Source organism: Ferrimonas pelagia (genome assembly GCF_039543565.1).
GTDB lineage: Bacteria > Pseudomonadota > Gammaproteobacteria > Enterobacterales > Shewanellaceae > Ferrimonas > Ferrimonas pelagia.
Genome location: NZ_BAABJZ010000091.1, coordinates 1 through 57,671, shown reverse-complemented (window position 1 = coordinate 57,671; position 57,671 = coordinate 1). Strand labels below are relative to the sequence as shown.

The following is a 57,671-nucleotide window of genomic DNA, read 5'->3' as shown; positions in this document are numbered from 1 at the left end:
TGTCTTTGTTGATCATGGTCGCTTTTAGGCCGTGGGCAACCACATACTCAACCTCCCCGTGATCGATGTGAGGCAATGCATGTTGATGCGCGGCAGCGACGATGGCGTTCGCTAACGGGTGATTACTGTGCTCCTCGAGTGATGCGGCGATGGCGAGCAGATCTTTGGCACTGTTGCTGTCGCACAACGGAACCACGTCGGTCACCGCCATATCACCGTAAGTGAGTGTCCCTGTCTTATCAAATACCAGCGTGTCGGCTTGGGCAATGTTCTCGATGGCACGGCCCCCTTTAAGCACAATCCCAGCTTGCGCTGCGCGGTACATCGCGGATTTAAAGGTCACTGGCGTAGAGAGCTTCAAGGCACAGGCGTAATCCACTAAGAAAACCGATGCGACCCGGTGTAGATCCCGAGTTAGACCAAACACCAGAGCGCCAACGCCCATCGTGATTTTCACCCGTCGTTGCGCCATGTTTGCCGTGGCTTGCTGAGTCTGGCTTTTTTCGCTCAAGCCTTGATGGATCATCGCCGCCAGCCGCGCTGTGGTCGATTGGCCCGCGCTTTTATCCACTTTAACTTGCAACTGGCCGTCATGGATAACGCCGCCAGCTTGCAAATAAGACCCAGCTTCACGCCGAACCGGCAAAGATTCACCGGTTAATGCCGCCTGATTGATCTGAGCTACGCCGCTGAGCACCGTGCCATCTGCCGCAATGGGATCGCCAGGCCCCAGCAACATCACATCACCGGGTAGAAGTGCCTCCGCTAGGCACTGATACTCTGCCCCGTCACGGCGGATCCACACAAAGCCTTGCGGCGGACGCAGCAGATCGGCCAGGAGTTGGTCGCTGTGGCGCGAAGTCGCTTGCTCCAGGTATTCCCCTAGCTGCAATAACCCATGGGTCAACAGCGCTGTGCGATGATCGTTGCGTCCGGCCGACAGCCCAAGCGCAATGGCATCTAACACCGCACTGGAGAGCTTTCCTTCGCTCGCATCTTCGAGGCCTTCGATGATCATCGGCGCAATCAAAGGCCAGCTCATCAGGGGCGTCACGGTTGGCGGCAGCAGTGCCGTTGCCAAACAGGCAAACAAGGACAGGCCCGGATCGCTTCGGGTTAATTGCTGCTCATCCCCGCATTGCGGATCGGCGATCTCAGGCCAATCCAACAACTGCAAACGCTCAACCAAGGTTTCTGGCTGATGAACATCGGTGTCGTAGTGAAGGATCAGCGCGGCCGCAGTGGCGTTGATCCGAACATTGAAGATCCCCGGCAAGCCAAGTAACGCTTGCTTGAGCCAGCCCTGTTGCGCCGAGTTGGTAATCAGCGTTGGCACACGTAACCGGATCCGACCTGGCAGCTGATGACGGATCTCAGTCATTATTGCGGCTCACCAGTGGGGTCTGGATCTGTTTGACTGTTTTGGCGGTGCATCGCCAATTCGGCCTGCGCGTCTTCGAGTCTTTCTTTCAGTTCCTCGACTTCGCCACGCACTGCAGACCACGCCTTCTGGCCAGTCTGCCCAATACTGTCTCGAACTTGCTTTTGCGATAGCAAATAGGCAACCGCAGCGCCGGCAACAATTCCGGTGACAAAGTGGGTGCGCTGATCTTGCTTACGGTAGGCTTTTTTCTGATTTTTCATTATTCACTCTCACTAAATCTTGATAGAGGTAAGTGCCAGCGGCGCCAGCGGCAATTAAGGTGGCAAAAGAGAGCACTGGCCGTCCGGCCATACGCTGAGCGATAAAGGTGGCACTGCCTGATGCCAATCCCGTGGTTGCAGCAGCACGCAGCAACAAGGCTCGATACTGTTCGGCATTGATCTCCCCTTGCTGATAGCGCTGCCAGTGTCTGAGTGCGGATGTTCCTCCGCCCAGTAACGTACCAGCAATCAAAGCACGGTTAGCCGGAGAGAGTTGGTCTCGGCTATTGCTCATCGGCGAGCTCCTCCTGCGCGGGTATGTCACTGGACGGCGCCGGCTCTTCAGGCTTTGATTTACCTATATGGTTGTGGCGCTCCATAGAAGCGTCAAAACCGCTCTTACCGGCCTGATAGGTCTCTTTGAAAATCTCGCTGCCGGTATGCACCGTTTGCTTGACGTTGGCTGCCGTTGTCTGAGCCGTTTGTTTGACGCTGTTTGCCGAATCAAACACCGTCTCTTTGGCCTTAACCCCACCGCTTTTTAGTTTTTCACCACCGGAGGAGACCATCGTCATTAATGAATTGCGCACATTGTCATTACTCAACAGTAATGCCGCTGTGGCGCCGATCATTGCCCCTTTCCAAAATTCTTGATCATCCACCCCAAGCATTCTCACCAAATCTTTCACCAGACCCGATTGCTCGCCCATCATGTCGTCCAACATGGCCGATGCCGCTGGATCCATCGCTGCTGACGGCGCTGCATTGGCGTACTGAGCTTTAGCCAACTGCTTTTTGAGTTTCTTTATCTGTTTCTTCTTGCCCATGGTGTGCTCCTGTGAGTTATTGGGCAGCGAGGCTGCGTTGTAGCAAGGACTGGCCGGTGTTCAACACGGTGTCGAAATCGTCACAAAACAGTTGTTCTACCAGCTCAAATGGCAAGATCTCGGCGTCATAAGTAATGAGAATGCTTTGAGTTGTAAGATTGAGACGATAGCTTTCAATGGAAGGGTGCTGCGCAAGCAACTCGTTAAGTTGGTTTTCCTCCCGCTTTATCATTTGAAAGACAATTGGATTACGACACCTGAGTCGCAAACGCCCGGGAATATGGTGCCCAACCGACAGATATCGGCGCAGTTGTTGTAGTTGTTCCATGTGGCCCGTTAAAAAACTGTGACATATACGTGCAGGTTACTAACTTGCCAGCCAGGGCAACGTGATTTACGTCGTGACGATGATTTCTGCGTGAGCCAAATTCAATCCACTCAAGAGAGTAATAGCCCAGTAAAAGCGGAGAAATGCTTGTCATCGCTTGTGTCGACACATAAGATAAAGCGAATCATTCCTATTACCATTGGTGGCAGTTGCTTTGGAAACCTACATTCACAAAACCCGCTCTCGCCTTCGGATCCGCTCCAGTTTCATCCACCAGCACCCAGAGCTTATCGCCGACAGCGTCGTCCAACTGCGTAACCTCGAAGCGATCACCGATATCCGTCACCGAGCTCACGCCGGATCAGTCACCCTCTCGTTTGATCCAGACTGCCTCAGCGCCGATGAGTTATTGGCCATCCTTGAAGCGCAAGACTGGTGTCAGCAAGACAGTTCAGATGGACTCTCGGTTGCGGTCAGTCAAGGCGTGCGCAAAGTGGCCCGGCACGGAATGATATTGGCTATGGAGCGAGTATTAGGACAAGGCGTGGTCAGCCTGATCGGTCGCGCATTGTAACGGCTCTAACGAGACTGCCGCTCAAGCAAAAAACAGCCCGTGTCTGCGGGCTGTTTATCGTTTTATCCGTTTCATTGCACATTTGCACAACCCTGAGCCACGGGCTGGACAGCTTTTACAGGGCGGTGACTTCATCGGAATTCGAGCGATGGCGAGCGGATCACGCGTGGCGGTTTTTGCTACCGGAGTAGACAACCGTGTGGCAATCGTCGAACGTTCAACCTGACTCCCCTGCCCCCGGCCATCGGGACTAAACCAGTCCAGGATCGGCGATAGCGGTTTTGCTAACTCTTGAGTGGCATGCTGTAGTGCTATTTGACTCAGCGTTTCAGCAATTTGCAAACTAACGGAAGGTTTCGACATTAACAGCACTGCGAATGGTTATCATTTCGATAGTGTATCGTTACTCATGTAAAAATCAAGTTAGTCACCAGCGATCTGGCTGTGTAAGCAGACTGGTAGATCTGACTTAATGCTGGATGGCATCAACAACTTAGCCTGCGCAAATGTGACCCACGTCGCACGCAGGTGCACCAGCGAGAAATATTGCTTCCGTAGCGACACCCATTCTCAACACTCCCGTCACACACCCAACAAGTCACCCTAACGCGCCTGAGTAAAAGCCGTAATCTAAATGCGACTGATTATTAATATAGACGCAAAGATTAGGGATATCGTGATGAAAAGGACCTTTGTAGCACTCGCCGTATTACAAGGCTTAGCGCTGCCTGCTGCCGCTGCTACTCAGCAACAACCCCAAGCTGACGAAGTCGAACGTATCGTTGTGACCGGTGTCCGCCAACGGCTAGAGCAAAACGGCACCTTAGCGGATGCGATCATGAAAACAGAAGTGATCGGCATGATGCAGATAGAGAACCATAACGCCGTCAATCTGACCGAAGCGATCGATACCTCCCCTGGTGTCCGCGTTTCTAACGAATGCTCCATGTGTGGCGTCAAACGCATCATGCTCAATGGGATGAAAGGGGAGCAAACCACCATCTTGGTTGACGGCCTGCCGGTTCATACCATGATCTCCGGTTTCTATGCGGTCGATGCGATCCCCACCACCGGCATCGAATCCATTGAGGTCGCACGCGGCGCTGGTGCATCCTTGATCGCGCCTGAGGCGATCGGTGGCACAGTGAATGTCATTAGCCTCGAGCCTTACGAAAACACCTTGGAACTGGATCTGGCCATCGATGGCGAAGGTTGCCAAAAGATGGGCCTGATGGGCGGTGCCATCAGTGATGATGGCATGACCCGCGCCACCGTTGTGGCCCAGTATGACGATCGTGATCAGGTCGACAACAGCGGCAATGGCGTCAATGAATCCCCCCACCAAAGCAACCGAAGCTTTATCGGCCGGGTGTCCCACGATATCGGTAACAGCGACAACCTAGTACTGCGTGTCGCCAACCTGCACTCAGAAGTGTTTGGTGGCCCCATGCTGGGTGAGGTCTTTGCGGACGGCAAGGCCCACAGTGTTGGCTCAGTACTCAGCAGCTTTGACGGCATCGACACGGATCCGCAAGATCTGTTTGTCGATGGCGATGTACGTAATCAATATATCGGCAAAGCATGGGAGATGACCGAGTGGATCGAAACCGAGCGCAATGAGGTCAGCCTCAGCTGGTTGCATGAGTTCTCTGCCGATCTCAACACCACCACTTCAGCCGTGTATGCCGACCATACTCAGGACTCGTTCTACGAAGGGTTCGATTACACGGCCAAAGATACAATGTGGTATGCCGAGAGCAAAACCAACTACCGCTTCCATCCGGATCACCTGCTGACCTTTGGCGCAGACTACCGCAACGAGGAGATGCGCTCCTCCTCACACGCCGGCGCCGAGAACCCAGCTTACATCTCCGATTCATTCGACTACGAAGTGATAGGCCTGTTCATCCAGGACAATTGGCAACCCACCGACGACCTCGAGATCGCCCTGGCGCTGCGCTACGACACCCTAACCGTCGACTTTACCGATCCAATGAAACCTGGCGTTGAATTGGAAGAGTCCATCCTCTCCCCGCGGGCCGACATCCGTTATCATCACTCATCCCGCGTCACCTCGCGCCTTTCAGCCGGCCGGGGTTATCGTGCACCTCTCTCCTTCTTTGAAACGGACCATGGGATCCTCGATGGCTCGCTCGGCTTTGAGATCGACATCAACGATCTCGAACGTTCCAACTCCGTTAGCTATTCATTGAACTACACCGGCGATCGATTCACCGCAACCGCTTCCGCGGCCTGGACTGAGGTGGAAAATCTGGCGGTGCTCGATGAAACCGACGAAGGTGTGCCGTTATTAACCCAGCTGGATGAGAAAGCCCGGGTGATCACGACAGACATCGCGCTGGGCTATTCGGTCAGTGAAGATCTCCAGCTTAATTTGACGGCTGAGTACTATGACTACGACGATAACTTTGCCAGCTCCTACGCCATTGCACCGATTGAAGAGCGGGTGATGATGTCGGCGGATTGGCGGATCCAGCAATGGGAGTTGTTTGCGGCGGCCAGTTGGATTGGAAGTCGCGATCTGACGCGTTATGGCTATGAAGGGTATAACCGTGTGCTGGCCGATGGCAGCGTCGATCTCAGCTCAGAAAAAACCACCCAAGCCCCCAGCTATGTGTCGATTGATCTGCGCGCAGCTTACGCTCTGAATGACGTATTCAGCGTCTACGCCGGTGTGTCCAATCTACTCGACTACACCCAAGCAGGTGATGAGGATACCCCGTTATTCTTTGACGACGAAGGTGCGCTGGATGTGGGCTACATCTATGGTCCCCTGGTGGGCCGTGAGATCTATGCTGGCATCAAGTTGAAATTCTGATGCGATATAACCTTCTAGCAGCAGTGCTTGCACTGCTGCTCCTCTCACCCTCCCTCGCTGCTGACGAGCTGGATCTGCTCAGCTACACACATCGCTCACTGGACGCGACTGGTGAGTCCGATCTCAGCGCTTACCGGGGCAAACCTGTGGTGATGTTGTTCTTTACTTCCGATTGCCCCTGGTGCCATAAGCAAGCGCGCATTCTTCGCTCTCTGCAGCAACACTGCAGCAAACAATTCACGCCCGTAGCACTTGGTGTCGGCGGTGATCGCAACACATTACGCAGGGAACTCCACCGCATGCGTGTGCCCTTCTCTGGGTTCATCACCGGCTCGGAAATGGTAAACAAAATGGGAGGGGTTCCCGCCACACCGCTGATGCTGATCACCGATAAAAACGGCAATTTTGCCCACTTTCAGCGTGGACTGTTGCCTGAGGAGCAATTAAAACAGGTACTGTGTCCAACCTGAACCTGAATAGCCCTGGTTTCCCGATGATTTCAAAGCCTTATACCGAGTAAATCAAGGAGGTGTTGTGACAAATCAGCGATATCCGGAAGAATAAAAGATAGAAGCGGTTAAACAGGTGACCAATCGCGGTCGTTCGGTTGCTGAGGTTTCACAGTGTATCTTCCGCATCCAAGCGACCACCGTTCCGAACAAACCTTGCCGCTTCTCCGAAACAAACTGGCCAGCGACCACCAGCAGCCTGTAAAACCTGTAGAAACGATCGGTTTCGGCAGCGCAGCCATCTGGCGGCGCTGCGACCAACTGGACGCCCTGCTGCTGAAGGCTGGACACTTCTACTGGTTTGCTCTGGACACTTTCGAGCATAAAGCGGCCTGCCCTATGTTGCCTCTAGCGGCAGCGATCGCCCCTGAGCAGTACACTTGGAGCCCACTCACTCTTGAAGCCTCATCGTGCTTTTTTATGGTATATATGACGGCAAGGTGGTTCTTCATGGTTGCTTGGATATGGAAGGCTTAGTGTAGTGGCACACTGAATTTGGCCACCTGATTGGAGGTGATATCATCACCTCCGCACAAAACCAGGTGACAAGATGAGCAAACGGACAAGACCCATTTCGCCGTCACGCCAAAGGCGCCGGCGTGTCTGAAAGTCGGGTAGCCTTAACTGTGGCTTCACTAAGCCTGCAGCTACCGCTGCTGGTCGGCTCCCGCCTGATCGCCTGCCTCGTTAACCGAAGAGGGATCTGCCCGATACGGCCTTGCTATCCGGCCATGCCCATTCGAGCTGCCGAGCGTCACCGTTCGCGCCCTATGGCATGAGCGCCATCAACATGATTTGCTACATACTTGGCTGCGAAACAAACTAAGTCGAAGCATTTCTTTAGCTGAAAGTGCTCAATGAGTGACAGACCGAAAAGCGCCACGCCCGAGTGGAATCGCGTACTTGCCACAAGCTTTGTGCCGACGATTTGACGAGTAACTTCTCCGTCTGGACAGAGCTTAAAAGCATCGTCAGAGTTGATAACTTTCGAGCTGAGACTGATCATGCTCCTGCAGTGGAACACCGCTATTACAGCGACTTCAAAGAATTAACGGCAGAGCAAGCTGGAAGTGCGATACGCGCACACTGGGCCCAAAAGGCGGCCAAAACGTGGCCACCTTTTTGATACCACTACTGCCCGTTACCGAGCGATTCAATGCACAGAAGTCGGGCAGGTTCAGCGTTAAGCAGCCTTCTCGGCGGCTTCATTGGTAATTCGATGGACAAATTGACAGGTCTCGTCACCCTCTGTCATCAATGCGATCGCCTCAACCTGGTACTTGCTGTTGATCGCACTGCCCGTCGCTTGCTCCATTGACTCCACCAGGTGACGGCAAAAGTCAGAACGACACTGCTGATCATCCGTCGCCTTCATCAACTGTTCGCACGCACTACAGGCTGTCTCAACACGAACCGGTTCGCCATTCTCTGTGGTATCCCAGTACCCTTTCACTCCGAAGATCGGATCTTCAAAGTCATGGTATTGACCAATCGACTTGGCGTCATTGGCATCAATGTTCATTCTTGCCACCAAGTGCTTGGATCTATGGCGGCCATACTCAGCAAAAGCCGGTTCCCAGTTTTTCTTCCACCCTTCCAAACCCTGCTTCTTGTATTGGCGGATCAGATGCCAAAACAGAAGCTTGTTGCCGGCTCTTATCACATGACTATACGGCTTGAATTTATCGGCAATGCGCATGTTAGTGTGCATGACGGAGGCAAAAAGATACTTATTCATGACTTTCTCACTCTTCTTTTGTAGGAAAAACAAAAAAGAGCTTGCCTCAAGGAGGACAAGCTCTAAGTTACGAAAATTCCGCAGCCGACACTGACGTGCGCCCCAGCCGCATCACGGTGGTGATCACATGGCTCCTCTTCACCTTACTGCCCAAGCCAAATAGCATGGCGCCGCTGCCCGTCACCCCATCCACCCGCTCAATCTTCCTAGCGGGGAACTGGCAGCGGTAAAACAGGTCTTCTATCACCACATGCTGCGGCGCGCCCATGTTCAAAAAGGTCATGTGCAAGAAGGTCATGTGAGGCATACAGCAACGACCCTTCACGCGCGAGGTGCCGCCGCCATCGACACAGGCGGTCACACCGGGTACGAGTTGCCGGATCTGATCCAACGAAATGGCCCCGGAGTGCGCAATGCTCTCTTGGTCGTCCTGATCTCGAGTCATTACCAGCTGCTGGCTTAGAAAGCGTATGACAAAGCGACTAAGTGCAAATGGCTATAATCGAACGCACCGCGAATGGTGCCGCCTATCGCAGCATATTCCACATCCTCGCTGTTGATCTCGCGGTACTCGTACGACAAACCAACACGATGACCGTTGCCCCGGGTGTATTCAACCCCGCTGCCGATGGTCCACTGGGTACCAACCGTCAAAGCGGGCGTCATGGCCGCTACGTCCATCATGGCACTGTCGTAACGAAAACCGGCTTGGAAACGATATTGGCCAACCTGGTAGTCACCAGCCACGGCTATGCCAACGGAGTCGTTATAGGTGTCATCCCATTGGCTCCACATTTCATAGCTCAGGGTGGTTTTGAGCGAGATCTGCTCATTAAGCTGATGGTCAAGACCCAAGTCGACCATGGCTGGCCAACTGGCTGGCATGCGCAGATCCATGCTCTGGTTTGCCACTGACATCTGCACATCCAAATCGTGTTTGATCTGGCTTTGGTAGTTGGCGGCCAACAGAGTGCGATCGCCAAGCAAATAATTGGCCGAAAGCATGGCGCCGAGATTGATATCATCGCCTTCAACGTCAATGGCCATAACGCCATCGGTTTTGTTATCCAGCAGAGACCCTTCAAGACGCATATATTGGACAATCGCCGCAGCACCTAAGGACAAGCGCTCGTTGACCGAATATGCAACACCCAACTGCAGGTTAACCGCTTCCTGAGCGAGATCGTCAACAAAACCCTGGCCAGCGAGACCGTTAGCATACTCTTCACCCAAGCCGCCCACGGCGTGCAGAGACCCTGCCAGTACCCAATTGTCGGATACCCGCTTGGCATAGGCGATGTTTGGGGCTAGCGAGCTTGAAGACGCCTTTCGGTGCATTTCCGTCTCTGAGCCGAGAATACCGTCTAACGTCCCGAAGAACTCGTTACTGCCGTTAATGCTCATCAGGCCCAAATGGAGGCTGCTGTCCTCAATATGGGTCAAACCAGCCGGATTGCTTATAACGGCACTGGCATCACGACGCTGGGTCGCATTGGCCGCGCCCGCTGAAGACAGGGAGTCAAAGGAAGCCAGCTCATGCAAACGGATACCACCGGCGTGTACCTGAGTGGCCGCCAGCAGGGAGATGACAAGCAGTGGAGATTTGATTTTCATATCAGTATCCAAATTGGTCCGTGACAAAAACGACAAGACCCTTGCCTTGCCGTTCTGTACATCGATAAAGCGAGCGCCTTATCAGAATTGGTAGTTGAATTCGATGCGGTGGCCGCCATCGTTGTAATCGGTGTTTTCAGACCAGTTGGCGAAGTAACGCATGTTGAAGCGTGGGGTAAACTGATAGGACGCGGCTAACTCGTGCATCAAAACACTGCTATCGCCTTCAAAACCCATGTTTTTGAACACCTCAGAGCCCGACAGGGCGGACATGTACATCGGGTTGTAGTTCAGCCAGATCTTATCGGTGATCTGCAGCTTGCCGAAGACACCGATAACGGCGAAGGCACCGGGAATTTCGTAGCCGCGCTCGGCGTTATTGGCGACGGTCAGACCTAAACCCGCCAGCGGGAACAGCTGTACCGGCCCCATTTTCGGCAGGGCTTGGAGGAAGCTGTAGGAGACGCTACCCGCTTCATTATTGAAGTTATAGGAGGCGTCCACTTGAGAACCACGCCCGGTGGTCAGATCTGCGCGGAAATTACGCAGGCGTACCTCATCGACGCTGTCGTTGGCTTCATCGCGCCAACCCAGGGTGTCGCCCATAAAGCCTTTCACTTCAAACACGTTCATCGCGCCAACATTTTCAATGCCGGTGTCATAGGTTTGGCCAATCTTGATGTTAAGTCCCTTGTCGGTGTACCCCATACCGGCCTGGGTAAAGACCGCTAAGGGATCGGACATGTCTTGGAGCTGCTCTTCTTCGGCAAACGCCGGGGCAGACAACAAGGCCGCAATGGCGGTGGTCGTGACTAGGTGCTTCATCTGATGTTCCTGTTATCTATTTTAAAAATATGGCTGGCGCAGGTCCATCGTATTCCCGGATGCTGTTGTGCTCAGCCCGTCACAGCGGACAAAGTGCCACAGCAGCCAAGCATCCAAGCTAAGGATCAACATCGGGCTAATAGCGAAGGCCTATCGCCAGTCCAGCTGTCGCTGGAAAACTGCGGCTAGATTACGCGTTGGGTAGAGAAGGCATAAAACCTAAAATCAGGCTCAATGCACCTACAGTGCAGGGGGAAATAAACCGAATTTAACGCTTAGTGAGGTGGGTCAGATCCCTTTCATTTTGGCGACAAGCATCACATTGATGCGCTATTGCCGTCGTTCCTCTTGTTATCGACCAAGGTCACAAACAAAGAACTTCACCCTATTAATCTTATGGTTAGGCACAGAAAATCGACGCTAATTTTCTATTAGGCGGCCACATTGACGCTTTGGCAACATCTTTGGTTTGGGTGTCAAAGGCGCATAGGCGACAAAGGAGAGAACAGGTGACGCTATCTAACCTGCTTGCGACCAAATACAAGATTTCAAGGGAGTTGGCTCAGAAATTCAGTGAGGTGGGTGAAGCACAGGTCTACGAAAAAGATGCAATCGTCAGCCATGAGGGGAAGCAGATCGACAAGGTGATCTTACCCCTATCGGGCCTGTTTGGGATCCACCAACTCAATCCTCTGCGAACTCTCCGTTATTCTTTTGGCTTGTATACCACCGGAACGGTGATCCACGACGCGGCGTTTGTTCTTGGGAAGCCAGCGGAATTTACCGTAGTCACCTTGAGTGATGCATCCGCCATCAACCTACCGCTCGCCTCAGTCCGCCAGCTCTATCAGCAAGAGCCGGAGTGTGCAGCCTTATTCGCCCGCTCAGCCAGTTTACGCGCCATGGTCGCGACCGACATCGTGTCAGCCCGGTTGGAACCGGATCACGACAATCGTGTGTTACAAGCGTTACGTGCCCTCAACAGATTGACTGACGAGAATATGCTGGCCTTAAGCAATGAACAGTTGGGAATGGTACTCGGGATGTCACGAAATACCGTGGGGCGATCAGTAAAAGTTTTAGTGGAGCGCGGTTTTATTCAGCACGATAGGGGAATGTTTACTCTGATCAAGCCCTAGAGCCAATCCAACGTAACAAAGCGCGGCCGAGATGAGAGCCCGTTGCAATTTCCTGTCTTTCGCGACAAACCAACCCACCGCCTCTCGCACAGAGAGTGCGGCTACCCCACATCTTTGACTGACGCTTCGGTTTTGCACTCCCTATTATCGCCAAAAGGATGGCAATCAATGGGGATATACCCCAGATAGCCTTTTGCTTTCAAAGGATATGCAATGAAGTTTACCCCCAGGATCTGGGCTGGAGTGTTCAGTGTGTTTTTGCTTCCACAAGGACACGCCGAGCGCACCGATCTGGCCAATCTGTATGAACTGGCTCGCTTAAACGACACACTACTGTCGCAAGTCTCGATCCAGCGTGACATCCGCCATGAAGCGATCCACACCGCACGGGCGAATCTCCTCCCCCAAATCAACACCTACTTTGCCTTGCAGGCCTTAAAAGACCACCGTGACGTGCATTCCACCTATGGTGGCAGCGGAACGGCGGCAGAGGTCGGCATCCGCGCCAACCAACTACTGTACAGCCCAGCCGTCCGTTTGGGGGTCAAGGTTGCCCAACAGGAAGCTCTTGGGTCGCAACTGCTCTTTGACAAAGCGGAACAAGCACTCGTCCTGCGAACCAGCCAAGCTTATTTCAACGTGCTACGCAGCGAAGCGCGACTGGCGGCGGCACAGGCCATTCAACAGGCCATCGAAGAACAGCGAACGCAAACCAAGCGGCGTATAAAACTGGGTATGAGTTCTGAGCTTGACTTGCACGAAGCCACCGCACAACTGGACATGGCCAATGCCACTATCATCCATCTGAAATCCTTTCTGCAGCAGCGCTTTGATGCACTTCGTACTTTAACAGGACAAACCTTTACCCAAGTTGAACCGCTGAATACTCATCGTTTTTCCCCCGAGATCCCGCGGCCAAACCAGGTCGACTGGCTAACCAGTGCTGGCCTCAACAACTTCGACATTCAGCTGGCCAACCTCGCCGTTTCCACCGCTCAGTTGGAGCTCAAGCGCGCCCGTGCCGGTCACCTGCCGACGCTGGCCCTCAGTGCCGGTGTCCAGCAGTCACTGCACGCCGATCTCGACGCCAATCTGGCCGATGCCAGCACGACGCCGGTGGAACTGGATGATCGTCTGACGTCCGCCGATCTGGCCGTCAGCCTGGATCTGCCGCTATACGCCGGCGGCCGCACCAGCAGCCTCGTGAAGATCGCCCGTCAGGGCGTCGAGTTGGCCCAAGTGGTACAAGACGACACCCGCCGCAACGTCGAGGAGCAGGTGCGTTTCGCCGAACAGCAGGTGTCTGCTTCTCTGCACGCCCTGCTGGCTTATGAACAAAGCCAGCGATCCGCTGAAGCAGCCCTAGTGGCCACAGAGAAGGGCTATGAGGTGGGCAGTCGCACCATGTCCGAGCTACTGCTGGCCACAGGCAATGTCTACAGCGCGCAAACCGAGGCGGCCAATGCCCGCTTCGACTTCATTGAGCAGGCCCTGACCCTTAAGTTCCTGGCCGGCGACCTAACCCCAAATGACATCACAGTGCTTAACGCGGGGCTGGTTCGCTCCCAAGCCGACGAATAAGAGAGTGTTAACATGATCAAGAAACCCCTTATAGTCAGCCTGATTGGCCTGACATTGGCGACACCCATCCTGGCCCAAGGTGTCCCAGTGACCCTGAAGCAAGCAGAAGGTACCTTATTGGCTCCGACTCAGGTGCTGGTGGGCAAGATGGAAGCCAAGGAGCACACGCAACTGACCGCACGCGTTTCCGGCTATCTGTTGACGCAACACTTTGCCGATGGTGCCGAGGTAAAAGCTGGGGATGTGATATTTCAAATCGATCCGGTGCCTTACCAGCAGGCCCACAGCATCGCCGAGGCTCAGTACATGCAAGCCGAGGCGGCGCTGCAGCAGGCTATGCTGACCTTCGAACGCATGCGGGATCTGCAAGGCTCTGGCGGTGCTTCCCTGGCCAACCTAGACGATGCCACGGCGACGCTGGCGATGTCTCAAGCCCAAGTGGCAGCGGCGCGTGCGGCGCTGGAAAAAGCTCAGGACGATCTGGCCTACACCAAGGTCCGTGCCCCCTATGACGGTAAATTGGGCAAGAGCCGCTTCTCCAAGGGCGATCTGGTGGCCCCTGGAGCAGGACCGATGATCGATCTGGCCCAAACCCATCCGATCTTAGCCAATTTCAGCATGAACTTTGAGCAGTACGTCGCGTCCGGGATCAGCTCAGACACCGCAGTGAAGCTGGTTGACAGCGACCGGTCAGGCAGCCTGGCGTTTACCGACAATAAGATCAACCCGGCCAGTGGCACCATCGATCTCTACGCCCTGTTTGATAACAGTGACTATCGCTACAAACCACACCAGATCGTTCGCGTCGAGGTGACCGACCAGACCACCCATCAGGGGGTCTGGTTGCCACTGACCGCCGTGGGTCAGGATCTGCAAAGCCAGTTTGTCTACGTCGCCAACGGCGGCAAGGCCGAGCGTCGCGTCATCGATGTGAAAGAGCGCACGGCGACGGACGTGTTTGTGGTGGCCGGCGTCGAAGCGGGTGAAAACGTGGTGATCGATGGCCTGCTGCGGGTGCGCCCTGGCGCCCCGTTGGCCGTACAGTGAGGTAGCACGCTATGTTAGCTCGCTTTTTTATTAATCGACCAAAATTTGCCTTCGTCATCTCCATCGTGCTGGCGTTGCTCGGGGCGATCGCCATCAAACTGATGCCGATCTCCGAATACCCCCGCATTGCGCCGCCGGTGATCAACGTGGTGGCGATCTACCCCGGGGCCAGTGCCCAAACCATCGAGGAAGTGGTGGCAAGCACCATCGAGAACGAAGTGAACGGCGTGGACAACATGCTGTACATGGATTCTCGCGCTGCGAACGACGGCACCTACCGTCTGCAAGTGGTGTTTGAGATCGGCACCGATCCGGACATGGCTCAGGTGAATGTCCAAAACCGGGTGTCTACGGCACTGCGAACTTTGCCGCCCATCGTTAACGAGATGGGGGTGCGGGTCCGCAAGGCCTCCACCGACACCCTGATGGCGATCTCCCTATACTCACCGAATCAAACCTACGATGAGCTGTACCTGAACAACTGGACCGAGATTAACCTGCTTGATCAGATCTCCCGTCTCAATGGTGTTGGCGACATCACACTGATCGGCGCCACCTACGGCATGCGCGTCTGGCTCGACGTCGACAAGATGACCGCCCTCAGGGTGTCCACCAATGACGTGCGCATGGCGCTGCGCGATCAGAACGCCGAGATCCCTGCCGGTCGTTTGGGGGTCGGTCCCCACAACGACGACGTGACCCTTCAGATCCCGCTGCTCAGTCGTAGCCGGCTGACGGAGGTGGCGGATTTTGAAGCCATCATGGTGAGGACCGATCCACAGGGCAACAACACTTACCTAGGTGACATTGCCCGTATCGAGATGGGACGCAATCAGTACGATGCTCAGGGCCGCCTCAACGGCCAGGATGCCTCCTTGATGACCGTGTCCCTGGCGCCGGGTGGCAACGCAGTGGAAACCGGGGCGGCCATCAAAGCGCTGCTGGACAGCACCCCGTTCCCGCAAGATGTCGCCTATGAGCTGCCACTGGACACGACCGTGTTTGTCGAAGACTCCATCAGCAACATCACCGAAACCTTGCTGATCGCCGTGATCTTGGTGGTAATGGTGACCTACCTGTTTCTCGGCTCGGCGCGTGCCACCTTGGTGCCCTTGGCGGCCATCCCGGTATCGCTCATCGGTACCTTCTTCTTCATGGACACCATCGGCTTTACCATCAACACCATTACCCTGTTTGCCTTGATCCTAGCGATCGGGATCGTGGTGGATAATGCCATCCTCGTGATCGAAAACGTCGAGCGGCTCCTCAATGAGAAAAAAGAGCTAAGCCCGGCCCAAGCCACCCAGGCGGCGATGGACGAGGTCACCGGCCCGATCGTTGCGTCCACTCTGGTCATGTTAGCGGTGTTCATCCCCGTCTCCGTACTCCCGGGCATTACCGGCGAGATGTTCGCCCAATTCGGTTTGACCATCTGTATCGCGCTGGTGCTGTCGGCCATCAACGCCCTCACCCTGTCGCCGGCACTGTGTTCGCTGATCATGAAACGGGTGGATCGCTACCCCACCTGGTTCGTCAAGTTCAACGGCGGCTTTGAAAAAGTCACCGCGCTGTACGGCAAGGCGGTTGCCGTGGTGGTGAAAAAGGTGCTGGCTCTGGTGCTGGTGTTCGCGGGGACTATCGCGGTCATGATGTACCTCAATAGCCAAACTCCGACCGGCTTCGTTGAGAACGAAGACAAAGGTTCGATGTTAGCCATGGTTCAGCTGCCGGACGGCGCTTCCGTGGGCCGCACCGATGCCTTTGTCAGCCAGGTCGAGTCGATCCTCGCCCAAGATCCGGCGGTGGAGCACGTGGCCGGTGCCGTGGGTTTCGGTCTATTGGCCTTTTCCTTCCAGTCCAATAACGCGACCCTGTTCGTACGTTTAAAACCGTGGGAGCAGCGACGTAAACTGCAGGGCGATAACCGGGTGTTCGACGTACTGGCACGGCTGAACCAGCAACTGGCTGGCTTGCAGGGCGGAGTCGCACGTCTGCTCACCCCGCCGGCAATCCCTGGGATCGGCTCAGGTTCCAATCTGGAGTTTATGCTGCAGGACCGCCTCGGTGGCACCAAGGCAGAGCTGGCATCCGCGACGCAGCAGATGATCGCCGCCGCCAACGCCGCGCCGGAGATAGCCGGTGCATTCACCCTGTTCCGTGCCGACGTACCGCATTTCTTCATCGATGTCGATCGAGAAAAGGCCCGCAAATACGGGGTATCCACCACCGAAGTCAATGAAACCGTCATGAGCTACATTGCCGGCTCCCGGGTTAACGACTTCTCCCTGTGGGGACGGACCTACTACGTCTACATGCAGGCCGAAGCGAAACAGCGGGTCGGCGTCGAAGACATCGGTCGCCTACACGTGCGGACTGCAGCCGGCGAGATGCTACAGATCTCCGAATTGGCGACCATCGAGCCACGAATGGAGGCCGATATCTCCAACCGCTACAACATGTACGCGGCCACCAAGATCTTCGTGACCCCGGCACCGGGCTACTCCTCCGGTCAGGCCATTGCCGCCATGGAGCGCCTCGCCGACGAGGTGCTCAGTGATGGTTACGGCTACGAGTGGACCTCCATGGCGCTTCAGGAAAAACTGGCTGGCAACGCCGTGGTCTATGCCTTTGCCCTAGCGTTGATCTTCATCTACCTGTTCCTGGTGGCTCAGTACGAGTCCTGGGCATTGCCGGCGGCCATCATCATTGCCGCCCCCACCGCCGCGGTTGGCACCATGCTGGCGCTGTCCGCCAGTGGCATGGCGCTCACTCTGTACGGTCAGGTCGGTCTGGTGCTGTTGATTGCCCTCGCGGCGAAAAACGCCATCCTGATCGTGGAGTTTGCCAAACTCAAGCGCGAACAAGAGGGTCTCTCCATCGAAGAAGCGGCGATCGCCGGCGGCACCATGCGTTTTCGTGCGGTGAACATGACATCCTGGTCCTTCGTGCTGGGGATCCTACCGATGGTCTTCGCCACCGGTGCTGGCTCAGTGGCTCAAAACAACATGGGGGTCGCCCTAGTAGGAGGGATCTTATGTGTGATGACCCTAGGCGCCATCCTGACGCCGGGCTTCTATGCCGTGTTCCAGCGCCTGCGTGAGAAAACCAAAACCGGTCAGCCCACCAGAGGGAGAGTGGGAGGATTGGCCATGGACTGAGGCCAAGCGCCCTTGCTAACCAGCAAGGGCGTCAACTCCCTCTAAAGCTCACCTCCACACGACAAGCAAAGCTCAGGGTTCATGCCGATCGCTTAACGGCTCTCGTGCCGCGCTACGCAAAAAAAATCCCGGCCATGACTGATGGCGGAGATCTCTTTATTTTGAGCCATGAGCTTGAACCGGTTTACTGAATCGCTCCCACTTCCATAGACACCTCAATGTCGTACAATGAACTCACCCCAGTGGTATAGACACCTCCGCGCGATTCTTTGCGCACTGGCGGCGTCATCATGAGCAATAATCGATACATGCCCAAATTCAAAGATGAAGTCGTTAAACCGATTGTTGGACAGCGGCATTCTGTCCAGAAAGTATCTGAACGGATAGGCGTTTCGACGCACAGTATCTACCAGTGGGTTAAAGCGGTTAAACCAGCAAAACAAGAAACCACTCAAGTCCTTAACCCGCAATTAACCAATCCAAAACAAATGGGGGCAACATGCTTAACGAGCAACAATTATTGAAAAAAGATTTCAACCTGCTTATGTTGCTTAAGATCTTAGGAGAAGAGAAAAATACAAGCAAAGCGGCGCAGCGCATGTTTGTAACTCAGTCCACGGTGAGCAAAGGGGTGAAGAAACTGCGCCAAGAGTTTAACGACGAACTCTTTACCCGGCACAAGGATGGCTTGATGCCCACCGACTACTGCAACGAGCTGCTTGAAAAACTGCCCTGTGTGTTCAACGCGTTATCAAGCATTTATGAAGGTAAGGTGATTGATGACATCGAAAATTACTCTGGCAACATTTCTATTGCTGTCAATACAATGCTATTCAACCCGTTTGCCGTTCGGACTGTAAAACACTTTAACAAAATTGCTCCCAATGCCACAGTCGAGGTCAAGAACTGGGGCTGGCAAACAGAGAAAGATCTCATCAATGGCAATATTAATATTGGCATAAACTACTTTCCACTAAAAATATCCAAAGAGATCCTCTCAAAGCCCATCTGTGATATTCCACGTCAGATCTGCGCGCGCAAGTCGCACCCATTACTGTCTCTGAACAGACTACCAAAAATTGAGGACCTTGCTGCTTATCCATTTATTCTCATGGATTTACCAAACTACAGCAACCATCGAACCTTTATTGAGCAGACGCTGATTGACGCCAACTACACGCCGAAGGTCATACTTCGATCCGACAACAGCTATTTGTGTAGTGAAATTTTGAAAGAAACCGATGCCATTATGCCGGTAGCCAGTATTTCCGAGTCATTCTTAGACAGTGAACTGTCGATAATCGAGCGCGACCCCAACATTAAAATAGCAGAGAACCAAATCGCACTGCACTACACACTCACATCCAAAGGTTCAGTATTAACCAATTGGATAGCGAAAGAGGTCGAAAAAATCGTAAAAGACATTTTCACCGCAAATAAATGACTTCCGCCCCCCCAAAAAAAGCCACTTACTCGCGTAAGTGGCTTTCGGTATTTGGGACTCAAACCATTAGTACTACTTGAGCAGCGACATCAGGTACTGAAGGCCTTCGTCGTTCTGCCAGTCATAGACCGGATCATACAAACCCAGTAACTGTTGCGCCGTTTTAAGGTCACCAGAGGCAATGTTCGCTTCACCCGCTTCAACCATCATGTCGATGGTCGCCATGTTATTGTAGAGCTTGATAAACTGCACATCGGCCATTTTGATAACCACGTCAGCATCGGCAAGCGTGTCGCGGCTGTAGGAAACGCCGTTGCGGATATCTAGGCTAACCTGAGCACCACTTTCGAACTCAAAACCGATCCGCGCGCGGGTATCACCGGCTCTCTCATGGTTTAGACGAATTCGATAGGAGTCAACATAGTTCACGACATCCCGTGCCAAAAATTCTGGCATGGCTGGCATCACCTTTGGCAAGGCGACTTCACCTTTTAAGATCCGAGCTCTGGTCAGATACCAAGAACGCAAATTGTGCGATTCGGTGGATTCTGCCATGGCATACAGTGAATCAATGGCAAAGTCGATATTGTCTTGATTTTGATTATCGAAATTAACCAGATGGTTACCCAGTTTCACGGCATAATGGAAGTTGCCTTTCTCAAGCTCACCTTTCGCAAACTTAAGGGTTGCTTCCTGGCCACCCATACCGCGAATAATCATATCCGCCTCAGCAACTGGATGCATCGGCACCGCATCGGCGGCAACGCCGTTGTATGAGCCCAACACCGCGCTGTAGATCTGAGGCACCATGGTCACGATCTCGCCATAGTCTTGACGCAAGATAGGCTCACCAGCGATCGCTTTTGGCACATCCACTTCATAGGCAATTTCTGCCGGGGTGGCACCGGTCAGCATGCCTTTCAGTGTCTGGTTCAATACCGTAGATAAACTATCCTGGTAGACTTCGATGGTATGTTGCGACACCTCTTTGCCCGCGACGGATTTGGCATGGGAACTCAGCAAGATATCGGCTTCAAGCGCTTCCATTTTCTCTAGGCCCTCAATCCACACCTGCGGATTTCGATAAGCGCCACCTCGAAGTGAGTAGATATTCGGGTAGAAGCCCCAAATCAAGTTGTTCATGACAACGCCTTGCTCTGGGATGTGAACCATGAGCTGCTGCGCCGTATCACTGGTGATCCCATCGATGTAGAAAACAAACTCTTTGCCATCAATGGTCATTTTCTGACCGTCAACGGTAATGGGGGTGTCTACGTCTACCGGACCACGCGGTGTCAAAATATCGAGTCGATGGGTGTGACCGCAGCCGCGCACGCCTTCGTCTTCAATAAAGTTGTAGAATTGGTGACCGGCTCGGGCCAAAAGGATGTCAGATGCTTCTTTGTGCAGCGCCACACCCGCAACAGAGGCAGCCAGAGACTCGTTGTGGCCGTGGTGACCAATCACCATGATGTCGGTGTTACCGCGCTTTTCTTCTTCATCAAAGAATACTTGAGTACCGCCTACGTAGTGCTCATGAGAATACATGATCGCAAGCACTGGCTTATCGGTTACCTTGCGCAGCGCGTCGTAAACGATTTTGCCTTCTTTCAGGTCTTTTGCGGTGTCATAGACGACAATGCCATTGTCAGTTTCAACAACGTGGACATTGAGAATACCGCCGACATTAAAGGTATGAACACCATCAGCAACAAGATGGTGGGTAACAACGTTAGGCGGATAGTTACCGAGGTTTTCTTCATCGGTTACAATCGATTCATACATCACATCAGAGACGAGGGCGCCATTATAAGGCGATACTTTTGTGGCACGCTCACCAGAGTAATAAGGTGAGATCTCATGCAAATGATTTAATGTCTCTTGGCTTGCACTGGCACAGAAGCAAGTTGCTCCAATAAGCGTAGCCACTATCGTTCTTTTCATTTTAAATTGTCCCTATACGCCATCAAAGATGTTATTAAAAACTTCGTGCAGTGAAACAATGAACTGCCGTATCGTCTAAAACCCATCCTACAAGCTTTCTCAGCCCCCATAAAAGGAATAATTGGACTTGCGCCAAGTCCAAAATGGAATAATCTCAACCCAATAACAAGCAGGTAACGGCGACATAGAATCAGCCCAATCACGAAGCAGAGATAAGTCTGGAGTGAAGTCTCAAAAATTATGGAGGGTCTTTGCTAAAAACATACCGCCTTGTAAACGAACGGTGTGCATTCTGCTAACCATACACTTTGCCATCAAGCCTGTGAAAGCCTCTACTCTGTCGCTTAAACGTAAGCTTGCACGAGCGACGGCAGCGCTTTAATTACTTACCAAAAACGTTGAACCACAAGCCAAAATAGAATTACAGCAAAAGCCAACACCGTATTGACGAGTGTAATTTCTCGCGCTGATGAATTACATCACATCAACCAACCTTATCGTTACTCCCTCACATCAAACTTCGAACACTCATTAAAGTCGCGTCTATTTTTAGCGGTGAATTATCGTAAGTTAGGCCACTGGTGAATCACCTTCAGGCGACAAGCGGTGCAATTTAAACCTTGACTACCAAGCGCAATAAATCACGGCTCCATCATTTCTCATTACACGCCATTGCCACCACTCACCGTTAGGTAACATTACACCCTAGGTAATTACACCTCGGTGGTTTTTTATTGATCCAAACGACACTTTTCAAGACTTCCCTCACGGTCAATCAACTTGCCAAGCCAATTTCTCACTGTGAGAAGTTGACCCTCCTCCCCCTTGATAATCTCTCGCCATATATTTGTGCCAGCCGTAGAAGATTATGTCTATCCAGTGTTGTTTTAAGAAGATCGTCCAAGAGCCTCTGTTTGTTTTTTTGTTCATTGGGGGAGGGCTGTTTGCCCTGTATGACCAGGTTGCCGATGACTTTGAGGTGGTCCTGGATGACAACAGTCAGATCGAAGTAACGGAAACCCAGATCAACTCTCTGGCGGCCAACTTTGAGAAAATGTTTCGTCGTGCCCCCAATACCAGCGAAATCGACAACATGGTCGATGAGTTTATTCGTGATGAGGTGCTCTATCGCGAAGCCATCGCCATGGAGCTGGATAAAGGCGATATCGCCGTACGTCGTCGCCTGCTACAGGTGATCGACTTTATCAGTGAAGATCTGGTCAGCCTGGCTCAGCCACAAGAGCATGAGCTGCAGGCGCTGCTAGAAACCTACCCAGACCGCTACCGTCAGGCGGATCGTTACTCCTTCAGCCAGGTCTTTATCAACCCGACCCGCCACGGTGATGCCACCGAGCAGCACGCCGCTCAGGTTCTGGCTCAGTTGCGTGCGGACGACAGCCAGTACACCCAACTTGGCGACAACAGCATGCTGCCCCATCGCTTTAGCGATGCCCAAGCCTGGGAGGTCGAGCGTCAGCTGGGCGAGCGCTTTAAGAGTGATCTGATGGCGGCCGAGTCAGGTCAATGGATCGGCCCCATCCATAGCCGTTTTGGTAAGCATCTGATCAAGATCGACGCCATTGATGCCGGGGGCCAGCCGAGCGTCGATGAGATCCGCGATGTGCTGATCCAGGATCTGCAGTTTGAGAAAACACTCGAAGCCCGCGACGTCTACTACGCCGCCCTGCGCGATCAATACCAGGTGCGGATCGAGCGCGACGGTCAATGGCATGACGCCGCCCCAAACTCGGTTGCGACTGAGGTGGTGCAATGATCCGTCGCCTGTTTACCGCCCTGTGTCTCTGGCTGTCGCTAGCCGGGCTGGCCGTGGCCGACGAATACCGGCCCGGCTATCTGGAGCTGCAGCAAACCGACAACAACATGTACCACGTGCTGTGGAAGGTCCCCACCTCGGAAGACAACGGCCTGGCGGATCTTGCCCTGCGCTGGTCTGACGATGTGCGGATCCTTACCGCCCCTCGGCGCAGCTATAACGCCAGTGCGACTATCGAGCGCTTCACCATCACCCGCGACGGGGGCCTGACCGGCGCCGTGATCGCCATCGATGGCCTGGACACCACCCCAACCGACGTACTGGTCCGGGTCGAGCATGAAGATGGCATGTCGGAAACCATGCGTCTAAATTCGAGCCGCACCGAGTACACCATCCAGGGCGTACCGCAGTTTCTCGACGTGGTTTACACCTACATGCTGTTCGGTATTGAGCACATTTTGGAAGGGGTCGACCACCTGCTGTTCGTCGCCTGCTTGATCTTCATTGCCGGCACCGGCCGCCGCATCCTGATCACCATCACCGGCTTTACCCTGGCCCACTCGGTCACCCTGACTCTGGCCGCGTTGGAATTGGTTCATGTGCCGATCCTGCCTATTGAAGCGGTGATCGCGCTGTCCATCGTGTTCCTGGCCCGGGAGATCTTGCTCAATGATCGGCAAACCCTGACCTGGCGTCACCCCATTACGGTCTCCGCCAGTTTCGGCTTGCTGCACGGCTTTGGGTTTGCCAGCGCCTTGACCGACATGGGCCTGCCACAAAATGAGCTCCCCGCCGCCCTGCTCTCTTTCAACATCGGGGTTGAGTTGGGGCAACTGCTGTTCGTCGCCGTAGTGCTGCTGTTGACCCGTGTCGCCGTGCGCAGCGGGTTAACGTCACGAGCCTGGCGCTATGCGCCCCAGACCGTGATCACCTATGGCATTGGGATCCTGGCGGGATTCTGGACCGTTATGCGGATCGCGGATTTCTGGATCTAACCGCTTTCCCCCTTTTTTACCGTGCGCCACCCGAACGACCTAAAAAACATAAGAGGAACATCCGTTGAAACAGCTAGTACTTACTACCGCCATTGCGGCCTTGTTGTCTGCCCCGGCGTTTGCTCAAGACGACCAGTTGGAAGACATGTCCGATCCCTTGGCGGTCTACACCCAGGCCGGCATGGGCTACACCGACAAGGGACTGAACATCAAGGTTGGTCGAGCCTACGACACCGGCATTGAAAATGTTGCCGCGATGACCGTGTTTGAGGTGAAAGGCTTCACGGGCGACACCCTGGGTTGGCGCGATGAAGCCAACGACAGCATTGATGAGATCCGCGTGCGCAATTTCCGCGCAGATCTAACCAATGGGCGTGGTTCTCAAGTGGACGCCTCCTACAACTTCAATAATGAAGCGGGCAGCGTCTCCTACAGCTTCCTTCAAGCCCTACCGAAAATGGGTCCGGTACAGCTGTTTCCGCTGGCGGGTCTGGGCCTGGCGGTCGCCAATGACGTCGACCGCGGCTATGAGATCCCCGGTGCCTTCGCCGTTATCGGTGTCTTCGGCAAGTTGGAGATCACCGATAAGATCTGGCTGAACTACAACCCGATGTACATGTCCGCCCTGTCGGGCTCTGAGGTGTTCAAAAACATGGGTTTTGAAGGCGATAGCAGTGTGCTTATGCACGAGTTTGCCGCGTCCTATCAGTTCACCCCACGCTTCAACATGCGTTACTTCGCCAACTGGTCTGAAAACACCGACTACAACGATGGCGGCCATCGCATCGAATTCAACTACCAATTCTGATAAGCCACTCACTTAGGGATGATGATGAAAAAGAAGATAACTCTGCACAAAACCGCCGTTGCCGTCATGGTATCCGGCCTGTTCGCTGGCGCTGCGCTGGCACAGGAGGAGACCAACCCGGGCTACTCACCGTTTGTCGACAAGGACTACCCACGCACCGTGTACTTTGGTGACACCCACATGCACTCAGCCTTCTCCGCCGATGCGGGCATGCTGGGACTGACCATGAGCGCGGAAGACACCTTCCGCTTCGCCCGTGGCGAAGAGGTAAAAACCTCCAGTGGCATGCGCGCCAAGATCGACCGTCCACTGGACTTTATGGTATTGGCCGACCACTCAGAAAACCTGGGTCTGGCGCCTATGCTGCTTGAAGGCAATGAGATGCTGCTGGAGAACGAGACCGGCAAGCGCTGGCTTGAGCTGTACCAGGCCGGCCTGGGTCGTCAGGTCTACTTTGAGTGGGCCAGTCGCTCAGCTTGGGGTGGCGATCAGATCAACGATCCTGAGGTCAACCGTGTCTCCTGGCACCGCCTGCTGGAGGTCAATGAGCGCTTCAACGAGCCAGGGATCTTTACCGCCCTGCACGGCTACGAGTGGAGCTCTTTGAACGGCCAAGACGCCCCGAGTAACCTGCACCGCGTGGTGATCTTCCGTGATGGCATCGATGTCGCCAAGCAGACGATGCCCATGTCCGCCTTTAAATCCCACGATCCAGAACGCCTGTGGGACTGGATGGAAGATGCTGAGAAAAACGCCGGTGCCACCCTGCTGGCTATCCCGCACAACGGCAACCTCAGTAACGGCCTGATGTTCCCGAACACCCGCTGGAACGGTGAGCCGATCGATGAAAGCTATGTGGAAACCCGTGCCCGCTGGGAACCACTGTACGAAGTGACGCAGATCAAGGGTGACGGTGAAGCCCACCCTGTGCTCTCTCCGGACGATGAGTTTGCCGATTTCGGCACCTGGGACCGCTCCGACATCATGGGCTGGAAGGCCAAGACCGATGATATGTTGCCTGGCGAATACGCCCGTGAAGCATTGAAAACCGGTCTAAAACACGAAGAAGAGCTGGGAACTAACCCGTACCAGTTTGGTGTGATCGGTGCGACCGATTCCCACTCCTCCTTCGCCAGCACCCGTGCCGACAACTACTTCGGCAAGATGGCCGAAGGTGAGCCTTCCGCTCACCGCATTAATGGCTTCGTGGTCAAATCTGCCGTGGGTGATGACGCCCTGTCCTCCCGCTCCTATGAGGAGATGATCGGCGGCCTGGCGGCCGTATGGGCCACCGAAAACACCCGTGAGGCTCTGTTCGACGCCATGCAGCGCAAAGAGGTGTACGCCACCACGGGTAATCGCATGTCCGTGCGCGTCTTCGGCGGTTGGGAGTTTGAAGAGAGTGACATCTACTCGCCATACTTTGTCGATCTGGGCTACAGCAAAGGCGTCCCGATGGGCGGCGATCTGGTCGATGCACCGAAAAACGCAGTACCACGCTTTATGATCCAAGCTCAGCGCGACGCCATGGGCGCCAACCTGGAGCGGGTTCAAGTGGTGAAAGGCTGGCTGGACAGTGACGGTGAGACCCAAGAGCGGATCTACGATGTGATTGTTTCCGACGGCCGTACCATCGGTGAAGATGGTCGTGCTCGTGAGGCCGTGGCCAGCACGGTTGATCTGAAGGACGCGTCCTACAACAACTCCGTGGGTCAGCCGATCATGGAAGGCTTCTGGCAGGATCCGGACTTTGATCCAAACCTGCGTGCCTTCTACTACGTGCGCGTGTTGGAGATCCCAACCCCGAACTGGATGGCGTATGACGCCAAATACTTCGGTAACGAGATCCCGGCTGAAGCCGTGATGGAGATCCAGAACCGCGCCTATACCTCTGCGATCTGGTATACCCCGGCGAAATAACGCCTGATCCCACTGCCCATCTCCGTGATGGGCAGTGTTCTTCCATGGAAATCCAGGTGATGAAATATTGCACGACCCTGCTCCTACTATTGAGCCTAACGACCCCCGCATGGGCCACAGAGCGTACCCTCGGTTGGGGCGATCTGATGCCACAGCTGAGCGAGATCCGCGCTCAACTGGGGATTGCCGAAACCGACCCGCCACAACCCCTCGACTGGCAACAGGTACAAACCCTGCTGGTACAAGAGCTTGACGGCCAACAGATCCGCCTACCCGGTTTTATCGTGCCCTTGAGCCACGATGATACCCGGGTCACTGAATTTTTGCTGGTACCCACCTATGGTGCCTGCATCCATATGCCACCGCCGCCGCCGAATCAACTGTTGCATGTTCACTACCCCGATGGGATTGAGGTGCAAGATCTGCAACAAGCGGTTTGGATCTACGGCCAGATCCACACCGAAGGCGAAGATAAAAGTGGCTTCGACGCCGGCTACCGTCTTGATGCCCGTGCCGTCGAACTCTATCAGCCCTAAGCCAGTGGCTTAGCTCCTGGCTTAATCAGTGAGACCCATGAAACGCAAAACCTCCCTCCGTATCGCCCTACTGTCACTGCTCAGTGCTATGACCGCCTGGTTGATCCTTACCTTTGATGCCACGGATCCGGCCATCACCCTGTCTATCGGTGGACCCTTTGAGTTCACCAGTCAGGAGCCCAGCAAGGACGGTTTTATCTATACCCGCATGCAGGTGGCGGAAACCTTGGTTAAGGTGGAGCCCGATGGCACCCTGACACCGGGTCTTGCCAGCCATTGGCAGGAATCCGACGACCGCCTCCGTTGGCGCTTCGAACTGCGCGAGGGGGTGCGTTTCCACGATGGCACCTTGATGAGTGCCGACAGCGTGGTGCAAAGCCTGCGCGCCGCCCTGACCAAACCCAGCATGCTGCACCAGGCCAATATCGTTGCGCTTAGCAGTGATGAAGAGGCACTGCTGCTGACTCTGGCTCACCCCTACCGCTCGCTGCCGGCGTTGCTGGCGCACTACCACAGCGTGATCCTGGCACCGAACTCCTACGACCCTGACGGCAACGTCCATCAATTGATAGGCAGCGGTCCCTACCAGATCCATGCCGTCAAGCCCCCGCACAAGCTGGTGACCCGCCGCTTCGGCGACTACTGGGGTCCCAAGGCCGAGATCGAATACGCCCGCTATCTGACCGGCCACCGCGCCGAGAGCCGCGCACTGCAGGCGCAGAGCAACCAGGCAGATCTGATCTACACCCTGGATCCGGCCAGCCTGGAGATGCTGGGACGCTTGCAGCAGGTTGAGATCGCCTCCGAGTCGATCCCTCGCACTGCGATGATCAAACTCAACAACGGCCACCCGATGCTGGACACCCCAGAGGTGCGCCAGGCCATCAGCCTCGCGCTGGACCGCACCGGCATGGCCGAGCACGTGGTCCGTGTCCCCGGCAGTGAGGCCTACCAATTGTTTCCACCGTCGCTGGCCGCCTGGCACCTAGCGCAACCGCCGCAACAACAGCGGGATCTGGCCAAGGCCAAGGCCCTGCTGGCCGACCAAGGCTGGCAAGCGGACGACGAGGGCCTGCTCTGGCGCGATGGGGTGCCATTTGCCCTGCCGCTGGTGACCTACGCCGACCGCCCAGAGCTGACGGTGATCGCCACCGCCATTCAGGCTCAGCTGCGCGAAGTGGGGATCCAACTGACCGTTGTGGTCGACAACTCCAGTGCCATTCCCGCCGGCCACCACGACGGCAGCCTGGCGATGGCACTGGTGGCCCGCAACTACGGGGTGATCGCCGACCCCCTCGCGGTGATGCTGGACGACAATGCCAGCCATCATGGCAGTGATTGGGGCCATATGAACTGGTCCGATCCGGCCCTCAACGCCCTGCTCGACACCATGACTCAAAGCCGTGACGCCGACGAGTATCATGCTCTGGCTCAGCAGGCAGCGTTGCACTACGCCGAAGCCATGCCGGTGATCCCCGTGGTGTTCTACACCCAGCAGATCGCCATCGCTCAGCGGCTGGATAACTTCCAGTTTGATCCCTTTGAGCTTAACTACCGCCTTAGCGAAATGAGATTTACCCCCCATGATTAAGCTGCTTTACCGCCGCCTGATGCAGGCGATCTTCGTTGCCTGGTCGGTCGGCAGCCTGACCTTTCTGCTGATGCACCTGCTGCCGGGAGACTTTGCCTACCGCATTGCCGCCGGACGCTATGGCTATGACCACGTCACTCAGGCCGCCGCCGATGCAGTGCGCCTCGAGCTGGGGCTGGACCGGCCCATCTGGCAGCAATACTTCGCCTGGCTCGGGGATCTGCTGCAGTTTAACTTCGGCAATTCGCTGGTCTCCGGCGCGCCCGTACTGCAGGAGATCGATCACCAACTGGGTCACTCGCTGCAGCTGGCCCTCTATGCGGTGGTGATCTCGCTGCTGATCGCCGTGCCCGTGGGGATCTACTGCGGTAAGCGGGCCAACAGTGTGGCCGATCGCTTTGGCCTGTTCACCTCGGTGATGCTGCGGGCCCAGCCGGTGTTTGTGATCGGCCTGCTGCTGGTGCTTACCCTGGCAATGAACATAGGTTGGCTACCGGTGGCCGGATTTGGTGGCAGTCAGTACCTGATCCTGCCTGCCATCGCCCTGTCCTTGTCGCTGGCGGCGCTGTCCAACCGCATCATCCGCAACAATACCCATCAGGTGATGCATTCCAGCTATCTGCAGTTTGCCCGGCTTAAGGGCCTGAGCGAACAGCAGGCGTTTGACCGCCACGCCGCGCCCAATATCGCCCTGCCGGTGATCGCCTTTGTCGGCGTTCAGGCCGTCAGCCTGATCGAAGGCATTGTGATGATCGAATCGCTGTTCTCCTGGCCCGGTATTGGCCACGCCTTGGCCCATGCCATCTTCGGCCGCGATGTGCCGATGATCCAGGCCACCGCGCTGATGATGGGCCTGCTGTTTGTCGCCATCAATACCGCGGTCGATGTCATCGGCTATCTGCTCGATCCCCGTCAGCGCCAGGAGGTGGAATATGCTGAAGTTTGATCTCCGTGCCCCGACCACCCTGCTGGGCGTTTTTCTGCTGTTCGCCCTGCTGATCTTGGTACTTTTCGAACAGCTCGCCCACGGCGTCGACGGCACGGTGCAGTTGCTTGACAACGCCTTTGCCCTGCCCAGCTGGCAGGAGCCACTGGGTACGGATCAGTTCGGCCGCAGCAATCTGGCCCGGCTCTCCGCCGCCATCCAGATCTCGCTGTGGATGAGTCTGCTCTGCGTCATCACCGCTGCCACCCTGGGCACGGTTGCCGGCATTGCCGCCGCCTGGCTGCGCGGCTGGGTCGATGCCAGCATCGGCTTTGTCGTCAACGTCCTGATGGCGCTGCCGGGGCTGATCCTGGTGCTGTTGATCGGCGCCCTGTTCCCCGGCTCGTTTACCGCCCTGTACATTGCCATCAGCCTGGTGCTCTGGGTTGAGTTTTTCCGCGTGGTCCGCGCCCAGACCCTGTCGCTGCTGGCCAGTCCGGAGATCGAGGCCTCACGCCTGTACGGCTTCGGTCCGCTCTATCTGTTCCGTCGCCATCTGTTGCCGCGCTTGCTGCCCAGCCTGCTGCCGCTGGCCTGTTTCGGGGCCGGCAACGCCATCCTGGCACTGGCCTCCATCGGCTTTGTCTACGTCGGTTTGCAGCCGCCCCGCGCCGAGCTGGGTCTGATGATGGTGGAGCTGTTCCCCTATTACAGCGATGCCCCTTGGGTGCTGGCTCAGCCGGTGCTGTGCGTGTTTGCCTTGATCCTTAGCTTCAACCTGATCGCCGGAGGCTTCCGCCATGATCATTAATATCGAGAACCTGTTTATCCGCAGTGAGGATCAGATCCTAGTGGAGAACCTGTCACTGACAGTGCAAAGCGGACGCCCCATGACCATCCTCGGTGAGACCGGCTCCGGTAAGAGCCTGTTGGCCAACGCCATCGTCGGGATCTTACCGACGGGACTGAGCCAGGAGGGCCTGATCAGCCTGTTTGGCCGGGCCGATCTCAGCCTGGCGGAGCGTCAGGCCCTGTGGGGGCGCGAGATCGCCGTGCTGCCTCAGGAGCCCTGGCTCGCCCTCAACCCCATCATGCCGCTTCAGGAGCAGGTGCGCGAGGTCGGCGAACTGGTGATGGGCCAGTCCGACGATCAGAGTCGACGCCGCAGCACCAGCTTGCTACACAAGCTGGGGCTGGCGAAGGATCACGCCAAGATCCCCTCGCAGCTGTCCGGTGGCATGGCTCAGCGTGGCGCGTTTGCCGCCGCCACCTATGCCGGGGCTCAGCTATTGATCGCCGACGAACCCACCAAGGGGCTGGACGCCAGCCGCCGGGATCAGATCGGCGCCATGCTCAAGCAGCACGGCCAGCAAGGTGCCTTGCTGACCATCACCCATGATGTACAGCTGGCAGCGCAGATCGGCGGCGACATCATGGTAATGCGCCAGGGGCAGGTACTGGAGCAAGGGTCCGCTCAAGAGGTACTGAACGCGCCCAAGTCCGATTACGCCAAGGCGCTGATCAACGCCCAATCCGATCGTTGGCCATTGCGCGCCCAGCGGCCAACCGGGGAAAACCAGCTTATCGTTCGCGGCCTGAGTAAGCAGCGCGGCGGCAAGACACTGTTCCGTGACTGGGATTTTGAGGTACGCCGAGGCGAAGTGCTGGGCTTGTGTGGCGACAGTGGTTGCGGCAAGAGCACCCTGGCGGATCTGCTGTTGGGCTTGGTGAAAGCCGACAGCGGGCAGATCAAGGCGACGGTGCCGTTTGGGCCGCAACAGTGTCTCAAGCTCTATCAGGATCCACCTTCGGCCTTTGCCCCCGGGGTCACCTTGGGCCAATTGCTGGAGGATCTGATCCGGCTGCATAAGCTTGATCGCCAACCCATCGGCCCATTGATGCAGCAGCTGAAGCTGGATCCGGGCTTGTTGGCGCGTTCGGCCAGCGGGGTCTCCGGCGGTGAACTGCAGCGCTTTGCCATCCTGCGGGCGCTGCTGATGCAGCCCAAACTGCTGGTCGCCGATGAGCCCACTTCCCGGCTCGATCCCATCACCGCCCGTGAAGTCACCGAGCTGCTGGTGGATGCGGCCCGCAGCAGCGGCTGTACCCTGTTGCTGATCAGCCATGATAGCGGTGCGATGCAGCGGGTGTGCGATCGGATCTTGCAGTTCACACCCGACCGTCCCTTGTTGTCCGAGCCGTTGCTCGGAGCCAGAGCACAGCAATGTGCCTAAGTCAGCGTTCGGGCAATGCCAAGGCTCTGGCATTGCCCGAACGGCTTTGAGAACGTAGACAGCAGGATAAGGTGGATGACGAAGAGATGAAGAAGACGAGCGACAACCGGGACTATGCCGAGATCTTAAGTCGGTATGTTGATCCCCAGCGTTACCCCAATTTTTATCAGTTGTTTCTGCACAAAGGCAGTCTGCACACCTTGGCCGCGGGAGAAAACCTGGTGCAGCAGGAACAGGAAGCCGAGGCATTTTGTCTGGTGCTGACCGGCGACGTCGAAATCTCCATGGTGTTGCCCGATGGGCAGTTGTCCATGATCACCCGGGCCGGTTCCGGTGCCTGGCATGGTGATCTGCCCTATCTCGATGGCGGCAAGCTACCCTGGCGCATGGATGCCCTCACCCAAGTGACGGAGATCCGCCTGCCCTTCAATGCGCTTAACCAAAACAGTGTGCCGGATGGCGAGCTCTACGGCTGCATTGCCACTAATCTCGCCCGGCGCATGCGTATGGCCCACGACTTTATTAATCAGCATAAGGTGAAGTCGGTCAAAGAACGGCTGCTGTTGAAGCTGACGAAGATGGCCGACGATGCGGGCGAGGTGACCATCACCCAAGAGAAGCTGGCGGCGTTTATCGGGGTGGATCGGAATAAGATCTACCGGACGCTTCGAACCCTGGAAAGCGAAGGGATGCTCAGCGTCGGTTATCGCAAGATCCGCCTGTTGCAAAGCGCTCCCCTCCAGTAATGGCTCCACCTCCTAGTCATAGGATGCTCGTAACCAAGGATGGATCGGACTTGCTCCGAAACACGTGCAGATCTTCGGCCGTGATTGTCGATGGGATCGGTACTTTGGTGATCCGTTGTTGACCCCAAATTGCACCAGCCATCCTCGCCATGATCCAAACAGATAATTAAGCGACAAAAATAATGAAAACGAACTTTACCTTGAGCGTGATCGCATCTGCACTTGCAATGGGATCGACTGCTGCCGTCGCCGAGTCTTTGGTGGAGGAGGACGTCGAAGTGCTGCAGATCCGCCATGTGCCGCAGCCCTATCGCGGCAACGTTCCACCGGAAGCGTTGCCTCAGGCGGTGGTTGAGGTCGAGGGTGCGGATCTGGGCGTAATGGGGATCACGGATCTGCAAAATGCCCTGTCCCAAGTGAGCGGTGTTGTTCCGATGCAAAACTTGGGGGGGCTGTGGGACGCCTTTGCCATTCGCGGATTTAGCGGTGATGAGAACCTTCCGTCGGCATATCTGATCAACGGTTTCAGTGCGGGCCGTGGGTTCAGTGGCACCCGGGATACCGCGAGCGTTGAATATATTGAGGTGCTCAAGGGCCCCGGGGCGGCGTTGTATGGCCGGGGGGAACCGGGCGGAACGGTGAATATCGTCACCAAGAAGCCACAGTGGGCCCCCGAAGGGATGCTGCAGATGGGAGCCGGTCGTTTTGATGATTATCGTTATGAAGGTGACTTTACCACTGGGCTGACCGACAGCCTGGCGTTTCGCATCAACGGCAGTTACATCGATAGCGGCAGTTTCCGCGATTGGGTCGACACTGAAGCGTTAGCCTTGTCGCCGTCACTGCATTGGCACGTTAGCGAGGCCACCTCGCTGTTGTACGAAGGCGAGTTCAATCAACAGCGCCGGCCTGTCGATCGCGGCATCATTGTGTTGGAGGGGCAAGCGCCGCTGGCCCAAGAGCGTTACCTCGGTGAGCCTGGCGATGGCAATAATGAGGTTGACGCCAGCGGGCATCAGTTGACCCTGTTTCATGAGTTGAATGAGAACTGGCGGCTGTCTGCGGGGCTGGGGCTACGGGAGTCGTCGCTGGTGGGGTTCTCCAGTGATGCGGAGCTGGCGGAGTCTCGCCAGCTGATCTTCATCGATGGTGAAACCCTGAGTCGTCAGCATCGCAACCGCGATTACAGTACTGAGGATCGCTCGGCCCGCTTTGAATTAAGCGGTGAGATGGATTGGTTTGGTGTGCGGCATAACCTGTTGTCTGGAGCCGACGCGTACGACTTTACTTATCACAATGTGATGAATCGCTGGCGTCCTAATGCCGGTGACGACAGCTACTCAATTAATGTATTTGAGCCGGTCTATGGCCAAATTGCACCGGAATTGTCGCCGCTGACCAACCGAACCGAGCGACATCAGGCCTTTGGCTTCTATCTGCAGGATATGGTGGAGTTGAGTGAGCAATGGCAGATATTGTTGGGGGCGCGCTTTGATCACCTCAAGCAGCGGATCGAAGACCATCTTGTGGATGATACTCAGCAATTGGAACTGTCTCAGTTGAGCCCACGTGCAGGCTTGGTGTATCAGCCCATTGATGGCCTGAGTCTTTACGCCAGCTACTCCGAAGGATTCAACCCAAACTCCAATATTGACCGCCACGGCCAGGGCTTTGAGCCGGAACAGAGCAAGGCTGGCGAGCTTGGTCTCAAATGGCAGGGGGCGGCCATCACCGGATCCTTGGCGCTGTTTCAGGCCAATAAGACCAACGTGCTGACCGCGGACCCGCTCGACCCCAACTTTATGGCGGCCATTGGTAAGGCGCGTAGCCAAGGGGTGGAGCTGGATCTGTCTGCACAATTAGGTCTGAATACCCAGCTGGATCTCAGCTATGCCTATATCGACGCCCATACCCGCAATACGGTGACCGATGCCGACTGGGGTGTGGAGATCCCGGCAGGTGCACCATTGCTTAATATCGCCAAACACAGCGGCTTTATCAATCTGCGCCACAGTGCCCATTGGAAAGGGCGGCCGCTCGATTTAGGTGGTACCTATCACTATGTCGGTGAGCGCTTGGGAGAAACGGTGGATCCGGATTTTTGGCTGCCGGCGTATCAGCGTGTCGACCTATTCGCCAGTGTCGAGTTAAGCCAATCATTGTTACTGCGAGCCCGGATTGAAAACCTGTTCGACACCGAGTATCTGGTCTCCTCCTACGCGCGCCTTTGGGTCCAGCCCGGTGAACCGCGCAATGCGCAATTGACGGTGCAGTACCGTTTCTAAGCGGCAACAAACCCCCGCTCGGACATCCATATACGGTTCAAGGGAAGCGGACAGGTTCAAAAAGGTCAGAGCATTCGAAATCTCGAATGACTCCTTCTGCCGCCACAGCGGTCTGTCAATCATGTACTAACCCAACGCAATGTAGCAACGTGCTGTGGTGCGTAACTCACTATTCTTTCGTGAGTTGAATCGTAGAGCCCACCATTCATATGAATTTTCATGTGCCGCGCGATTCAAACATCATCACAACTGGACACACAAATCACGCGCTGCGCTAGTGTCGCGAGCAAATAGGCTTGGCGAATTGACTGAACGGCAGCGGGCATTGGTTGACAGCCCTTTGGCCACATAACCCTCTGAGTTAACATGGCAAAGTATGCTTAGAGGGACTGACTATGCTGAACTACACCTATCTAGGAACGGTTGATGATGCCGTGGCCCGCTACCCGTGGGATCTTGAGATTGATCTGGCCAACTTTAATCAGATGCTGGTCCGTAAAGCCCTGTTAGGCGAGCCCATCCTCATCAACGATGGCTACCTTCTCAATCTGCCCGCGGCACGCACCGCGCTGATGTTCCCTGAAAAATCGCCGCTCAAGGCCCTGATCGAAGCGAACTTCGTGCGGATCCTGTCACGCAATCAGGATCTGCTCGCTCTGCCCGAGCAGATGGCCGATCGTGGTGTCGAGAGCTTCCAGCGCTTAGTTAAGTCCAACGAATGGGCCACGTTACGCAGCACATTACGCCCCTGGAAGGGGCTGTTAGCCACCAGCAATAACTTCGTCAATTGGCCCAACAAACACATCAGTCATGGCTTCGATCTGATGATCCGCCGTACCTTTGCGCTCTCCCCGGCCCAAGCGGGTTTAACCGCAGTAGCGACGGACACCTGGCAACGTACGCTCGCGGGCTATGACGCCTTAAACCAATACGATAAAGAGGCAACTCGAACCCGCTGGGAACAAGCCGCCATTGCGGCTGTGGCGCAGACACAAGCGAGCCCGGAGGCGCTGCGCCAACTGATGGGCTTGGCCAACAGCGCCTATCACTACAATTTTGGGATCTGCTTGAGCAACTATGACGCATTGCAAAATGGCCGGATCTTAGTCGAGACCCGCTACAGCGAGGCCTTTGCCGCCCTCACCCAGCTCGACAGCGCTCCCAGCCTCAGCCAAGCCAGCGTCCCCGCCCTAACCATCCCCAAGGGCTTGCCGCTGGGCCATGGTCATCTGTGGAAGAGCCTGGCCGATCCCTTCAGCGACATCGCCCAGATCCGCCACCAGTACAACCTCGCCATGGAGGCCTTTATGGCCGGACAAGGCGATCATGCGGCTTTGGCCGACGCGGCAGGCGCCTACTCTCGTGCCCTCTCCGCCCACTTTGGTCAGGCTAAGGAAACCAAGCCATTAGGGCAAAAGATCATCGGTCTTGGCTTCCTCGGGGTGGGCAGCCTAGGCGGCCCGGTGACCGGTGCCCTGCTGTGGGCGGCCGAAAATCTATTACTGCCAACGGTGATGCGCCGCTTCCAGATCAAAGACAAAAAGTTCTTTACTCAAGACGGCGATCCACTGGCCCAGATAGGTGATGTCAGTCACAAGCCTTTGATCAGCTCGATGGCGCTGGATCCCACCCACAGCGCTCGGCTCGCTGCGCAGATCCCCAGCTTCTAGCGTAGAGATGGGATCTCGCCCAGCACAAACCAACGCGGCGCCCTCAGGGGCGCCGCGTATTCATACGGAAGGCATTGTCAGTCCAAAGGCTCAAACTGCCCCTCGACCAAAGGTTTACCGGCCTCGTTTAACAAACGGATGGCCCCTTGGCCGAGCTCGGCACGTCCGTTGATCGGCAGCAACGCTGGTCGTTTAAAATCAAAGTTGGCGGATTTAAGCGGCGTTTTGATCTCGGCTAGCAACCGCGCCACCATATACATGCCATGCGCAATCGGCGCCTCAAACCCAAACGGTTTGGCTGTCCATTTGTGCAGATGGATCGGGTTGTAGTCGCCGGACACCCGTGCATAGCCTCGCGCCCGTTGAGGATCAAGCTCGATCGGCGAGCCCGCCTGCCACTGCTGCTCGATCTTACTCTCGCGCGCGGCGCGACGTCGGCGTCGACGCTCCCCGATTGCCGGCATCTTGATCAAGCAGCGGCTGCGATACCCCGCCAACTCTTGGTGGCCATCGGTAAAACTGCCCACCAGCTCAAACTCCAGCCCCATCTCAGTGCGCTCTTGCTTACCGACCGTCAACTCAAAGTGATAGGTCTGCTCCAGCGACAGCGGCGCATGCTGATGAAAGCTAACCCCCATATGGATCATGCCGAGCGGCTTGATCGGCGTAGTGGGATCGGTCAGCAACATCAATTGCAGCGGCTGAGTCGCAACAAAGAGGTACGACAGCGACAGTACATCCTGCTCGAAGCCGCAGCACGCGTTATAACGACGCAGTTTGAGCCGATCGAAAGAGAAGTCTTCCACCCGAATGCGACTGGCTGGCAGCTCTGCATTGTCGCAGCGCTTGGTAAACCCCTTCCAAAGTAGGGTTAAGTTCGAGGGGATCTGATCGGGTCGGATCGATTGCTGCATCATTATTTCCTATATCCTGCATCGTATTGCAGCGCATAAGAATACCCGTGTTACAGCCGATCTGAGGCCCGACCACGTCAATCACTGATTGAATTTCAGGCGATTGCGTTGCTGCTCCCGTTGCTGAATGCTCTCTTGCGCGTGCTCAGATAGCCACTCAAACATCGCTTTAATGGCCGGCACTTCGGTTCGATCCGGGTGGCACACCATCAGATAACGTTGCGCGGCCCGGACAAACGCATCGAACGGCACCACCAGATTACCGGCCGCCAGTTGGGGCGCCACCATATGCCAGCGCCCAATCGCGACCCCTTGGCCCGACATCGCTGCCCGGTAGGCCAGATCGGCCCGGTTAAACACAAAACCGCGCTCAACATCCAGATGCGCTAACCCGGCGTCACGCGCCCAGTAGACCCACTCGGTATAAAAGCCGGTGCCCTGCCACGCGGTCTCATCGTGCAACAGCAAACAACCGCTTAAGCCATCCGGATTTTGCCAAAGATCGTGTTGATCGGCGTACTCCGCGGTACAGACCGGCACCAGGAACTCATCAAACAGTTCTTGCTCGTGCAGATTGTGCCGTTCGGGCAGATCGTAATACACCGCCACATCCACTTTCTCATGCTGAAAATCGGTGCTGCGACTCTGCGCGCGCACCTGCAGCGTCAGTTTTGGGTATTTAGAGTGAAGATCCCCTAGGCGTTCCGCCAACCAGCAGCGGGCAAAACTGTGGGGCACGGCGATGCTCACCGTGGAGGTAAACTCCTGCTGGCGCAGATCGCGAATGGCCGAGTCCAGATCCCCCAAGGAGTTTTCCAGTACGGCCAGCAATCCTTGGCCCTGCTCGGTCAACTGTAAGCGACGGTTAAAGCGCAAGAAAAGCTTAAACCCCAGCTGCTCTTCAAGTTTTTTAATGCGATGGCTCACCGCACTTTGGGTTAAGTGCAACTCTTCGGCCGCCTTGGTAAAGCTCAGATGCCTTGCTGCACTGGAAAAACAGTACATCGAGGATAAAATGGCGCTGCTTAACATGGCTCACTCGCATTAATTCAAATCATTCGAGAATAATCATAAATCGTTGTTCAGTGTTCGCAACTCTTCGTATACTTTTTCCCATCAACAACGAGACGACGCTCACATATGCCTAGTGAGGGAGTTAGCAGTTCCATGGCGTCTCGTAAGTCGCAAATGTTCCGTTTCCTCAGTAATTTTCGGTTTTGCGCAACAGTAAGTTTTTTTCGCCCGCTCAGTTTGAGCGGGTTTTTTTTTGCTTTTTTCCTGCCAAACAAACTCAAGATCTATCCCAGCATTCGCGACGTCTCAACCGGACGTACCGAGATCAGGCTCCGCTTCACCAACGCCCCGCTGCGCGATTGCCGCACCGTGGCAGAATTGGCGCTCAAGCTCGGGCTGCAGCACGATCCCTTCAAGGCATTCAGTCCTTTTTTTCGATCGTGATCTCCAGGGTTTTGCTGTTGCCTGCAAACCACTTCTGCACATACAAGGTTCCCATGATCGGCGCCGTTCCTTCGTCAGGGACTTCGGTATAGCGAACGCTGTTCTTGGTCTCTTTCTCGTATTCAAATTTGACGATTTTCTTTGCCATGCCTTTTCTCCTCTTAGCGATCTTTGTGCACAAACTAAACCTTTGCTTGCTGATAGCAACCACAGGACGCAAGCCGGTATGACTGACTGATCCGATCGCATCAGCGCGCTCCCGCCCCACCATCCTGAGGCGCCCAGCGGGCCTAACTGACCGACATATCGCCAGCAGTAACCGAGTCCGCAGCCTCTCCCCCTGAACGACACTGGACGCCGGTTACGCTTGCTGTCGCGCAACAATGGTAACCGGTGGGGCTGTGGTAGGCTCCGTCGAGCCAAGTCGATTGGATCCTGCGAGGCGAAAAAAAGCGCCCGTAGGCGCTTGATCTTCACTCGCCGTAGGACGAGTTGTCGGGTTCAGGCTCTGGCCGAGCCTGACTTTGAGCGATCAGATCCGTCATCTGGCTCTGGTATTGATAGACCTGCGCCAAAAAGGACTGCTTGTCACTGTCTGCGACCGCCGTCGCCATCGGGATCCGCGCATTCAGCGAATCGACGGCGCGACCATTGATATGAAACTCATAATGCAAATGTGCCCCAGTTACCCGGCCGGTCGCGCCCACCGCACCGATCTGCTGACCCCGGGTTACGCTCTGACCTCGGCGCACATCGATCCGAGACATATGCAGATAGCGGGTACGGTACTGACCGCCATGCTCCAGCACCACATATTTGCCCGCAATGGGGTGATCCTCAACCCGACCGACCACGCCATCACCCGCTGCCAGGATCGGCGTACCGGTCGCCGCCGCATAATCGGTACCGTTATGCGGCGAAACGCGGCCCGTTACCGGATGCAGACGATTGGGATTAAAGCGCGAGCTGATCCGATGGTCCCGAGAGAATGGGTGTCGCATAAATGCCCGCGCCAAGCTTTGACCATCCTCGTCGTAGTAGCTGCCGTCATTGTGCAGATAGGCAGATTGGAGCCAGTTGCGCCCCTCAAACTCTACGGCCAATAAGCGATGCTTGCCGGTCGCCACCCCATCGATCGACTGCGACTCGCGCAGCACCCGCACGGTATCTCCGGCGCGCAACTGACGTCGGAAATCCAGCTTGTCCTTAAACAGATCGGTGATCTGCTGCACCTCGGCGCTGCGCACACCCGCCCGAGAAGCCGCTTGCGAGAAGCTGCCGTGGATGGCCACTTCCGATGAAGACGCCAGCCAATCGCCCTCGAGGATGATCTCCTCAACCTCGAAGCTCTCCTGATGACGGCTAAACACCACCCGGTGCGCCATATCGAATTCCACCTCAAGCTGTTCAAGGCGATTGGCCGCTTCGTCCACCCAAAACCGCAAGCGGTTGCCCGGCATCAAGGTATCCAGTGCCAAGTAGGCGTAATCCGCCTCCAACACCTGGTACATCTGGCGTTGGTTAATGCCAAAGCGACTGAAGATCCCACTTAGGGTGTCGCCCACGTTGACCGAATACTCCAACTGCGCCGGACGTTCAGTCAGTGGCAGCGCCGCCAGCGCTTCCGCCTCCAATCGCGCGCGCTCCTCCGCCTCCTCGGCCTCGCGTTGCAGCGCCAAAGCCAGCTCAGTGGCGATCTGTTCGGCCTCATCGATGATCTGAGGATCACTTTGCACCTGCGCCTGCACTGGCGCACGGCGCGGGATCTCGATCGGCTCTGGGGTGATCAAGGGGACGGTCACCGGCTCCGACTCAGGCCAGTACAGTGCCACGGCCACAGCAAAACTGATCCCGGAGAGTGCCAGCGTCGCCTTAGGGGTCGGCTTGAGTGCCAAGAGCCAGCTCGGTGTCGGGTTGGCCGGGCTGATACGGCGTGCTTGTGGTCGCACTGGGGCCTGCGACTGACGCTTTTTCAGCTGGCTTTGTAAGCGACGATTCTGTCGGCGGATCCGATCAGCTTCGCTTACGCTTTTCCCAATTCCAAACACACGGCTGCCCTACGAAAATTAAAATGGGGTTCAAGATGCGACTTTGACGCGTAGCTGTCAAATGCGGGGTCTAATTATTAGATCCACACCTCAAGCACAAGTGATTTTCATTGAAAATTTATATCTGACTGATTTTAGTCGTGTATGTCCTTTAACCGAACACGAAATCAGCGAACAAACCACTCTCACGAGAGCGTTTAGATCGAACGGCAGATCAAGTGTTAAGATACCCTTTTACGGACTTCGAGCTCTGCGCAAGATAATCTGGCAGCAGAGCACTTTTTGCTCGTTCAAAGTCATAAAAAGATGACGTTTCTCGAGCAAATAAGCAGATTTAGGCAACCAACTATGTCGACACTGAACCGGATCATCTTGATCAACACACACCTGCCCGGTGAGGTAGAGCTGAAAACCCACGGCCATACCAACATCTGTGGCACCAACGCCTCAGGGAAAACCACCCTGCAGCGCTTGGTTCCCGTCTTCTATGGCGAGTACCCCAGCCGTGTCGTACCCGCGACCCGTGACAGTTTCGAGCGTTGGTACCTGCCGACCGAATCCAGCTTTATCATCTACGAATATATCCGTCCGGACGACAGCCTGGCACAGGCGGTGATGAGCTCGGCCGGCGATGGCAAAGGCGTACAGTACCGCTTCGTCGCCAAGGCGTTCGACATGAACGACTACATCAAGTCCCGCACCGATGACAACAAGGTGGTGTGCTGGAACGCCACCGAGCTGCGCCGCGTGTTCCGTGAGCAGGGCGTGGCCTTCTCCAACGCCATCAGCAGCGTCAAAGACTACCGCGCGGTGATCCAGAACGATCGCAGCCTGATCGCCACCGCCAGCAACGGCAGCGAGCTGCGTCGTCTGGCCGAACAGTTCTCCCTGTGTGAGTCCAATGCCACCCTGCGCCACATGGAAAAGCTGGTGCGCGCGGTGCACTCCAAAGAAGGCAAGATGGAGACCATCCGTCAGATGGTTGCCGCCATTTTGGAAGAGGACGGGGTAGAAACCCCGCAGACCCGCCTGAACCCCGCCCGGGTCGAGGAGTGGATCAAAGAGAGCCAGTTGGTGGCCCACTTCGAAACCATCCGCCCTCAATTCAGCAAACTCGAGCAACGCTTCGATCAACTTGAAGTGTGCGAGTTGCAGCTAAAAGGGCTGGCCGATGGCTTTGCCAACGACAAGATCGGCCTGCAAACCCGCCTTGAGCAGCGCAGCCGAGAAAAGCGTGAAGCCGAGGCCCAGCTGACCGAGCTGGCCAATAACTACGAAGCCGACACCGCCGAAAAGAAGGCCGCCCGCTCCGATGCTAAGGCCGACGCCGACACCCTGGAAACGCGGCTGGAAACCATCGAAGATGAGCATCAGCATTGGCTGGATCTGGAGATCGAGCAGATCAAACGGGATCTCGACGCCCTGCCCCAGTGGCGTGCCGATCTTCAGTCCCTGCGCGGCCGTGCCAAGCTGCTGACCGAAAAGCACAGCGACATCGAAGCGACCTATAACGAGCGTCGCGGCCAGATCGAGATCAGCAACAACGCCGCACTGGAAGCCCTGCGCGAGCGTCAGGATCAGGCCCGCAGCCAGCAGGCCGATCTGAAACAGCAGCAACAAAACCAGATGCGGGAGCTGGAAGACGGCTTCCGCAACCAGCGCACCGCCGCCGAGCAGCGCCACCATGGCGAGCTCAAGGCCCTAGAGCTGGATCAACAAAAGCTGCAGATCCAGATCGACGGCGCCGGTTTCAATACCGACGAGCGCCGCGCCCTCGATGTGCTCGAGTCGCGCATCGATCAGGCCTATCAACAGCAGCAACAGGCTGAGAAGGAGCTGGATCTGGCCCGCGATCAGGAACAGGCCAAGCGCAGCGAGCGGGCGCAGCTGCAGGAGCAGCTCAATGGCCTGCGCCGCAACGTCAGTCACTGCCAGTCGCAGTTCGATGCCATCGACGCCCTGCGCTTCCCCAAGGATCACTCACTACTCAAGTTCCTACGTCAGGAGCAGCCAGATTGGATCCACACCTTAGGTAAGGTGATCCGTCCTGAGTTGCTGGCCCGAGGCGATCTCAAACCGGCGCTGCTCGACAATGCCGCCCAAGCGGATGTGCATGGCCTGTATGGCGTGGCACTGGAGCTGGCCAACATCGACGCGCCGGATTATGCCCAGGACGAGCATGCGCTGGAGCAACAGGCCGAGCAGGCCCGCGTCGCCCTCGAGCAAGCCCGCGCAGCCCAAGCGGAGCTGGAAACCCTGATCGCGGCGCAACAGACCGAGCTACAGGCCCTGTCCGAAGCGGTGATCCGCGCCCAGACCCAGTACCAGAACACCAAATCCCAACACACCCGCCTGATCGACGAGAAGAAGCAGCAGACCGAGCAGTTCCGCGCGGCCGTGACCGAGCGCAAACTGGCCAGCCAGAAGCAGCTCAAAGCGGTCCAGGCCGATCTGGCCCGGCTGCGCAGCGAGTTCGACGGCTTTATCGAGCAGCTCAAGGAGCAGCAGCTCGAAGCGCGCATGGATAAGGAAACCTTCTGGCAGGATCGTCTCGGCGGCGTCGAGCACAACCTGCAGCAGATCAGCGCCGATCTCACCGCCCGCCGCGAGCAAAAAGCCGAAGAGTTGGCCGAATGTGAGCGCTGGTACCAAAGTGAGCTGAAGGCCCGAGGCGTCGACGACAGCCAGATCACCGCATTGAAGCAGCAGATCGGCCAGCGCGAGCAAGCCATCGCCCGAGTGGATGCCATGCGCGACGAGGTGAAGAACTACGAGATCTGGTTCAAGGGCCCCTTCTCGGTGGAGAAACCGCAAAAGCTGGCGCAGCTGGCGAAGGCACGCCAAGAGGTGCTGGAGTTGGATCAAGTCCTCTCGGCACTGGAGCGCAACTTCAAATCCATCCGCAAGGAGCTCAAGACCGCCCAATCCGAGGCCGAGCGGGATCTCGCTCAGGGCAACGAACAGATGGCCAGCCTCAATGAGTTGATCAGCGAGCTGACCAAGCTCAAGCTCAAGGGCCCCAAAGGCGGCGCACCCCTGCCGAGCGAATACCTGCCCAGCGGCGAGCTGGACGAGCGCCTGCGCGATGCCCGCGAGAAGCTGGAGCAGCGTGACGGCCATCGCCGGGTGATCCGCGAGCAGATCGATCACTTCGACGGTCAGATCGGCCAGAAGGCCGGCCCCGAACTCGCCGCCAACTGGGAGCAGTGGCGCAGCGACTGCATCGAGACTGCCGACAGCGGCGTCGCCAAGCTGGATCACATCAAGATGATGGGCCACCTGCGCCATATGATGAACCACATCGTGCCCCAGCGCCTGGAGGTGCTGCGCAGCACCGGCCAGACCTTCGGCATCGATCTGGAGAGCTACTACTCGGTTCTGGCCGACATCGACAAGCGGATCGGCACCCAGTCCAAGCGGATCACCCGCGAGGTGGGTGAAGAGCTGTTCCTCGACGGCGTCTCCGGCTCGGCAGTGCAAATTCGCTCACGGATCTCCGATCTCGACTTCTGGGATGAGCTGAGTGAATTCATCAAGGCCCACCAAGCCTGGCGCGATCAGGACTTTGCCGGCCTGCCCGGTGAAGAGTACGCCCAACTGCTGCGCCGCGCGCTGGAGGTGATCGGCCGGACCGCCCTCACCGGCTCTGTTGCTAAGCTGCTGGAGATCGAGCTGCGCCTGCGCGAAGGCAACTCCGATCTGGTGATCCGCACCGACCGCCAGCTCAACGAGTCCTCCAGCCACGGCATGGCCTACCTGATCCTGTGTAAATTCTTGCTGGCCTTTACCCGCCTGCTGCGCGGCAACTCCACCGCCATCGTTCACTGGCCCATTGATGAGCTGGGCACCCTGCACCATGTCAATGTGAAGAAGATCTTCGACGCCTGTGAAAAGAACTATATCGCCGTGCTTGGCGCCTTCCCCAACCCGGAATCCGAGGTGCTGAGCCTGTTCGAGAACCGCTACATCATCAATAAACAAACCCGGCAGCTGCAGGTGGTGCAACCGAAAGTCAGCCCCATCGCTGCCCGACTCAAAGCCCGTAGCCAGACCACAGAGCAGGAGCAAAGCGCATGAAAACCGAAACCGGACGCGTGATCGAGGCCCTGCTCAAGGGCAACTTTATCTGTCGGATCAGTGACGAGGCGGCCTGGGAGCTGCTCAAAAACGACGACAAACGCCAGCAGGTCAAAGATCATCTGGCGATCCTCAACCGCACCGTCACCAGCGCCGCGGGTGACACCGTGTTCTTCTGCAGCTACATCGATCTGGCTGAAGACGAACGTAAGGTGATCGGCAGCCAATTCAATGAACTGGTCGGCTCACTGCAGCCACTGGTGAACTGGATGGTGCTGGTGCAGGAAGCCGGTGCCGGCGACGAGCCGCTCAGCGAAGGCGTGCGGGTGCGCCTCAATGAGCTGCAAAGCACCATCGAGGATGTCCCCGCCCTGTCGGAGCAACTGGCCAAGATCGCCCGTTACCGCCTGTTCAACTCCACCTCCACCAGCGTCGATGGCCAGCTCAAGCAGGTGTTCAAGCGCCTGTGCGAGCTGGGTTACCTGATCCGCCCCAACGTCGAGAAGCAGATCTACCAAGCCACCGGCAAGATCGAATACCTGTACGAGGTGCTGCGCTTTATCGACGAAACCGAAAGCCTGGCCCTAGAGCAGAAGGCGGAGGCAATGCAGCAGGAGGATCTGCTGTGAGCAGCAACCTGCACAAAGTCGGCAAGTCCTTCCTCAATCAGTTGGCCCGCAACGCCGACTTGTTGATGGACACCTACCTGTCCGGCACCGTCGACGAAACCGCCGACAACGCCAAGGCGGTGGCCAAACTCACCGCCGCCGGTGTCCTGCGCCGCGGTGAAGCGGACGAGCCACTGCGTCTGGCGCCCAGTATCCGCACCATGCTGGAGGACGCCCTCAAGGATGAAAAGGGCCGCCAGGTCGACACCAACGTCGGCTCGGCGCTGGCCACCATCAAGACGTTGGCCCGCCACTATAAGGAGGCGCAGCACCTGCACGACTATCCGGCCGCCGACGCCTATCTGGCGGAGCTGGCCGAATTGGTGTTCCACCTCAAGGAGAGCCTGCGCCACAGCACCCGCTCCCTTTGGTCACGGATCAACAACGAGTTCGGTTACGTCGGCACCATGGACGCCAAGATCCGCGAGAACCAGCTAGCCCAAGATCAGGTCAGTGAGCTGCTCGGCAGTCTGGAGCTGTTCCGCTTCGATGAGCTGGCCGAGCTGGCCGGTGACGCCCGCGAGTTGCGCCGCCTTTTGGTGGTCAGCTTGCAGCACACCATGGTGGAGTGTACCGGCGAGCTGGCCGTGGTGCAGAGTCGGTTGCTGGCGCTACTGGGCCGCTTCCGCGAGATCCAGGGACGGACCCGCCTACTTAAGGGCTTCCTGCTTCACTGCGAGCAGCACCCGGATTATCAGGTGGACGATCACGTTGCCCGGGTCAATGTGCCGCCCCTGCTCAATCAGGGTCAGCGCTGCCTGGCTCCGGCTTCCGTCGATGTCGCCGACGGCAACGAGGAGCGCGCGCTGATCGAGCTGGTGGGCTTGATCCGCCGACGCGAACGCACCGCCGCAGAGCAGAAGCAGGCTCAAGCCGACGCCTTTGCCTTAGGCCAAGCGGCCGCGTTTGAGCTGACCGATGAAGGGCTTAAGCAGGATGTGGACGAGTTTTTCTGTGCCGTCATCGATCAGGCCAAGCAGCTCTCTGCGCTGGAGTACCATGAGCAACAGCAGTTGGCGTGGCCACAGGAAGCTTGGCTTTACCAGGTGATCGGCAACTTCGATAGCCTGCCCGCCGAACAGCGAGAACACTTCGGGCTGGATCCCGATCTGCGCGACGATCCCATCTTCTCTGGGGTCAAATACATCGAAGATGTGCGGATCTGGCTGCAATAACACCGGATCTGCCGCACAAGCCGACTAAGGATCCCATGCCTGAGTCGGCTTTTTTATCGGCTCCTTACCGAGCCCAAGCGCCGCCAAACAGCAAACCACACGCACGAGAATAGCAAGAGAGCGTGTCTATCGCGCTTCGCCCTCTCCCCGCCAAACAAGATCACACGGATTCACGATCGCATGGTGATGGATCCGCACCGAATTTCTAAACAAAATCAAACTGACCCACCGCCATAGTGATCCCGGTCACAAGGTCACCACCCCAAGTTGTAATGAGAACAATTCCGATTACCATGCGGCCTATTGCAAGTAATTATCATTCGCGATCTACCCGTCGGAGCTCCCATGTCCCCTCGCACCCTCCCCCTTGTCATTGCTGCACTGCTGAGCCCCACGGTGCTCGCCCAAGAGATCTTGGCCAACGTCGAAACCATCAAGGTACGAGGGCTCGCCTTTAACGATTACAAAAACGATTCCGCGAGTGGTGCTTTGCGCGGAGACATTCCTCTGCTGAGCACGCCACAGTCCGTCACCGTGATCCCAGAGATCGTGATCGACGAGCAACTGGCCACCACCTTAGGTGAGGTATTGGGTAACGATGCCTCAGTGACCGCGGGCTCAAAGAAGTGGAACCGGGAGGTGTTTAACCTGCGCGGATTCGAGCTGGCCTCCGGCAATGGTTACCTGCGTAACGGTCATCAGCATTGGTCCCATTATGTGCAACCCATGGAAACACTGGAGCGGATCGAAGTCCTCAAAGGCCCCTCCTCCATGCTGTACGGTCAATCCGCCCCCGGCGGCCTGATCAACATGGTCAGCAAAAAGCCAACCCACGAACGCTTTGCCGAGTTGGCGTTTGATGTTGATGGCGAAGGCGGGACCCGCTACCAATTGGACGCGGGTGGTCGCATCGACGACGAAGGCCACGTTCGTTATCGTGGTGTGTTGGTCAAGCAAGACAGTGTCTACTCACGTACCTTCCAAAATGGCGAGCAAAATGAACGGGACCGTCTGCTCGGCTACCTCAATCTTGAGGCCGATCTGGGCGGCTATGGCATGTTGTCCGCACACTATGATCGGACCCAGGATAAAGCCGGGATCGATCGCGGTGCTTGGCTGGACGGCGAAGGCCAGGTGATCGGCGAGCGCGACATGATCTGGGACATGCCTTGGTCCTTTACCGATAACGACATCGAAAACTATGGCGCCGACTTACATCTGTATCTGAGCACCGACTGGGATCTGAAACTGGGCTACAACCAGCAAGACTTCTACCGCCAGCGCTTCGACTCCTCACCGAACTACGAACGTTACGATGCCGACAGCCAAAGCTATCAGTACCGCGCCTTCGATCGCGAAGACGACTGGCAGTTCACCACCTACTACGTGGATCTGACCGGTCACTTCACCACGGGGGCGATCAGCCATCAGCTGTTGGTTGGCGCCAATGCACTGCGTTACTTCTACCAAACTCGACGCGATCAAGGCTCTTGGACCACTCAGACGATCGGGACGAGCACGCCGATCATGCCGGATCTGGACTTCAATCGAGTGACTAAGGGCACGCCGACCGAGTACGACTACTATGGCCTCTACCTGCAGGATCTGATCACCCTCAATGATCAATGGCAGGTGTTGATCGGCGGTCGCTTCGACCGGATGAGTCAAGATATCGAGGGCGGTAACAGCCAATCCTTCCTGCCTCGGGCCGGTTTGATCTTCCATCCGATGGCTGATGCCAGCCTCTATCTCAACTACTCCGAGAGTTTTGAGCCCAACTCCTCCGTCACCGACGAGGATGATGCCAATTACGGCCTGCTGCTGGATCCCACCATCGCCCGCGCCTGGGAATTGGGCGGCAAATGGGATCTGAACGAAGGCCGTCTGCTGCTGTCCGGCGCCCTGTTCGATATCGAGATGACCGATATGGTGATGACTCGCAGCTTGCCTGGCGTGGGCGACGATGAGACCGATCAGATCACCCGTCAGGGCGGCAAGCAGCGCCATCGCGGGGTAGAGCTTTCCGCTCAGGGTCAGGTGACCGAGCACTGGTTCGTGATGGGCTCCATGATGTATCTGGACGCCGAATACATCGAGCACGATGAGTATCAAGATCTGACCCCCATCGACGCACCAGAGTGGACCGCCTCCCTCTGGTCCCGCTATCAACTCAATGACGCCGCCGCCCTGAACCTGGGACTCACGTACGAGGGCGAGCGCTTTGCCAACCTAGGCGAAGTGGTGCAAAACGGACAGGTGATCGCCGGTGCCAATGGCATCGTCAAGGACGCCTATGTGCGACTCGACGCCGGCGCATCCTACCGTACCGCTCTGGGCAGCCATGAAATCAACCTGCGACTCAATGTGGAGAACTTGCTGGATACCGATTACATCGGGGGCGGCAGCTACAGTGACGTGAGCCTAGGCGAAGGACGTATGCTGCGTCTTGCCACCACCATCAGCTTGTAATAACTAACATCAATACAAATAGATACAGCTTAATATACGGTTGACACACTGCGCATTGAGGGGCGGGTTACCCTGTCCCCACTGCGTACTGGATGGCGCGCTGATCGTGACTCGACGCGCCGGTGTCTCCTTTGCCATGAGATCAAAACAATGCGTCCAATCCGCTCTATCCTGCTGGCCCTGCTCACCACCCTGACCCTACTTTGGCTCCTCTCGATGGATCTGAGCGGGCTCAAACCCAGCTATTTTTCGATCCGCTACTTTGTCGTCCAATACTCCGGTGTCCTGCTGATGGGGATCATGAGTGTCGCCATGGTGCTGGCCCTGCGCCTACCCGCCATTGAGCGCATCACCGGCGGGCTCGACAAGGCCTATCGGCTGCACAAATGGCTGGGGATCGCCACCTTGGTCGTCGGCGCCCTGCACTGGTACTGGGCCAAAGGCACCAAGTACTTGGTTCGCTCAGGCATCCTAGAACGGCCGCAGCGGGGCGCCCGACCTGAACTGGACCCCGCCAGCATCGAAGCGCTGCTGCGCTCGCAAAAGAAGCTGGCCGAGATCGCCGGTGAATGGGCCTTTTACCTGTTGCTCGGCCTATTGGTGTTGTCCCTGCTCAAACGGGTCCGCTACAGCCTATTCCGCTACAGCCACAAACTGATCGCCGCCACCTACCTGATCTTCGTCTTCCACTCGGTGGTGCTGCTGCGCTTCGATCAATGGCTGACGCCCAACGGTATTGCGCTGGCGTTATTGATGACGCTTGGAAGCGTGGCCGCCGTCGTTAGCCTGTTCGATCGGATCGGCCGCCGTCGCCGAGTCCATGGCCAGATCACCCAGGCTGAGATCGAGCCCGATCCCTCCGTTATCCGCCTGACAGTCGACACCCATGGCCGCTGGCCAGGCCACCGTGATGGCCAGTTCGCCTATCTGGGTTTCAAAGGGGAGTCACCACACCCTTACACCCTGTCCGCCAGCGACCGCGGCGACGGTAAGATCAGCTTTAGCATTAAGGCACTGGGCGATCATACCACGGAGCTATTGCAGCAAACCCAAGCCGGCACGCTGACTGGCCAGTGCGTCACCGTCGAAGGCCCCTACGGCCAATTTGGCTTTGACCACAGTGCCAGCGAGCAGATCTGGATCGCCGGTGGTATCGGCCTCGCCGCGTTTACCGCCCGACTCGATGCGCTGGCGCACCAGCCCGCAGCACAGAAACAGCCAGCGCGGATCACCCTGTTCTATTGCACCCGCGCGGCCAGTCCGGAAAGCATCGCCCAATTGGAAAGTCTGGCGCAGCAGGCCGGGATCCAACTGAAGGTGATCGATTCGGCAAAGCGTGATCGATTGGACGTGCAGGATCTCGACGCCGTCGTCACCGATTGGCAGGACACCGCAGTGTGGTTCTGCGGCCCGACCCATTTCGGCCTGACCCTAAAAGCGGCGGTTCGCAAACACAATGCACGCATCGACTTTCATCGCGAACTGTTTGAGATGCGTTAGCCAGCGTGGACGTCCTTCGTTGACGTCCTTTCGACTCAGCTGCCGGTCCATACCCGCTGGAATCGTGCCTTAACCGCGCGCCAGTGGGTTTGTGGACAGCGCGGCGCCTTCGACTGCAGATATTGATAATCCGCCTCAGTTAGCTGCACCTCACCGCCGTGCGCCAACAGGACATGACGTGGCTGCAATGCGCCGATCCGCTCAACTGAGCGCCGATAGCGATTGGGATGAAACACCGGAAACGGCGGAATGAAACGCCCCTTCACCTTGACCATCAGATCGGCCACGTACACCCGGCCACTGTCCGGGTGCCACACAGAGATATCCCGATCCGTGTGGCCCTGAGTCGACAGCGCCTGCCACTGCGAAAAACCGGGGAGCGGCTGGCCATCGGCAAGATAGTGATCCGCCTTTAAGATGGCGGGATACCAAAGCCGACGGTGGGCTCGCTTGAGTCGATGGGCTACCCAGCGGGCCAGCAGCAGATCCGTCAAGTGCATCAACCGCCCCTCGAGCCCGTCATACCAATGCCCGCCCGCTTCACCGGTGGCGATCCCGCAGCCGGTCAGCTGGCGCAAGCGAGTGGCTGCCCCGGCGTGGTCAGGATGCATGTGGGTCACCACCACCAACGTGAGATCACCGATCGGCCGACCAAGCTCCGTGTTGATAAAACGCAACACGGTGCCCACGTCCGAGCGGCAACCACCGTCCAGCAACAACAGGCCATGGTCGTACTCAACCAGATAGAGGCTTTGGATATACCCTTCGATCACATGTAACTGCATCGCCTTGATGGCTCCCCGCATGGCACGCTCAATTCAAACGACAGTATGAATTGAGTTTGCGAGCTGGCGCAACCGGCGACATTAATTTGCGCTCTTCAATCGCCGGTGAGATCCGCTACAGTGGGCCTAGCCGACGACATAACCCGGAGCGCACGACAGGATGAACCGGCAACAACTCAACGCATTAGACAAGTTACTGCGGGATCGCAGCGGCAGCGCAAAACTCAACAAAGCCCTACTGCAGTTGCATCAACACTATGAGTTTGGCCGGATCGATCCGATCCGAAAATGCCTCACCTATCGCCCAGAGGAGCTCGCCCGGCTCGAAGCGGAGTGGCGCCATGCGCTGCAGACCATCGAGCTACGCCAACTGTCCGATCAACTGAAACAGACCGATCGCGCCGGGGCTGCCCGGCTCACCAGCCATGAGAAACTCGCCCGTGACGATCCCGGTGAGCACTTGGTTCAACTCACCTGGGGCAATGGACGACTCCAAGGCAAGGCTCAGCCACTGCCTGAGAGCGCCACATTGCAACTGGATTGGCGCCGCCTGCCCGCTTTCGATCGGATCATCCTGGTGGAGAACTGGGATACCTTTTTGCAGCTCGAGCGTTATTCTCTGCCGCCGGAGCTGACCGTCTTGCCAGCGCTCTACCGCGGCCACGATCGCCAGGCGCGCAACCTTAAGCGTTATCTGATGGCCCATGACCATTGTCAGGTGATGCTGTTTGCTGATCTCGACGCCAAGGGCCTACTGTTGGCTCAGGAATTTGGCGCTTGTGGCTTCATTGCGCCGAATGCTGCATGCTGGTCACAGGCCATCAATGCCTCTGCTAGCTGGGACAAACAGCGCAACCTGCACGCCCAGCTAAATGCGCTCCCGAACGGACCATTGCATGCCCTTTGGCAGCAACTGCAAGCCGAGCAACTGGCCATCATGCAGCAGCAATGGGCCGCCCACGATCTGCCGTTGATCTGCCATCCACTCTAGATCGCCAATCCTGGATCGGCGCCACGGTTGTAGATAGCCAGAGGTCTTGGGCGTTGTCGCATTGTCTTAGCCCAATAAGCTCGGACACCGCTTTAGGTGCTCACATGCTCCGGATACTCGAGTCCGCTCAGCTTAGCTGTTCGAGCGCGACGGACTTAATGACGTCGATGGCCGTCGCGACTTCCGGGTAGCGCTCGCCGGTTAAGCTGTAATAGAGGCAGATCCTCTCCTGATAGGACTGCAGCAACTCAGCCGGCTTCAGCTCTTTGAGCCGACCTTGCGCCACCCAGTTGTGGGCCGTATTGCGCGGCAGGATCCCCCAGCCGCCAGCGTGGATCATGGCCATCTGCGTGGTGCAGTCACCAACGAAATGGCACTGATCCGACAGTTGGAACGCGCCAAGCCCCCCACCCCGCCCGCTCCAGATCAGGTACTGGGTCAGCGAGCGCAGTTCATTGACGGTGATCTCGCTTGTCGCAGCCAACGGATGCTCTGGGCAGATATAGGCGCCAAATGCCAAAGCCCCCAGATTGATGGCAAGGATCTCCGTCACCGTCATGTTCTTGTTTTCGGCTGCCATTAACGCGATATGGGCCGAACCAGCCACCAGGTGTTGATACGCCACCTCCCGCGTTTCCGCGCGCCAACAGAGGGTTAATGTCGGACAGCGCTCGATCAGTTGCCGCTCAATGGCCACTAGGATCTCAGCGGGAATGGCGGGATCATGCAGCAAGGTAAGCTCGGTCAGCTGCGTATCCCACAAAGACTCCGCCATCCGCTGGAAGTCCCGCGCCTGCTTGCTCAAGTGCAGTGCCCTAGGATAGAGCAGATCGGCTATCGACGTCGGCTCCACCCGCTTGCCTACCACGGTAAACAACGGCCGACCGACGATGTCCTCGAGCGCCCCGATGTGCTCGCGCACCGTGCTGCGCTCTTTGCCTAAGGCGCGCCCAGCCGCGCTGTAAGAGCGCATTTGATAGACCTGACGAAAACTGTGGATCTGCTCAAGGGTGATCATCAACCAGCCAGCAATGTAGGGGATTTCCTTACATTATGAGCATGTATGTCTTAATTATCCAATGTAACTTGTTGTTTAAGCGGGCCATCGTTATGCCTGTCCGTGAATTCACCTAAACCTTAAATTGGAGTTTCAATGACGATTTCCCTGCGGGCCCAACGCCGTTTCTGTGCTTTGATGATGGCGGCCACGTTCTGTGCTCCCACCCTAGCCAGCGACCACTACCTTGGCCTTATCAACGCCGACACCCCACACCTGCAAGCGGTGTATAAAGATATCCATGCCAATCCCGAGTTGGGATTTATGGAGCACCGAACCGCCGGGATCGTCGCCGCTGAATTAGAGCAGTTAGGTTTTGAAGTCAAAACCGGCATTGGCGGCACCGGCGTAGTGGGGATCCTACGCAACGGCGAGGGGCCAACCCTGATGTACCGCGCCGATATGGACGCCAATGCCGTCGAGGAGGTGACGGGCCTGCCCTACGCCAGCAACGTCAAGGTGACCAATCTGGACGGCGTCGAAACCCATGTGTCACACATGTGTGGCCACGACGCCCACACCACCTGGTTGATCGGGCTGGCGCGCACCATTGCCGCGCAGAAAGAGGCTTGGTCCGGTACTCTGGTGCTGGTGGCCCAGCCTGCCGAAGAGCCGATCGAAGGGGCGATCGCCATGGTCAATGATGGCCTCTATACCACCCATGCTGTGCCCAAGCCGGATTACTTCCTGGCCATGCACACCATCCCGTTCCCTACCGGCACCGTGGTGGCTTCCCCCGGCCGGATCAGCACAGGTTCAGAACACCTCGACATCACCTTCCATGGCGTGGGGGGTCATGGCTCGACCCCACAAGAAACCAAAGATCCGGTGTTAATGGCTGGGCAGGCGATCACGCAGCTGCAAACCGTGGTCTCGCGCTTTACCGATCCCGCTGAAACCGCCGTACTCACCATCGGCGCGGTCAACGCCGGGGTGGACAACAATGTGATCCCCACTGAAGCCACATTGAAGCTAAAACTGCACTTCTCCACCACCGAAGTGCATCAGGTGATGGTGGAGGGGATCAAGCGGATCTCAGACAGCATCGCCGTTGCCAATCGCGTAGATGAAGACAAGATGCCAACCTATAGCCACAAGGGATATGCCATCGCGGTGGTCAATGACGAAGCGTTGACGCACAGCATTCAACAGCAACTGCGCGACGCTCCCTTTGTCGATAAGGTGGTTCCACAGTTCTCCATGGCCGGCTCCGAGGATGCCACGACCTTGGTTGAAAACGTCCCCGGGGTAAAGATCGCCTACATTAATATCGGTACCGCCGCACCAGAACTGTTCGATGCTGCGCGGGCCCGCGGCGAGTTCGTGCCGTTTGTCCCGCACAACGGTGATTATCAGGTGGATCTCAACGCGATCAAAAAGGGCACCAAGATCACCACCCATCTGGTGCTCGATCTGCTCAGTCCGAACAAATTGTGATCCCACACTCACCCCAAAACCCGTTGCCCTGCCCGCTCCGGCCAGGGCAACGACGGATCGCCTCGTGCGATCCGTCACTCGGGCGCAACAACGCCCTGATTGGCTAGACGGGCTTACGCACCAGCAGATGGGTATAGCGGCCGATCTCGCGATACAGGGGCTTGTCGCAGTATTCCAACTCCAACTCAATCAACCGCGCCAAATCGGTCTGCTGCTGAGATTTGTCGCGCAGGTAATCGTGAATACACCGCACCCCACACTGATGCTCCACCGTCAAACCGAGCTCGTTTAGCCAGCGGATCACATCCTCATTGCGCTGCGGGTTTTGCGGCACCATCCGCACCCGACGGGTCTTCTTGGCGGTCATCGCCTCACCCAGGTTATCAAAGTTGCCCGCCACCAGATTGTGCATCTCGGCGCCTTGGTAGTTAAAGAAGGCCAAAGACAGATATCCCCCCGGCTTAATGTGCTGCGCCAGCACCGCCACCACAGCCTTGGGATCGACACACCACTCCAGCACCGCATGGCACAGCACCGCCTCAAATTGGCCCAGCTGATGTGACATCAGATCTTGGATCGGCCCCTGCAGGAAGCGGAAACGGTCCGACACGCCCTGCTCGCCGGCGCGCTGCGCCGCCATCGCCAACATCTCATCGGACAGATCGGTCAATACCACCGGATGCCCGGCCAGGGCGATCCGCATCGCCATCTGTCCTTGGCCGCCACCGGCATCCAAGATCCGGCAGCCTGCAGGCAACGCCGGCAGCAACCGAGTTTCCAGTTGATGCCACAACACCGCTTCGCGGACTTTCCCCTTGCTGGTGCCATAGATGTTGTTGGCGAATTTGGCGGCGCGGCCATCAAAACTGGTGTCTTTCACTAAAATCTCTCACATGAATTGAACCGGCGTATTGTGCCACAAAGACCATAATGAAAGTCGAGTAACCAAACGGGTTGTTTGTCGGTGCTTTTCACTGCGGATGGCTTGCCTGACATCGGCATGACGCCTACAATCCGGCCTCATTTATTTTCTCCCTTTGGATCCGAAGCCATGACCGCCAAAGTAATTCTGAAAAAAGCCCGAGATAAATCCCTGCTGCGCCGCCACCCTTGGGTGTTTTCCAATGGCGTCGCCGACGTGCAGGGCAAACCGGGCCTGGGCGATACCGTTGAGGTATACGCCAGTGACAACCGCTGGCTGGGTCGTGGCGCCTACTCGCCGGAATCCCAGATCCGCGTGCGGATCTGGACCTTTGACAAAGACGAAGCGATCGATCAAGCCTTCTTCACCCGTAAGCTGGCCCGGGCACAAGCTGGCCGTGACGATCTGATCGCCCGTGACGGCTTGACCGGCTACCGCTTAGTGGCCGGTGAGTCCGATGGCCTGCCCGGGATCACCATCGATCGCTTCGCCGACGTACTGGTGTGCCAACTGCTCAGCGCCGGTGCCGATACCCATCGCGAGCCACTGCTCGAAGCGCTGAAGGCCCAATACCCGCAATGTGCTATCTACGAGCGCAGCGATGTCGACGTCCGGAAAAAAGAGGGACTGAAACCGGTCAAAGGCTTGCTGCATGGCGAATTGCCAGCGCAACCGATGCCGTTTGAGGAAAATGGCCTGAAGCTGCTGGTCGATATTGAGCATGGACACAAAACCGGGGCCTATATTGACCAACGTGATAACCGTCTGGCCGCCAGCCGCTATGTCAAAGACAAGAGAGTCCTGAACTGCTTCAGCTACACCGGGGGTTTTGGCACCTACGCACTCAAAGCCGGTGCCAGCGAGGTGATCAACGCTGACGTGTCCAAGCCGGCACTGGCGCTTGCCCAGCAGACGGCCGAGCTCAACGGTCTGGACACCGCACGCTTGACCAACCTGGATGCCGATGTCTTCAAGCTGCTGCGCAAGTACCGGGATGAAGGCGAGCAGTTTGACGTGATCGTGCTGGATCCACCTAAATTTGCGGACAATAAGGCGCAGCTTCCCGGAGCCTGTCGCGGCTACAAAGACATCAATATGGTGGCAATGAAATGCCTGAAACCCGGCGGGATCCTGCTGACCTACTCCTGCTCCGGGCTGATGGAAGCCGCTCTGTTTCAGAAGATCGTCGCGGACGCCGCGCTGGATGCGGGCCGAGATGCCCAGATCATCGAAAAACTAACCCAGGCGGCAGATCACCCCATCGGCTCCGCCTACCCAGAAGGCTTTTACCTTAAGGGCCTAGCCTTACGCGTTTGGTAGATCAGAACTCGATTAAATACCGCCATTTGGCGTAATGCCGATCATTTAAGGATCGTTTGACCGATCTTTTGATGATGTCAGAATCCGAGTTCTCATTCAGGAACTCGGATTTTTTATGCTTCTCAGTCAAGCTCTCGATACCCTCCATAGCTTCT

General features: G+C 56.8%; 48 protein-coding genes (1 of these 48 running past the window's edge). 31 read left to right on the top strand and 17 right to left on the bottom strand.

What is annotated here, in order from left to right; genetic code table 11:
- The 5 genes in view from ABEA08_RS14810 to ABEA08_RS14790 are tightly spaced (at most 16 nt apart) and all read right to left on the bottom strand, a layout consistent with a single transcriptional unit that may run on beyond the window.
- A protein-coding gene (locus ABEA08_RS14810; protein ID WP_345336124.1) for a heavy metal translocating P-type ATPase crosses the window boundary here: on the bottom strand, positions 1–1,381 show its 5' portion. The gene continues 698 nt to the left of window position 1, outside the view; the window shows 1,381 of its 2,079 coding nt (coding positions 1–1,381); it begins with the start codon at positions 1,379–1,381; its stop codon lies off the left edge, out of view.
- Positions 1,381–1,644: a YtxH domain-containing protein gene (locus ABEA08_RS14805; protein WP_345336123.1), complete on the bottom strand. Its 264-nt coding sequence runs from the start codon at positions 1,642–1,644 to the stop codon at positions 1,381–1,383. The genes ABEA08_RS14810 and ABEA08_RS14805 overlap by 1 nt, the downstream gene beginning before the upstream one ends.
- Entirely contained in the window at positions 1,616–1,939 is a 324-nt protein-coding gene (locus tag ABEA08_RS14800) for a magnetosome protein MamC family protein (RefSeq protein ID WP_345336122.1), read from the bottom strand. The genes ABEA08_RS14805 and ABEA08_RS14800 overlap by 29 nt, the downstream gene beginning before the upstream one ends.
- Positions 1,929–2,471, bottom strand: coding sequence for a YtxH domain-containing protein (locus ABEA08_RS14795; RefSeq protein ID WP_345336121.1), 543 nt, complete (start codon positions 2,469–2,471; stop codon positions 1,929–1,931). The genes ABEA08_RS14800 and ABEA08_RS14795 overlap by 11 nt, the downstream gene beginning before the upstream one ends.
- 16 nt (positions 2,472–2,487) lie before the next feature.
- Complete coding sequence (locus ABEA08_RS14790) at positions 2,488–2,799, bottom strand: HMA2 domain-containing protein (protein WP_345336120.1); 312 nt, start codon at positions 2,797–2,799, stop codon at positions 2,488–2,490.
- Between the two features lie 214 nt (positions 2,800–3,013).
- On the opposite strand from ABEA08_RS14790, the gene ABEA08_RS14785 reads away from it, so the two are divergent.
- From ABEA08_RS14785 to ABEA08_RS14770, 4 genes are all read left to right on the top strand, one after another.
- Positions 3,014–3,373 carry a hypothetical protein gene (locus tag ABEA08_RS14785; protein WP_345336118.1) on the top strand — a complete coding sequence of 120 codons (360 nt, stop codon included), beginning with the start codon at positions 3,014–3,016 and terminating at the stop codon, positions 3,371–3,373.
- Positions 3,374–4,052: 679 nt separating this feature from the next.
- A complete protein-coding gene (locus ABEA08_RS14780; protein WP_345336117.1) occupies positions 4,053–6,212 on the top strand; it encodes a TonB-dependent receptor plug domain-containing protein in 2,160 nt (719 codons plus the stop codon).
- Positions 6,212–6,682 carry a TlpA family protein disulfide reductase gene (locus tag ABEA08_RS14775; protein WP_345336116.1) on the top strand — a complete coding sequence of 157 codons (471 nt, stop codon included), beginning with the start codon at positions 6,212–6,214 and terminating at the stop codon, positions 6,680–6,682. Before ABEA08_RS14780 ends, ABEA08_RS14775 begins: the two co-directional genes overlap by 1 nt.
- Positions 6,683–6,835: 153 nt before the next feature.
- Complete coding sequence (locus ABEA08_RS14770) at positions 6,836–7,198, top strand: hypothetical protein (RefSeq protein ID WP_345336115.1); 363 nt, start codon at positions 6,836–6,838, stop codon at positions 7,196–7,198.
- 706 nt (positions 7,199–7,904) lie between these two features.
- Here ABEA08_RS14770 and ABEA08_RS14765 read toward each other — a convergent pair.
- From ABEA08_RS14765 to ABEA08_RS14750, 4 genes are all read right to left on the bottom strand, one after another.
- Positions 7,905–8,459 carry a hypothetical protein gene (locus tag ABEA08_RS14765; protein WP_345336114.1) on the bottom strand — a complete coding sequence of 185 codons (555 nt, stop codon included), beginning with the start codon at positions 8,457–8,459 and terminating at the stop codon, positions 7,905–7,907.
- Positions 8,460–8,526: 67 nt separating this feature from the next.
- Positions 8,527–8,904, bottom strand: coding sequence for a hypothetical protein (locus tag ABEA08_RS14760; RefSeq protein ID WP_345336113.1), 378 nt, complete (start codon positions 8,902–8,904; stop codon positions 8,527–8,529).
- Between the two features lie 14 nt (positions 8,905–8,918).
- Complete coding sequence (locus tag ABEA08_RS14755; protein WP_345336112.1) at positions 8,919–10,073, bottom strand: OmpP1/FadL family transporter; 1,155 nt, start codon at positions 10,071–10,073, stop codon at positions 8,919–8,921.
- An 81-nt stretch (positions 10,074–10,154) separates the two neighbouring features.
- Positions 10,155–10,898: a hypothetical protein gene (locus tag ABEA08_RS14750; protein WP_345336110.1), complete on the bottom strand. Its 744-nt coding sequence runs from the start codon at positions 10,896–10,898 to the stop codon at positions 10,155–10,157.
- 509 nt (positions 10,899–11,407) lie between these two features.
- Here ABEA08_RS14750 and ABEA08_RS14745 point away from each other — a divergent pair.
- The 6 genes from ABEA08_RS14745 to ABEA08_RS14725 all read left to right on the top strand — a co-directional run bounded on the left by ABEA08_RS14745 (position 11,408) and on the right by ABEA08_RS14725 (position 19,267).
- Positions 11,408–12,037, top strand: a complete 630-nt coding sequence (locus tag ABEA08_RS14745) for a Crp/Fnr family transcriptional regulator (protein WP_345336109.1) — start codon at positions 11,408–11,410, stop codon at positions 12,035–12,037.
- Between the two features lie 213 nt (positions 12,038–12,250).
- Positions 12,251–13,618 carry a TolC family outer membrane protein gene (locus tag ABEA08_RS14740; protein WP_345336108.1) on the top strand — a complete coding sequence of 456 codons (1,368 nt, stop codon included), beginning with the start codon at positions 12,251–12,253 and terminating at the stop codon, positions 13,616–13,618.
- 12 nt (positions 13,619–13,630) lie between these two features.
- A complete protein-coding gene (locus ABEA08_RS14735; RefSeq protein WP_345336107.1) occupies positions 13,631–14,665 on the top strand; it encodes an efflux RND transporter periplasmic adaptor subunit in 1,035 nt (344 codons plus the stop codon).
- Between the two features lie 11 nt (positions 14,666–14,676).
- The gene (locus ABEA08_RS14730; RefSeq protein ID WP_345336104.1) at positions 14,677–17,823 is read left to right on the top strand and encodes an efflux RND transporter permease subunit; all 3,147 of its coding nucleotides are present in this window, start codon (positions 14,677–14,679) and stop codon (positions 17,821–17,823) included.
- A 290-nt stretch (positions 17,824–18,113) separates the two neighbouring features.
- Positions 18,114–18,347, top strand: coding sequence for a transposase (locus tag ABEA08_RS22050; protein ID WP_425557369.1), 234 nt, complete (start codon positions 18,114–18,116; stop codon positions 18,345–18,347).
- Positions 18,323–19,267 (top strand): LysR substrate-binding domain-containing protein, encoded by a 945-nt coding sequence (locus tag ABEA08_RS14725; protein WP_345336103.1) that lies wholly within the window; start codon positions 18,323–18,325, stop codon positions 19,265–19,267. Before ABEA08_RS22050 ends, ABEA08_RS14725 begins: the two co-directional genes overlap by 25 nt.
- A gap of 72 nt (positions 19,268–19,339) precedes the next feature.
- Here the strand turns inward: ABEA08_RS14725 and ABEA08_RS14720 are convergent, their stop codons facing one another.
- Positions 19,340–21,211, bottom strand: coding sequence for an alkyl sulfatase dimerization domain-containing protein (locus ABEA08_RS14720; RefSeq protein WP_345336102.1), 1,872 nt, complete (start codon positions 21,209–21,211; stop codon positions 19,340–19,342).
- 868 nt (positions 21,212–22,079) lie between these two features.
- On the opposite strand from ABEA08_RS14720, the gene ABEA08_RS14715 reads away from it, so the two are divergent.
- The 12 genes from ABEA08_RS14715 (at position 22,080) to ABEA08_RS14660 (ending at position 36,695) form a co-directional block, all read left to right on the top strand.
- The gene (locus tag ABEA08_RS14715; RefSeq protein ID WP_345336101.1) at positions 22,080–22,985 is read left to right on the top strand and encodes a peptidylprolyl isomerase; all 906 of its coding nucleotides are present in this window, start codon (positions 22,080–22,082) and stop codon (positions 22,983–22,985) included.
- Complete coding sequence (locus ABEA08_RS14710) at positions 22,982–23,980, top strand: HupE/UreJ family protein (protein ID WP_345336100.1); 999 nt, start codon at positions 22,982–22,984, stop codon at positions 23,978–23,980. Before ABEA08_RS14715 ends, ABEA08_RS14710 begins: the two co-directional genes overlap by 4 nt.
- A 64-nt stretch (positions 23,981–24,044) precedes the next feature.
- Entirely contained in the window at positions 24,045–24,788 is a 744-nt protein-coding gene (locus ABEA08_RS14705; RefSeq protein WP_345336099.1) for a hypothetical protein, read from the top strand.
- Between the two features lie 24 nt (positions 24,789–24,812).
- Complete coding sequence (locus tag ABEA08_RS14700) at positions 24,813–26,708, top strand: DUF3604 domain-containing protein (protein ID WP_345336098.1); 1,896 nt, start codon at positions 24,813–24,815, stop codon at positions 26,706–26,708.
- Between the two features lie 59 nt (positions 26,709–26,767).
- Entirely contained in the window at positions 26,768–27,244 is a 477-nt protein-coding gene (locus ABEA08_RS14695; RefSeq protein WP_345336097.1) for a DUF3299 domain-containing protein, read from the top strand.
- 37 nt (positions 27,245–27,281) lie between these two features.
- Positions 27,282–28,835: an ABC transporter substrate-binding protein gene (locus ABEA08_RS14690; RefSeq protein ID WP_345336096.1), complete on the top strand. Its 1,554-nt coding sequence runs from the start codon at positions 27,282–27,284 to the stop codon at positions 28,833–28,835.
- The gene (locus tag ABEA08_RS14685) at positions 28,828–29,781 is read left to right on the top strand and encodes an ABC transporter permease (RefSeq protein WP_345336095.1); all 954 of its coding nucleotides are present in this window, start codon (positions 28,828–28,830) and stop codon (positions 29,779–29,781) included. The genes ABEA08_RS14690 and ABEA08_RS14685 overlap by 8 nt, the downstream gene beginning before the upstream one ends.
- Positions 29,768–30,571 carry an ABC transporter permease gene (locus ABEA08_RS14680; protein ID WP_345336094.1) on the top strand — a complete coding sequence of 268 codons (804 nt, stop codon included), beginning with the start codon at positions 29,768–29,770 and terminating at the stop codon, positions 30,569–30,571. Before ABEA08_RS14685 ends, ABEA08_RS14680 begins: the two co-directional genes overlap by 14 nt.
- Positions 30,561–31,994, top strand: coding sequence for an ABC transporter ATP-binding protein (locus ABEA08_RS14675; RefSeq protein WP_345336093.1), 1,434 nt, complete (start codon positions 30,561–30,563; stop codon positions 31,992–31,994). The genes ABEA08_RS14680 and ABEA08_RS14675 overlap by 11 nt, the downstream gene beginning before the upstream one ends.
- Before the next feature lie 86 nt (positions 31,995–32,080).
- On the top strand, positions 32,081–32,740 hold the full coding sequence (locus ABEA08_RS14670) for a Crp/Fnr family transcriptional regulator (protein WP_345336092.1): 660 nt from the start codon (positions 32,081–32,083) through the stop codon (positions 32,738–32,740).
- 182 nt (positions 32,741–32,922) lie between these two features.
- A complete protein-coding gene (locus ABEA08_RS14665) occupies positions 32,923–35,025 on the top strand; it encodes a TonB-dependent receptor (RefSeq protein ID WP_345336091.1) in 2,103 nt (700 codons plus the stop codon).
- A gap of 395 nt (positions 35,026–35,420) precedes the next feature.
- Complete coding sequence (locus tag ABEA08_RS14660) at positions 35,421–36,695, top strand: hypothetical protein (protein ID WP_345336090.1); 1,275 nt, start codon at positions 35,421–35,423, stop codon at positions 36,693–36,695.
- Between the two features lie 77 nt (positions 36,696–36,772).
- Here the strand turns inward: ABEA08_RS14660 and ABEA08_RS14655 are convergent, their stop codons facing one another.
- Together ABEA08_RS14655 and dsdC are read right to left on the bottom strand one after the other, a co-directional pair.
- Positions 36,773–37,609, bottom strand: a complete 837-nt coding sequence (locus ABEA08_RS14655) for a MaoC/PaaZ C-terminal domain-containing protein (protein ID WP_345336089.1) — start codon at positions 37,607–37,609, stop codon at positions 36,773–36,775.
- An 81-nt stretch (positions 37,610–37,690) separates the two neighbouring features.
- Positions 37,691–38,641, bottom strand: a complete 951-nt coding sequence (gene dsdC, locus ABEA08_RS14650) for a DNA-binding transcriptional regulator DsdC (RefSeq protein ID WP_345336088.1) — start codon at positions 38,639–38,641, stop codon at positions 37,691–37,693.
- Between the two features lie 135 nt (positions 38,642–38,776).
- Between dsdC and ABEA08_RS14645 the strand changes: the two genes are divergently transcribed.
- Positions 38,777–39,067, top strand: coding sequence for a hypothetical protein (locus ABEA08_RS14645; RefSeq protein ID WP_345336087.1), 291 nt, complete (start codon positions 38,777–38,779; stop codon positions 39,065–39,067).
- Here the strand turns inward: ABEA08_RS14645 and ABEA08_RS14640 are convergent.
- Positions 39,045–39,215 carry a hypothetical protein gene (locus tag ABEA08_RS14640; protein ID WP_345336086.1) on the bottom strand — a complete coding sequence of 57 codons (171 nt, stop codon included), beginning with the start codon at positions 39,213–39,215 and terminating at the stop codon, positions 39,045–39,047. The two genes, ABEA08_RS14645 and ABEA08_RS14640, sit on opposite strands and share 23 nt — an antisense overlap.
- Before the next feature lie 325 nt (positions 39,216–39,540).
- Positions 39,541–41,016: a peptidoglycan DD-metalloendopeptidase family protein gene (locus ABEA08_RS14635; protein ID WP_345336085.1), complete on the bottom strand. Its 1,476-nt coding sequence runs from the start codon at positions 41,014–41,016 to the stop codon at positions 39,541–39,543.
- Between the two features lie 447 nt (positions 41,017–41,463).
- Between ABEA08_RS14635 and ABEA08_RS14630 the strand changes: the two genes are divergently transcribed.
- The 5 genes from ABEA08_RS14630 (at position 41,464) to ABEA08_RS14610 (ending at position 51,004) form a co-directional block, all read left to right on the top strand.
- Positions 41,464–45,192: an ATP-binding protein gene (locus tag ABEA08_RS14630; RefSeq protein WP_345336084.1), complete on the top strand. Its 3,729-nt coding sequence runs from the start codon at positions 41,464–41,466 to the stop codon at positions 45,190–45,192.
- Entirely contained in the window at positions 45,189–45,821 is a 633-nt protein-coding gene (locus ABEA08_RS14625; RefSeq protein WP_345336083.1) for a condensin complex protein MksE, read from the top strand. Before ABEA08_RS14630 ends, ABEA08_RS14625 begins: the two co-directional genes overlap by 4 nt.
- Entirely contained in the window at positions 45,818–47,035 is a 1,218-nt protein-coding gene (locus ABEA08_RS14620) for a phosphoenolpyruvate carboxylase (RefSeq protein ID WP_345336082.1), read from the top strand. The genes ABEA08_RS14625 and ABEA08_RS14620 overlap by 4 nt, the downstream gene beginning before the upstream one ends.
- A gap of 345 nt (positions 47,036–47,380) precedes the next feature.
- Positions 47,381–49,504 (top strand): TonB-dependent siderophore receptor, encoded by a 2,124-nt coding sequence (locus tag ABEA08_RS14615; RefSeq protein WP_345336081.1) that lies wholly within the window; start codon positions 47,381–47,383, stop codon positions 49,502–49,504.
- A gap of 150 nt (positions 49,505–49,654) precedes the next feature.
- On the top strand, positions 49,655–51,004 hold the full coding sequence (locus tag ABEA08_RS14610) for a ferredoxin reductase family protein (protein WP_345336080.1): 1,350 nt from the start codon (positions 49,655–49,657) through the stop codon (positions 51,002–51,004).
- A gap of 35 nt (positions 51,005–51,039) precedes the next feature.
- Here the strand turns inward: ABEA08_RS14610 and ABEA08_RS14605 are convergent, their stop codons facing one another.
- The gene (locus tag ABEA08_RS14605; protein WP_345336125.1) at positions 51,040–51,789 is read right to left on the bottom strand and encodes an MBL fold metallo-hydrolase; all 750 of its coding nucleotides are present in this window, start codon (positions 51,787–51,789) and stop codon (positions 51,040–51,042) included.
- A gap of 160 nt (positions 51,790–51,949) precedes the next feature.
- Between ABEA08_RS14605 and ABEA08_RS14600 the strand changes: the two genes are divergently transcribed.
- Complete coding sequence (locus tag ABEA08_RS14600) at positions 51,950–52,780, top strand: DUF7281 domain-containing protein (protein WP_345336079.1); 831 nt, start codon at positions 51,950–51,952, stop codon at positions 52,778–52,780.
- A gap of 127 nt (positions 52,781–52,907) precedes the next feature.
- Here the strand turns inward: ABEA08_RS14600 and ABEA08_RS14595 are convergent, their stop codons facing one another.
- Positions 52,908–53,798, bottom strand: coding sequence for a LysR family transcriptional regulator (locus ABEA08_RS14595; RefSeq protein WP_345336078.1), 891 nt, complete (start codon positions 53,796–53,798; stop codon positions 52,908–52,910).
- A gap of 135 nt (positions 53,799–53,933) precedes the next feature.
- Here ABEA08_RS14595 and ABEA08_RS14590 point away from each other — a divergent pair, with 135 nt between their 5' ends.
- Positions 53,934–55,274 (top strand): amidohydrolase, encoded by a 1,341-nt coding sequence (locus tag ABEA08_RS14590; RefSeq protein WP_345336077.1) that lies wholly within the window; start codon positions 53,934–53,936, stop codon positions 55,272–55,274.
- A 103-nt stretch (positions 55,275–55,377) separates the two neighbouring features.
- Here ABEA08_RS14590 and ABEA08_RS14585 read toward each other — a convergent pair whose 3' ends face one another.
- Entirely contained in the window at positions 55,378–56,154 is a 777-nt protein-coding gene (locus tag ABEA08_RS14585) for a methyltransferase domain-containing protein (protein ID WP_345336076.1), read from the bottom strand.
- Between the two features lie 171 nt (positions 56,155–56,325).
- Here ABEA08_RS14585 and ABEA08_RS14580 point away from each other — a divergent pair, with 171 nt between their 5' ends.
- Positions 56,326–57,516 carry a class I SAM-dependent methyltransferase gene (locus tag ABEA08_RS14580; protein WP_345336075.1) on the top strand — a complete coding sequence of 397 codons (1,191 nt, stop codon included), beginning with the start codon at positions 56,326–56,328 and terminating at the stop codon, positions 57,514–57,516.
- Positions 57,517–57,671 lie beyond the last annotated feature (155 nt).

Bases quoted from the DNA above. Each gene is read 5' to 3' on its own strand.
- ABEA08_RS14805 (WP_345336123.1), bottom strand. From the start codon at position 1,644: ATGAAAAATCAGAAAAAAGCCTACCGTAAGCAAGATCAGCGCACCCAC.
- ABEA08_RS14800 (WP_345336122.1), bottom strand. From the start codon at position 1,939: ATGAGCAATAGCCGAGACCAACTCTCTCCGGCTAACCGTGCTTTGATT.
- ABEA08_RS14795 (WP_345336121.1), bottom strand. From the start codon at position 2,471: ATGGGCAAGAAGAAACAGATAAAGAAACTCAAAAAGCAGTTGGCTAAA.
- ABEA08_RS14790 (WP_345336120.1), bottom strand. From the start codon at position 2,799: ATGGAACAACTACAACAACTGCGCCGATATCTGTCGGTTGGGCACCAT.
- ABEA08_RS14780 (WP_345336117.1), top strand. From the start codon at position 4,053: ATGAAAAGGACCTTTGTAGCACTCGCCGTATTACAAGGCTTAGCGCTG.
- ABEA08_RS14775 (WP_345336116.1), top strand. From the start codon at position 6,212: ATGCGATATAACCTTCTAGCAGCAGTGCTTGCACTGCTGCTCCTCTCA.
- ABEA08_RS14765 (WP_345336114.1), bottom strand. From the start codon at position 8,459: ATGAATAAGTATCTTTTTGCCTCCGTCATGCACACTAACATGCGCATT.
- ABEA08_RS14760 (WP_345336113.1), bottom strand. From the start codon at position 8,904: ATGACTCGAGATCAGGACGACCAAGAGAGCATTGCGCACTCCGGGGCC.
- ABEA08_RS14755 (WP_345336112.1), bottom strand. From the start codon at position 10,073: ATGAAAATCAAATCTCCACTGCTTGTCATCTCCCTGCTGGCGGCCACT.
- ABEA08_RS14750 (WP_345336110.1), bottom strand. From the start codon at position 10,898: ATGAAGCACCTAGTCACGACCACCGCCATTGCGGCCTTGTTGTCTGCC.
- ABEA08_RS14740 (WP_345336108.1), top strand. From the start codon at position 12,251: ATGAAGTTTACCCCCAGGATCTGGGCTGGAGTGTTCAGTGTGTTTTTG.
- ABEA08_RS14735 (WP_345336107.1), top strand. From the start codon at position 13,631: ATGATCAAGAAACCCCTTATAGTCAGCCTGATTGGCCTGACATTGGCG.
- ABEA08_RS14730 (WP_345336104.1), top strand. From the start codon at position 14,677: ATGTTAGCTCGCTTTTTTATTAATCGACCAAAATTTGCCTTCGTCATC.
- ABEA08_RS22050 (WP_425557369.1), top strand. From the start codon at position 18,114: ATGAGCAATAATCGATACATGCCCAAATTCAAAGATGAAGTCGTTAAA.
- ABEA08_RS14725 (WP_345336103.1), top strand. From the start codon at position 18,323: ATGCTTAACGAGCAACAATTATTGAAAAAAGATTTCAACCTGCTTATG.
- ABEA08_RS14720 (WP_345336102.1), bottom strand. From the start codon at position 21,211: ATGAAAAGAACGATAGTGGCTACGCTTATTGGAGCAACTTGCTTCTGT.
- ABEA08_RS14715 (WP_345336101.1), top strand. From the start codon at position 22,080: ATGTCTATCCAGTGTTGTTTTAAGAAGATCGTCCAAGAGCCTCTGTTT.
- ABEA08_RS14710 (WP_345336100.1), top strand. From the start codon at position 22,982: ATGATCCGTCGCCTGTTTACCGCCCTGTGTCTCTGGCTGTCGCTAGCC.
- ABEA08_RS14700 (WP_345336098.1), top strand. From the start codon at position 24,813: ATGAAAAAGAAGATAACTCTGCACAAAACCGCCGTTGCCGTCATGGTA.
- ABEA08_RS14695 (WP_345336097.1), top strand. From the start codon at position 26,768: ATGAAATATTGCACGACCCTGCTCCTACTATTGAGCCTAACGACCCCC.
- ABEA08_RS14690 (WP_345336096.1), top strand. From the start codon at position 27,282: ATGAAACGCAAAACCTCCCTCCGTATCGCCCTACTGTCACTGCTCAGT.
- ABEA08_RS14685 (WP_345336095.1), top strand. From the start codon at position 28,828: ATGATTAAGCTGCTTTACCGCCGCCTGATGCAGGCGATCTTCGTTGCC.
- ABEA08_RS14680 (WP_345336094.1), top strand. From the start codon at position 29,768: ATGCTGAAGTTTGATCTCCGTGCCCCGACCACCCTGCTGGGCGTTTTT.
- ABEA08_RS14675 (WP_345336093.1), top strand. From the start codon at position 30,561: ATGATCATTAATATCGAGAACCTGTTTATCCGCAGTGAGGATCAGATC.
- ABEA08_RS14670 (WP_345336092.1), top strand. From the start codon at position 32,081: ATGAAGAAGACGAGCGACAACCGGGACTATGCCGAGATCTTAAGTCGG.
- ABEA08_RS14665 (WP_345336091.1), top strand. From the start codon at position 32,923: ATGAAAACGAACTTTACCTTGAGCGTGATCGCATCTGCACTTGCAATG.
- ABEA08_RS14660 (WP_345336090.1), top strand. From the start codon at position 35,421: ATGCTGAACTACACCTATCTAGGAACGGTTGATGATGCCGTGGCCCGC.
- ABEA08_RS14655 (WP_345336089.1), bottom strand. From the start codon at position 37,609: ATGCAGCAATCGATCCGACCCGATCAGATCCCCTCGAACTTAACCCTA.
- dsdC (WP_345336088.1), bottom strand. From the start codon at position 38,641: ATGTTAAGCAGCGCCATTTTATCCTCGATGTACTGTTTTTCCAGTGCA.
- ABEA08_RS14645 (WP_345336087.1), top strand. From the start codon at position 38,777: ATGGCGTCTCGTAAGTCGCAAATGTTCCGTTTCCTCAGTAATTTTCGG.
- ABEA08_RS14640 (WP_345336086.1), bottom strand. From the start codon at position 39,215: ATGGCAAAGAAAATCGTCAAATTTGAATACGAGAAAGAGACCAAGAAC.
- ABEA08_RS14630 (WP_345336084.1), top strand. From the start codon at position 41,464: ATGTCGACACTGAACCGGATCATCTTGATCAACACACACCTGCCCGGT.
- ABEA08_RS14625 (WP_345336083.1), top strand. From the start codon at position 45,189: ATGAAAACCGAAACCGGACGCGTGATCGAGGCCCTGCTCAAGGGCAAC.
- ABEA08_RS14615 (WP_345336081.1), top strand. From the start codon at position 47,381: ATGTCCCCTCGCACCCTCCCCCTTGTCATTGCTGCACTGCTGAGCCCC.
- ABEA08_RS14610 (WP_345336080.1), top strand. From the start codon at position 49,655: ATGCGTCCAATCCGCTCTATCCTGCTGGCCCTGCTCACCACCCTGACC.
- ABEA08_RS14605 (WP_345336125.1), bottom strand. From the start codon at position 51,789: ATGCAGTTACATGTGATCGAAGGGTATATCCAAAGCCTCTATCTGGTT.
- ABEA08_RS14600 (WP_345336079.1), top strand. From the start codon at position 51,950: ATGAACCGGCAACAACTCAACGCATTAGACAAGTTACTGCGGGATCGC.
- ABEA08_RS14595 (WP_345336078.1), bottom strand. From the start codon at position 53,798: ATGATCACCCTTGAGCAGATCCACAGTTTTCGTCAGGTCTATCAAATG.
- ABEA08_RS14590 (WP_345336077.1), top strand. From the start codon at position 53,934: ATGACGATTTCCCTGCGGGCCCAACGCCGTTTCTGTGCTTTGATGATG.
- ABEA08_RS14580 (WP_345336075.1), top strand. From the start codon at position 56,326: ATGACCGCCAAAGTAATTCTGAAAAAAGCCCGAGATAAATCCCTGCTG.